This window comes from Streptomyces sp. NPDC001770, assembly GCF_053596135.1.
Map to the genome: position 1 here is coordinate 1 of NZ_JBSFFN010000026.1, position 57,671 is coordinate 57,671.

The 57,671-nt window shown below is 71.5% G+C and carries 49 protein-coding genes, 1 tRNA gene, 1 rRNA gene and 1 pseudogene (1 of these 52 running past the window's edge); 33 read left to right on the plus strand and 19 right to left on the minus strand.

The window, feature by feature from the left end; all coding sequences use genetic code 11:
* Positions 1-68, plus strand: a 5S ribosomal RNA gene (rrf, locus tag ACWCSV_RS22330); the annotation flags it as partial.
* Positions 69-437: 369 nt separating this feature from the next.
* A tRNA-Thr gene (locus ACWCSV_RS22335) sits at positions 438-510 on the plus strand.
* A gap of 115 nt (positions 511-625) precedes the next feature.
* Here ACWCSV_RS22335 and ACWCSV_RS22340 read toward each other — a convergent pair.
* Positions 626-3,250, minus strand: coding sequence for a SpoIIE family protein phosphatase (locus tag ACWCSV_RS22340; protein WP_451144817.1), 2,625 nt, complete (start codon positions 3,248-3,250; stop codon positions 626-628).
* Between the two features lie 488 nt (positions 3,251-3,738).
* Here ACWCSV_RS22340 and ACWCSV_RS22345 point away from each other — a divergent pair, with 488 nt between their 5' ends.
* The 9 genes and pseudogenes from ACWCSV_RS22345 (at position 3,739) to ACWCSV_RS22385 (ending at position 18,680) form a co-directional block, all read left to right on the plus strand.
* Positions 3,739-9,165 carry a HAMP domain-containing protein gene (locus ACWCSV_RS22345; protein WP_451144819.1) on the plus strand — a complete coding sequence of 1,809 codons (5,427 nt, stop codon included), beginning with the start codon at positions 3,739-3,741 and terminating at the stop codon, positions 9,163-9,165.
* Between the two features lie 376 nt (positions 9,166-9,541).
* Entirely contained in the window at positions 9,542-10,216 is a 675-nt protein-coding gene (locus tag ACWCSV_RS22350) for a response regulator (protein ID WP_451144821.1), read from the plus strand.
* 197 nt (positions 10,217-10,413) lie between these two features.
* Positions 10,414-13,244: pseudogene (locus ACWCSV_RS22355) on the plus strand (DNA translocase FtsK).
* Between the two features lie 247 nt (positions 13,245-13,491).
* Complete coding sequence (locus ACWCSV_RS22360; protein WP_451144823.1) at positions 13,492-14,295, plus strand: RodZ domain-containing protein; 804 nt, start codon at positions 13,492-13,494, stop codon at positions 14,293-14,295.
* Between the two features lie 198 nt (positions 14,296-14,493).
* Positions 14,494-15,975, plus strand: a complete 1,482-nt coding sequence (gene rimO / locus ACWCSV_RS22365) for a 30S ribosomal protein S12 methylthiotransferase RimO (RefSeq protein WP_450777848.1) — start codon at positions 14,494-14,496, stop codon at positions 15,973-15,975.
* Positions 15,972-16,871 (plus strand): CDP-diacylglycerol--glycerol-3-phosphate 3-phosphatidyltransferase, encoded by a 900-nt coding sequence (pgsA, locus tag ACWCSV_RS22370; RefSeq protein ID WP_451144825.1) that lies wholly within the window; start codon positions 15,972-15,974, stop codon positions 16,869-16,871. The genes rimO and pgsA overlap by 4 nt, the downstream gene beginning before the upstream one ends.
* The gene (locus tag ACWCSV_RS22375) at positions 16,868-17,377 is read left to right on the plus strand and encodes a CinA family protein (RefSeq protein ID WP_451144827.1); all 510 of its coding nucleotides are present in this window, start codon (positions 16,868-16,870) and stop codon (positions 17,375-17,377) included. The genes pgsA and ACWCSV_RS22375 overlap by 4 nt, the downstream gene beginning before the upstream one ends.
* A gap of 109 nt (positions 17,378-17,486) precedes the next feature.
* Complete coding sequence (locus ACWCSV_RS22380) at positions 17,487-17,870, plus strand: helix-turn-helix domain-containing protein (RefSeq protein WP_451144829.1); 384 nt, start codon at positions 17,487-17,489, stop codon at positions 17,868-17,870.
* Positions 17,871-18,209: 339 nt separating this feature from the next.
* Entirely contained in the window at positions 18,210-18,680 is a 471-nt protein-coding gene (locus ACWCSV_RS22385) for a Dps family protein (RefSeq protein ID WP_451144831.1), read from the plus strand.
* Positions 18,681-18,919: 239 nt separating this feature from the next.
* On the opposite strand, the gene ACWCSV_RS22390 is transcribed toward ACWCSV_RS22385, so the two are convergent.
* Complete coding sequence (locus ACWCSV_RS22390; protein ID WP_451144985.1) at positions 18,920-19,171, minus strand: GNAT family N-acetyltransferase; 252 nt, start codon at positions 19,169-19,171, stop codon at positions 18,920-18,922.
* Entirely contained in the window at positions 19,063-19,515 is a 453-nt protein-coding gene (locus ACWCSV_RS22395; protein ID WP_451144833.1) for a hypothetical protein, read from the minus strand. Before ACWCSV_RS22395 ends, ACWCSV_RS22390 begins: the two co-directional genes overlap by 109 nt.
* 251 nt (positions 19,516-19,766) lie before the next feature.
* Here ACWCSV_RS22395 and ACWCSV_RS22400 point away from each other — a divergent pair, with 251 nt between their 5' ends.
* Positions 19,767-20,072, plus strand: a complete 306-nt coding sequence (locus ACWCSV_RS22400; protein WP_451144987.1) for a hypothetical protein — start codon at positions 19,767-19,769, stop codon at positions 20,070-20,072.
* 101 nt (positions 20,073-20,173) lie between these two features.
* On the opposite strand, the gene ACWCSV_RS22405 is transcribed toward ACWCSV_RS22400, so the two are convergent.
* Positions 20,174-20,977: an Fpg/Nei family DNA glycosylase gene (locus ACWCSV_RS22405; protein WP_451144835.1), complete on the minus strand. Its 804-nt coding sequence runs from the start codon at positions 20,975-20,977 to the stop codon at positions 20,174-20,176.
* Positions 20,978-21,059: 82 nt separating this feature from the next.
* Positions 21,060-25,784 (minus strand): DEAD/DEAH box helicase, encoded by a 4,725-nt coding sequence (locus ACWCSV_RS22410; protein WP_451144837.1) that lies wholly within the window; start codon positions 25,782-25,784, stop codon positions 21,060-21,062.
* 68 nt (positions 25,785-25,852) lie between these two features.
* Between ACWCSV_RS22410 and ACWCSV_RS22415 the strand changes: the two genes are divergently transcribed.
* The 3 genes from ACWCSV_RS22415 to ACWCSV_RS22425 are packed head-to-tail and all read left to right on the plus strand — an operon-like array spanning position 25,853 to position 27,877.
* Entirely contained in the window at positions 25,853-26,728 is an 876-nt protein-coding gene (locus ACWCSV_RS22415) for an AraC family transcriptional regulator (RefSeq protein ID WP_451144839.1), read from the plus strand.
* Positions 26,729-26,738: 10 nt separating this feature from the next.
* Positions 26,739-27,575 (plus strand): AzlC family ABC transporter permease, encoded by an 837-nt coding sequence (locus ACWCSV_RS22420; protein WP_451144841.1) that lies wholly within the window; start codon positions 26,739-26,741, stop codon positions 27,573-27,575.
* Positions 27,572-27,877, plus strand: coding sequence for an AzlD domain-containing protein (locus tag ACWCSV_RS22425; protein ID WP_451144843.1), 306 nt, complete (start codon positions 27,572-27,574; stop codon positions 27,875-27,877). The genes ACWCSV_RS22420 and ACWCSV_RS22425 overlap by 4 nt, the downstream gene beginning before the upstream one ends.
* 100 nt (positions 27,878-27,977) lie before the next feature.
* Here ACWCSV_RS22425 and ACWCSV_RS22430 read toward each other — a convergent pair whose 3' ends face one another.
* Complete coding sequence (locus ACWCSV_RS22430; protein ID WP_451144845.1) at positions 27,978-28,892, minus strand: hypothetical protein; 915 nt, start codon at positions 28,890-28,892, stop codon at positions 27,978-27,980.
* Positions 28,893-28,969: 77 nt separating this feature from the next.
* Here ACWCSV_RS22430 and ACWCSV_RS22435 point away from each other — a divergent pair, with 77 nt between their 5' ends.
* Positions 28,970-29,164, plus strand: a complete 195-nt coding sequence (locus tag ACWCSV_RS22435; protein ID WP_451144847.1) for a DUF3046 domain-containing protein — start codon at positions 28,970-28,972, stop codon at positions 29,162-29,164.
* A gap of 211 nt (positions 29,165-29,375) precedes the next feature.
* Positions 29,376-30,626 carry an AI-2E family transporter gene (locus ACWCSV_RS22440; RefSeq protein WP_451144989.1) on the plus strand — a complete coding sequence of 417 codons (1,251 nt, stop codon included), beginning with the start codon at positions 29,376-29,378 and terminating at the stop codon, positions 30,624-30,626.
* 49 nt (positions 30,627-30,675) lie between these two features.
* On the opposite strand, the gene ACWCSV_RS22445 is transcribed toward ACWCSV_RS22440, so the two are convergent.
* A complete protein-coding gene (locus ACWCSV_RS22445) occupies positions 30,676-31,347 on the minus strand; it encodes a DUF4232 domain-containing protein (RefSeq protein ID WP_451144849.1) in 672 nt (223 codons plus the stop codon).
* Positions 31,348-31,864: 517 nt separating this feature from the next.
* On the opposite strand from ACWCSV_RS22445, the gene recA reads away from it, so the two are divergent.
* A complete protein-coding gene (recA, locus tag ACWCSV_RS22450; protein ID WP_451144851.1) occupies positions 31,865-33,004 on the plus strand; it encodes a recombinase RecA in 1,140 nt (379 codons plus the stop codon).
* 4 nt (positions 33,005-33,008) lie between these two features.
* The gene (gene recX, locus ACWCSV_RS22455) at positions 33,009-33,770 is read left to right on the plus strand and encodes a recombination regulator RecX (RefSeq protein ID WP_451144853.1); all 762 of its coding nucleotides are present in this window, start codon (positions 33,009-33,011) and stop codon (positions 33,768-33,770) included.
* 163 nt (positions 33,771-33,933) lie between these two features.
* Here the strand turns inward: recX and ACWCSV_RS22460 are convergent, their stop codons facing one another.
* From ACWCSV_RS22460 to ACWCSV_RS22505, 10 genes are all read right to left on the minus strand, one after another.
* Complete coding sequence (locus tag ACWCSV_RS22460) at positions 33,934-34,662, minus strand: DUF6197 family protein (protein WP_451144855.1); 729 nt, start codon at positions 34,660-34,662, stop codon at positions 33,934-33,936.
* Between the two features lie 224 nt (positions 34,663-34,886).
* Entirely contained in the window at positions 34,887-35,549 is a 663-nt protein-coding gene (locus ACWCSV_RS22465; RefSeq protein WP_451144857.1) for a hypothetical protein, read from the minus strand.
* The gene (locus ACWCSV_RS22470; RefSeq protein ID WP_451144859.1) at positions 35,546-35,980 is read right to left on the minus strand and encodes a rhodanese-like domain-containing protein; all 435 of its coding nucleotides are present in this window, start codon (positions 35,978-35,980) and stop codon (positions 35,546-35,548) included. Before ACWCSV_RS22470 ends, ACWCSV_RS22465 begins: the two co-directional genes overlap by 4 nt.
* The gene (locus tag ACWCSV_RS22475; protein ID WP_451144991.1) at positions 35,977-36,474 is read right to left on the minus strand and encodes a cysteine dioxygenase; all 498 of its coding nucleotides are present in this window, start codon (positions 36,472-36,474) and stop codon (positions 35,977-35,979) included. The genes ACWCSV_RS22470 and ACWCSV_RS22475 overlap by 4 nt, the downstream gene beginning before the upstream one ends.
* Positions 36,475-36,689: 215 nt before the next feature.
* Positions 36,690-36,779, minus strand: coding sequence for a putative leader peptide (locus ACWCSV_RS22480; protein WP_328719044.1), 90 nt, complete (start codon positions 36,777-36,779; stop codon positions 36,690-36,692).
* 32 nt (positions 36,780-36,811) lie between these two features.
* Positions 36,812-38,473: an FAD-dependent monooxygenase gene (locus ACWCSV_RS22485; protein ID WP_451144861.1), complete on the minus strand. Its 1,662-nt coding sequence runs from the start codon at positions 38,471-38,473 to the stop codon at positions 36,812-36,814.
* A 170-nt stretch (positions 38,474-38,643) separates the two neighbouring features.
* Positions 38,644-39,642, minus strand: a complete 999-nt coding sequence (locus ACWCSV_RS22490) for an amino acid ABC transporter permease (RefSeq protein ID WP_451144863.1) — start codon at positions 39,640-39,642, stop codon at positions 38,644-38,646.
* Positions 39,639-40,286 carry an amino acid ABC transporter permease gene (locus tag ACWCSV_RS22495; RefSeq protein WP_390958309.1) on the minus strand — a complete coding sequence of 216 codons (648 nt, stop codon included), beginning with the start codon at positions 40,284-40,286 and terminating at the stop codon, positions 39,639-39,641. The genes ACWCSV_RS22490 and ACWCSV_RS22495 overlap by 4 nt, the downstream gene beginning before the upstream one ends.
* Before the next feature lie 117 nt (positions 40,287-40,403).
* The gene (locus ACWCSV_RS22500) at positions 40,404-41,327 is read right to left on the minus strand and encodes a glutamate ABC transporter substrate-binding protein (RefSeq protein WP_390958307.1); all 924 of its coding nucleotides are present in this window, start codon (positions 41,325-41,327) and stop codon (positions 40,404-40,406) included.
* A gap of 32 nt (positions 41,328-41,359) precedes the next feature.
* Positions 41,360-42,145, minus strand: coding sequence for an amino acid ABC transporter ATP-binding protein (locus ACWCSV_RS22505; protein ID WP_451144865.1), 786 nt, complete (start codon positions 42,143-42,145; stop codon positions 41,360-41,362).
* Between the two features lie 415 nt (positions 42,146-42,560).
* Between ACWCSV_RS22505 and ACWCSV_RS22510 the strand changes: the two genes are divergently transcribed.
* Entirely contained in the window at positions 42,561-43,253 is a 693-nt protein-coding gene (locus ACWCSV_RS22510) for a response regulator transcription factor (RefSeq protein ID WP_451144867.1), read from the plus strand.
* Positions 43,254-43,268: 15 nt separating this feature from the next.
* A complete protein-coding gene (locus ACWCSV_RS22515) occupies positions 43,269-44,663 on the plus strand; it encodes a sensor histidine kinase (protein WP_451144869.1) in 1,395 nt (464 codons plus the stop codon).
* A 36-nt stretch (positions 44,664-44,699) separates the two neighbouring features.
* Here ACWCSV_RS22515 and ACWCSV_RS22520 read toward each other — a convergent pair whose 3' ends face one another.
* Positions 44,700-45,698, minus strand: coding sequence for a TAXI family TRAP transporter solute-binding subunit (locus ACWCSV_RS22520; RefSeq protein ID WP_451144871.1), 999 nt, complete (start codon positions 45,696-45,698; stop codon positions 44,700-44,702).
* Positions 45,699-45,792: 94 nt separating this feature from the next.
* On the opposite strand from ACWCSV_RS22520, the gene miaB reads away from it, so the two are divergent.
* Together miaB and ACWCSV_RS22530 are read left to right on the plus strand one after the other, a co-directional pair.
* Positions 45,793-47,322, plus strand: a complete 1,530-nt coding sequence (gene miaB, locus ACWCSV_RS22525) for a tRNA (N6-isopentenyl adenosine(37)-C2)-methylthiotransferase MiaB (protein ID WP_451144873.1) — start codon at positions 45,793-45,795, stop codon at positions 47,320-47,322.
* A 193-nt stretch (positions 47,323-47,515) separates the two neighbouring features.
* A complete protein-coding gene (locus tag ACWCSV_RS22530; RefSeq protein WP_451144875.1) occupies positions 47,516-48,250 on the plus strand; it encodes a class III extradiol dioxygenase subunit B-like domain-containing protein in 735 nt (244 codons plus the stop codon).
* Between the two features lie 146 nt (positions 48,251-48,396).
* Here the strand turns inward: ACWCSV_RS22530 and ACWCSV_RS22535 are convergent, their stop codons facing one another.
* A complete protein-coding gene (locus ACWCSV_RS22535; protein WP_451144877.1) occupies positions 48,397-48,690 on the minus strand; it encodes an antitoxin in 294 nt (97 codons plus the stop codon).
* Between the two features lie 160 nt (positions 48,691-48,850).
* Between ACWCSV_RS22535 and miaA the strand changes: the two genes are divergently transcribed.
* From miaA to ACWCSV_RS22585, 10 genes are all read left to right on the plus strand, one after another.
* The gene (miaA, locus tag ACWCSV_RS22540; RefSeq protein WP_451144879.1) at positions 48,851-49,789 is read left to right on the plus strand and encodes a tRNA (adenosine(37)-N6)-dimethylallyltransferase MiaA; all 939 of its coding nucleotides are present in this window, start codon (positions 48,851-48,853) and stop codon (positions 49,787-49,789) included.
* A gap of 813 nt (positions 49,790-50,602) precedes the next feature.
* A complete protein-coding gene (locus ACWCSV_RS22545; RefSeq protein ID WP_451144881.1) occupies positions 50,603-51,613 on the plus strand; it encodes a LuxR family transcriptional regulator in 1,011 nt (336 codons plus the stop codon).
* Positions 51,614-52,027: 414 nt separating this feature from the next.
* Entirely contained in the window at positions 52,028-53,629 is a 1,602-nt protein-coding gene (locus ACWCSV_RS22550; protein WP_451144883.1) for an AMP-binding protein, read from the plus strand.
* Entirely contained in the window at positions 53,626-53,877 is a 252-nt protein-coding gene (locus ACWCSV_RS22555) for an acyl carrier protein (protein WP_451144885.1), read from the plus strand. The genes ACWCSV_RS22550 and ACWCSV_RS22555 overlap by 4 nt, the downstream gene beginning before the upstream one ends.
* 12 nt (positions 53,878-53,889) lie before the next feature.
* Complete coding sequence (locus ACWCSV_RS22560) at positions 53,890-54,930, plus strand: amidohydrolase family protein (RefSeq protein ID WP_451144887.1); 1,041 nt, start codon at positions 53,890-53,892, stop codon at positions 54,928-54,930.
* Positions 54,923-55,849: a chlorinating enzyme gene (locus ACWCSV_RS22565; RefSeq protein WP_451144889.1), complete on the plus strand. Its 927-nt coding sequence runs from the start codon at positions 54,923-54,925 to the stop codon at positions 55,847-55,849. The genes ACWCSV_RS22560 and ACWCSV_RS22565 overlap by 8 nt, the downstream gene beginning before the upstream one ends.
* Positions 55,839-56,117, plus strand: a complete 279-nt coding sequence (locus ACWCSV_RS22570) for a hypothetical protein (protein ID WP_451144891.1) — start codon at positions 55,839-55,841, stop codon at positions 56,115-56,117. Before ACWCSV_RS22565 ends, ACWCSV_RS22570 begins: the two co-directional genes overlap by 11 nt.
* 111 nt (positions 56,118-56,228) lie before the next feature.
* Positions 56,229-57,149 (plus strand): hypothetical protein, encoded by a 921-nt coding sequence (locus ACWCSV_RS22575; protein WP_451144893.1) that lies wholly within the window; start codon positions 56,229-56,231, stop codon positions 57,147-57,149.
* 41 nt (positions 57,150-57,190) lie between these two features.
* The gene (locus tag ACWCSV_RS22580; protein ID WP_451144895.1) at positions 57,191-57,646 is read left to right on the plus strand and encodes a GNAT family N-acetyltransferase; all 456 of its coding nucleotides are present in this window, start codon (positions 57,191-57,193) and stop codon (positions 57,644-57,646) included.
* Between the two features lie 23 nt (positions 57,647-57,669).
* Positions 57,670-57,671, plus strand: partial view of a hypothetical protein gene (locus tag ACWCSV_RS22585; protein ID WP_451144897.1) — a 2-nt sliver only. Its footprint extends 1,006 nt past the window's final position; only 2 of the gene's 1,008 nt are visible here; only part of the start codon is in view: it crosses the right edge, with 2 bases visible at positions 57,670-57,671; its stop codon lies off the right edge, out of view.

Consider the following 57,671-nt stretch of genomic DNA (forward strand, 5'->3'; position numbering starts at 1 on the left):
AAGCTAAGCCTTTCAGCGCCGATGGTACTGCAGGGGGGACCCTGTGGGAGAGTAGGACGCCGCCGAACAATTTTTCCGGGAGACCCCCGTGCCTTTGGGCACGGGGGTTTTCTGCGTTTACCGGTCGGCGCGATCACGTTCGCCGCGGGTCGGCGGGCGGAGCGGGCGGTAGAGGCAGCTGGACGGATGCGCAGGCAGGCGGGTCGGCCGTTGCGCCGGCGGAGCAGGCCTGTCCGCCCGGTCCATCGGGGCCGGCGGTTCGCGGGGCCCGTCGGGCGGCCCGAGGTGGGCTGCGGAGTGGTTGCTTCCCGGCGAACACGCGAGAAACCGGCGGTCCGTGACGGGTTCTCAGAACTGTTCGAGTTCCGCGTGGCAGGTGGTTCAGGAGACCCCGGAACTGGGGTATGCTTATCTCGTTGCACAGCAGAGCGCAGCAAGCCCCAATAGCTCAGTCGGTAGAGCGTCTCCATGGTAAGGAGAAGGTCTGCGGTTCGATTCCGCATTGGGGCTCAGTAAAAAGAAGGCCCCCACCATTCGGTGGGGGCCTTCTTGCTTTCCTGACCTTCTGCGCGTCCTCCCGGTCCTTCCCGGGCCGTCTCTCGGCGGCCCGGGAACGGGTTCCGGATCAGACGGTCTGCGGCTCCGGTACGCGCATGGCGAGGATGGCCATGTCGTCCGAGGCCGGCTCGGCGGCGAACCGCTCCACGGCACGCAGGACCCGCGCGGCCACCGCACCGGCCGTCAGACCCGTGCAGTTGGCCAGGACCTCCGCCAGTCCGTCGTCCCCGAGCATGCGGGTCCCCTCACGGCGTTCGGTGATGCCGTCCGTGACACAGAGGAGGACGTCGCCCGGGGCGAGCGTGACCTCCTCCTCGTACAGCTCCAGATCCTCGATGACGCCGAGCAGTGGCTGAGGCTCGGCGGCTGCCTGCACGGAGCCGTCCTGACGGAGGCGGAGCGGCAGGGGGTGGCCGGCGCACACGACCTTGAGGAGGGCGCTGCCGTCCTCCTGCGGGTGCAGCTCGCCGTAGAGGAGCGTGAGGAAGCGGCTGCGGGAACCCTCGTCGAGGATGGCCGCGTTGAGCCGCTCCAGCACCGCGGGGCCGCCGAAGCCCTCGCGGGCCAGCAGGCGGAGAGCGTGCCGTGCGAGGCCCGTGACGGCAGCGGCCTCGGGGCCGGTACCGCACACGTCGCCGATGGCGAAGCCGTAGACGCCGTCCCGGATCGGGAAGACGTCGTAGAAGTCGCCGCCGACCTCGTTGCCCTCGCCTGCCGCGCGGTAGATGACCTCGATCTCGACATTCGGCACCACCGGCTGGCTCGGGGGCAGCAGACTGCGCTGGAGAGCCTGGCTGATGGCCGTGCGCTCGGAGTAGAGGCGGGCGTTGTCCAGCGCGAGGGCGGCCCGGCGGGACAGGTCCTCGGCGAGCTCGAGGATCTCCTGGCGGAAGTGGTCGTCCGACGGTTTGCCCAGCGTGAGCATGCCGATGACACGGTTACGGGCGACGAGGGGGAGTACGACCGTCTCCCCGCCCACCGCGGCGGCGGTGGCGAGGGTGGTGCGGGTGGAGTTCGCCATGCTCATCGGTGCGTCGCTGCTCAGGCTCCGCATCGACGTGCGCAGCGCGGCCTCGTGGGCGGCCTTGGTCGGGGCGCCCCACACTCGGGCACCCGGGGAGGGCACCGGCTCGGGCGGATCGATGCGGGAGAGCAGGGCCTTGAGCCCGTCGATCAGATCCTCGTCCTCGTGCAGGACGTAGGAGAGGAACGGTTCCGAGGCGGGGTCGGCGATGGTGTAGACGGCGCACCAGGTGGCGAGCGTCGGGACGGTCATCTGGGCCATGAGCGCCAGGGTCTGATCCCGGTCGAGCGTCCCCGCCAGCAGGTCGGACGCCTCGACGAGGAAGGAGAGGGAGCCTCTGCGGAGCCGTTCCAGCTCGCCCAGGCGGGCCGACTCGACGGCGAGCGCGATGCGGTCGGCGGCGAACTGGAGGCGCAGGGCCTCCTCGTTGGTGTACCGGCCCGCGGCCTCGGCCGCGACGCCCAGCGATCCGGTGAGCCGGCCCTCCACCTTCAGCGGGACCGTCACCACCGAGCGCATCCCCGTGCCGCCCAGCAGCGGAACGGCACCTTCCACGGCCATCAGGTCCTCGTGGACGGCCGGCATCCGGGCGGAGCCGTAGCGGCTCGCGCCCGCCTCGACGGGGACCCGGGCGAAGCGCTGGCGGGCGGACGGCAGGCCGGTGGTGGCACGGACCTCGAGTTCGGTCTCGTCGTCCGTGGCCAGCAGCAGGAAGGCGGCGTCGGCATCGAGCATGTCCCGCGCCCGCTCGACGGTGCGCTGGAGCAGACCGTCCAGGTCGTCGGGGGCGGGGGAGCCGATGAACACCTCGAAGGGGTCGGCCGATCGGCTCTCGCCCGAATCGGTGACCGGGGCCCGCACCGGGCTCTGCAGCACCGCGCGCTCGTCGTCACGGACCATCAGGCAGACCGTCGACGGAGCGCCCCCGGTGTCCCGGACCCGTAGGTGCGAGGCGTAGACGGGGACGACCCGGCCGTCCGCGCAGCGGAAGCCGTAACTGCCTTCCCAGCGCGAGAGCTGGAGGGCAGCGGCGATGCCGGTGCTGGTGCCGGGGGTCTGCGGCCAGGCGGCGAACTCGGTGAGCTGCTTGCCGACGACCTGCTCGGGGGCGTACCCGAAGAGGAACGAGGCGTCCTCGTTCCAGGAGGCCACGGCGCCGGACATGTCGATCTGCACGACGGCGACCCGGATGCGCCGGTCGGCGACCGGCAGGCTCTCGACGGGGAGCAGCGGACCGGCGGAGCGGATGCCCACCGGCCGGTCGGGCAGGTCCAGCTGGAACCAGACGTGTTTGCGGGTCGGGGTGTACTCCACGCCCCAGCGGGACGCCAGTGCGGCGCAGAGCAGAAGGCCCCGGCCGCTCTCCCGGTCGGGGCTGCCGAAGTCGACCGCCGTGCTCTGGAGCGGGACTTCGCGCTCCGGATAGTGGTCGGCGACCTCGACGCGTACGCCGTCCTCCGCGCGCAGGCAGAGGACGTCCGCGGCGGTACCCGCGTGCACGACGGCGTTGGTCACCAGTTCACTGGTGAGCACGACGGCGTCGTCGATGACGTCGGTGTAGCCCCATCCCTGGAGCGTGTCCCGGACGAAGGCGCGGGCTGTCGCTACCGAGCGACCGGCCGGCTCGAAGGTGGCGGCCGCCCGCGCGGTGATCACTGCACTCCCCATATGGTGTCGCGTCGCTTCCCCGAGTCCAGTGCCCGTATCTCGCAGCTTCGATTCGCCCGACAGCTGTCCCGTGGTCCCTGGCGGATGCGCGACGAACCACCGGACGGCCCTCAGCCAGGCTAGACGCTCGCCGGGGCCGCCGGGTACACGAGGCCGGACTTCACCCCGGACGAGCGGAATGGGCGTACGCGGGCGTACGAGGGTGGTTCCGCGGGGAGTGCCGCCCCGTGCGACGGAGGTGTGGAGCGGGTGCCGGCGGGGGTGACGCATCCCATCGGTGCCCGCGGTCCGGGTCCGGCCTGGTACGTTTCAAGGATTTGACGTTTCCATGGGCACCCGTCGACGGTGTGCTGTGGCGGTGAGGTACCTCGGAACTGGGAAAGCTCCCAGAATCACCCGAGCGAAACGGTCAACCCTGCGGGAGGGACACGGTGGAGTCTGACGTGGCGGCGCGGGGTTCAAGCACGCGTACAAGAGGCGGACAGCCCGTGAAAAAACAGCGTCAAGGAACCGTCGAGGTGGACGCGGCGGCTCTCAACAGACTGCTCTCCGCCCTCCTCGCCATGCGCGACGGCAACTTCCGCAGGCGGCTCACCGTCTCCGGGGACGGACCGCTGACGGAGATCGCGGCCGTCTTCAACGAGGTGGCCGACCGCAACCTCCATCTCACGGGTGAACTCGCCCGTGTCCGGCGGGTGGTCGGCCGCGAGGGGAAGCTCACCGAGCGGCTGGAGACGGGAGCCTGCGAAGGCTCCTGGGCCGCCGCCATCGACGCGTCCAACGAGCTGGTCGACGACCTCGCGCGGCCCGTGTCCGAGGTCGGCCGGGTGCTGTCCGCAGTGGCCGACGGTGACCTCGACCAGCGGATGGAGCTGCGCTCCCACACCGCGGACGAGACGGTACGGCCGCTGCGCGGCGAGTTCCTGAAGGTCGCCCGTACGGTCAACAACCTCGTCGACCAGCTGTCGGCGTTCACCGAGCAGGTGACGCGGGTCGCGGTCGAGGTCGGTACCGAGGGCAAGCTGGGCGGCCAGGCGCAGGTGCGCGGCATGTCCGGTTCCTGGAAGGACCTCACGGACTCCGTCAACACGATGGCGTACCGGCTCACCGCGCAGGTGCGGGACATCGCGCTGGTGACGACGGCGGTGGCCAAGGGCGACCTGTCGCGCAAGGTCACGGTCCACGTGGCCGGGGAGATGCTCCAGCTGAAGAACACCGTCAACACGATGGTGGACCAGCTCTCCTCGTTCTCCTCCGAGGTCACCCGGGTCGCCCGCGAGGTCGGTACCGAGGGCGAGCTCGGCGGGCAGGCCGCCGTGCCGGGCGTCGCCGGTGTGTGGAAGGACCTCACCGACTCCGTCAACACCATGGCGGGCAACCTCACCAACCAGGTGCGCGGTATCGCCGAGGTCACCACGGCGGTGGCCAACGGCGACCTGTCCCAGAAGGTCACCGTGAGCGCGCGCGGCGAGGTCGCGCAGCTCGCCGAGACGATCAACCAGATGACCGAGACGCTGCGCACCTTCGCGGACGAGGTGACCCGGGTCGCCAGCGAGGTCGGCGGCGAGGGCCTGCTCGGCGGCCAGGCGCAGGTGCCCGGTGCCGCGGGGACGTGGAAGGACCTGACCGACTCCGTCAACACCGTCTTCCGCAACCTGACCACCCAGGTGCGCGACATCGCCCAGGTGACGACGGCGGTGGCCAGCGGTGACATGTCGCAGAAGGTCACCGTCGACGTGGCCGGCGAGATGCTGGAGCTGAAGAACACCGTCAACACGATGGTGGACCAGCTCCAGTCCTTCGGTTCCGAGGTGACCCGGGTCGCGCGGGAGGTCGGCGTGGAGGGCCGGCTGGGCGGCCAGGCCGAGGTGCCCGGCGCCGCCGGCACCTGGAAGGACCTGACCGACTCCGTCAACACGGCGTTCCGCAACCTCACCGGACAGGTGCGGGACATCGCCCAGGTGACGACGGCCGTGGCCAACGGTGACCTCTCGCAGAAGGTCACGGTCAACGTGGCCGGCGAGATGCTGGAGCTGAAGAACACCGTCAACACGATGGTGGCGCAGCTGTCCTCCTTCGCCGACCAGGTGACCCGGATGGCCCGCGAGGTGGGCACGGAGGGCATGCTCGGCGGTCAGGCCCGCGTCGACGGCGTCTCCGGTACGTGGAAGGAACTCACCGACTCCGTCAACTTCATGGCGGGGAACCTCACCGACCAGGTCCGCCAGATCGCCCAGGTGACGACGGCGGTGGCGCGCGGTGACCTGTCGCAGAAGATCGACGTGGACGCGCGCGGCGAGATCCTGGAGCTGAAGAACACCATCAACACGATGGTCGACCAGCTCTCCGCCTTCGCGGAGCAGGTCACCCGGGTCGCCCGGGAGGTCGGTACGGACGGCCGGCTCGGCGGCCAGGCGCAGGTGCCCGGAGTGGCCGGCGTGTGGCGCGACCTGACCGACTCGGTGAACGGCATGGCCGGCAACCTCACCGCCCAGGTCCGCAACATCGCACAGGTCGCCACGGCGGTGGCGCGCGGTGACCTGTCGCAGAAGATCGACGTGGACGCGCGCGGCGAGATCCTGGAGCTGAAGAACACCCTCAACACGATGGTCGACCAGCTCTCGAACTTCGCCGAGCAGGTGACCCGGGTGGCCCGCGAGGTCGGTACGGAGGGCATCCTCGGCGGTCAGGCCGAGGTGCAGGGGGTCTCCGGTACGTGGAAGGACCTCACCCAGTCCGTGAACGGCATGGCCAACAACCTCACCCTCCAGGTGCGGAACATCGCCGAGGTCACGACCGCGGTGGCCAAGGGCGACCTGTCGAAGAAGATCACCGTCGACGCCAAGGGCGAGATCCTCGAACTCGTCACGACCGTGAACACCATGGTCGACCAGCTGATGAACTTCGCCGACGAGGTCGCCCGGGTGGCCCGCGAGGTGGGTACCGAGGGCATCCTCGGCGGACAGGCCCGGGTGCGCGGCGCGACGGGCATCTGGAAGGACCTCAGCGACAACGTCAACCTGATGGCCAACAACCTGACCAGCCAGGTGCGGAACATCTCCCGGGTCTCCTCGGCGGTCGCCAACGGCGACCTGACGAAGAAGGTCACCGTCGAGGCGCGGGGCGAGGTCGCCGAACTGGCCGACACCGTCAACACGATGGTGACGACGCTCTCCTCGTTCGCGGACGAGGTGACCCGGGTGGCCCGCGAGGTGGGCACCGAGGGCATCCTCGGCGGCCAGGCGCGGGTCCCGGGGGTGTCGGGGACCTGGAAGGACCTCACCGAGTCCGTGAACTCGATGGCCTCCAACCTCACCGGACAGGTGCGGCAGATCGCGACCGTCACCACCGCCATCGCCAAGGGTGATCTCACCAAGAAGATCGACATCGACGCGCAGGGCGAGATCCTGCAGCTCAAGGACACCATCAACACGATGGTCGACCAGCTGTCGTCCTTCGCCGACCAGGTGACCCGGGTCGCCCGCGAGGTGGGTACGGAAGGCCAGCTCGGCGGCCAGGCACGGGTGCGGGACGTCGACGGCACCTGGCGCGACCTCACCGAGTCGGTGAACGAGATGGCGGGCAACCTCACCCGGCAGGTGCGGGCCATCGCGGCCGTCGCCACCGCGGTGACGCGCGGCGATCTGAACCTCAAGATCGACGTGGACGCGGCCGGCGAGATCCAGGTGCTGCAGGACAACATCAACACGATGATCGCCAACCTGCGCGACACCACCCTCGCCAACAAGGAGCAGGACTGGCTGAAGGGCAACCTCGCCCGGATCTCCGGCCTGATGCAGGGCCGCCGCGATCTGGACGACGTCGCCTCGCTGATCATGAGCGAGCTCACCCCGGTGGTCTCGGCCCAGCACGGCGCCTTCTTCCTGGCGATGGGCGCGGGCGACAACGACGAGGTGGGTGCCGACAGCAGCGCGGAGGGGGCGTACGAGCTCCGGATGCGCGGCAGTTACGGATACTCCGCAGGCTCCATGCCGACCTCCTTCCGGCCCGGCGAGTCGCTCATCGGCGAGTCCGCCGCGGAGCGGAAGACCATCCAGCTGGACTCCGCGCCGCCCGGATACCTGAAGATCTCCTCCGGACTCGGCGAGGCGCCCCCGGCCCATGTGATCGTGCTGCCGGTGCTCTTCGAGGGCAAGGTGCTGGGGGTGATCGAACTGGCCTCCTTCCAGCCGTTCACCCAGATCCAGCGGGACTTCCTCAACCAGCTCGCCGAGATGATCGCGACGAGCGTCAACACCATCAGCGTCAACACCCGGACCGAGAAGCTGCTGGAGCAGTCGCAGGAGCTCACCGAGCAGCTCCGGGACCGCTCGGAGGAGCTGGAGAACCGGCAGAAGGCACTCCAGGCGTCCAACGCCGAACTGGAGGACAAGGCGGAGCTGCTGGCACGGCAGAACCGCGACATCGAGGTGAAGAACACCGAGATCGAGGAGGCGCGGCAGATCCTGGAGGAGCGCGCCGAACAGCTCGCCGTCTCGATGCGCTACAAGTCCGAGTTCCTGGCGAACATGTCGCACGAGCTGCGCACTCCGCTCAACTCCCTGCTGATCCTCGCCAAGTTGCTCGCCGACAACGCCGAGGGCAACCTCTCGCCCAAGCAGGTGGAGTTCGCCGAGACGATCCACGGGGCCGGTTCCGACCTGCTCCAGCTGATCAACGACATCCTCGACCTCTCCAAGGTCGAGGCGGGGAAGATGGACGTCAGCCCGACCCGTATCGCACTGGTCCAGCTGGTCGACTACGTGGAGGCGACCTTCCGGCCGCTCACCGCCGAGAAGGGGCTCGACTTCTCCGTACGTGTCTCGCCCGAACTGCCCGCCACCCTCCACACCGACGAGCAGCGACTGCTCCAGGTGCTGCGCAACCTGCTCTCCAACGCGGTGAAGTTCACCGACAGCGGGGCGGTGGAGCTGGTGATCCGGCCGGCCGGGCCCGACGTCCCGAACGCCATCAGGGAGAACCTGCTGGAGCAGGGCTCGCTGCGGGACACCGACGACCTGATCGCCTTCTCGGTCACCGACACCGGGATCGGGATCGCGTCCAGCAAGATGATGGTGATCTTCGAGGCGTTCAAGCAGGCGGATGGCACCACCAGCCGCAAGTACGGCGGGACGGGCCTCGGCCTCTCCATCAGCCGGGAGATCGCGCGGCTGCTGGGCGGAGAGATCCACGCGGCGAGCGAGCCCGGCCGCGGCTCCACCTTCACCCTCTACCTCCCGCTGCGCCGCGGTGAACTCCCCGCCCAGGGCTACCCGCAGGTGGGATCCGGCACCTACGAACCGCCGTCCGGCAGCGGGGAGTACACGCCCCCGGCCGACTCCGCGCCGCTGGGTGACCCGGCCAACTCGGCCGGGGTGTTCCGCCGCAGGCGCCAGGCGCTCGGCGATCAGCGCCGCCGTCCGGAACTGCCCGCACCCAACCGGCCCGGCGCCGGGGCGGGTTCGGAAGCGGAGAACGCCGCGCAGGAGGACTGGGTCCAGAGCGCGCAGACGCCGGAGGCCCGGAAGTCCTTCAGGTTCCGCGGCGAGAAGGTGCTGATCGTCGACGACGACATCCGCAACGTGTTCGCCCTCACCAGCGCCCTGGAACAGCACGGGCTCTCGGTGCTCTACGCGGAGAACGGGCGCGAGGGAATCGAGGTGCTGGAGCAGCACGACGACGTGGCGGTCGTACTGATGGACATCATGATGCCCGAGATGGACGGGTACGCGACGACGACCGCGATCCGGCGGATGCCCCAGTTCGCGGCTCTGCCGATCGTCGCGCTGACCGCGAAGGCCATGAAGGGCGACAAGGAGAAGGCGCTCGACTGCGGTGCCTCCGACTACGTCACCAAGCCGGTCGATCCCGACTACCTGCTCGGCGTCATGGAGCGGTGGATGCGCGGGGAATGACGCGGTTGCGGGGGTGGCGCCGGGCCTCTGCCGGCGTCGCCCCCGCCCAAGGCCTGGACGTGGGCCGGGTGCCGCCCCGGGCGAGGGCCCGGACACGGCTCTCGGGTGCCGCCGGCGGCGGAGGCCCGGCATGGCTCCGGTGCCGCCCGGGACGGCGGCTCCTGCGCCGGCAGTCCCGGGAGAGGTGTGGAGGCGCGTTCCGCCGGGAACCTTCTGAACTCCCGCTGCGTTCTTGTTGTGTGCACAGTGACATCGCGGTGACAGGGTGTGGCGGCGGTCGGGGTGCGGCTACGATGACCGGCACAAGACGGACGGCGACACAGAGCCGTCCCCTGGGGCGGCACCCGGTGCGACGCCGGGATGAGGAGGGCGGGCCATGATGCAGAAGGCCAAGATCCTCCTGGTCGATGACCGGCCGGAGAATCTGCTGGCGCTGGAGGCCATCCTCTCTGCGCTGGATCAGACGCTGGTGCGGGCATCGTCAGGGGAGGAAGCGCTCAAGGCGCTGCTCACGGACGACTTCGCGGTCATCCTGCTCGATGTCCAGATGCCGGGCATGGACGGCTTCGAGACGGCGGCGCACATCAAGCGCCGTGAGCGGACGCGGGACATCCCGATCATCTTCCTCACCGCGATCAACCACGGCCCGCACCACACCTTCCGGGGATACGCGGCCGGCGCCGTCGACTACATCTCGAAGCCGTTCGACCCCTGGGTGCTCCGCGCCAAGGTGTCGGTCTTCGTCGAGCTGTACATGAAGAACTGCAAGCTGCGCGAGCAGGCGGCCCTGCTGCGGGCCCAGCTCGACAGCGGGCGGTCGGGCGAGGACCGGGAGCCGGCCGGGTTGCTGGCGGAACTCTCCGCGCGCCTCGCCGCGGTGGAGGAGCAGGCCGAAGCGCTCTCCAAACAGTTGGACGACGAGTCCGCCGACGCGGCGGCCGTCGCCACGGCGGCGCATCTCGAACGCAAGCTGACGGGTCTGCGGCGCGCGCTCGACGCCCTGGAGCCCGGTACGAACGGTGCCACCGGCATCCTGCCGTCACCGAACTGACGAGCCGGCAGCGGCGGATCGGCGGCCGCGGGGGAACGGCCGGGGCGTGGGCCACGGAGCTGACGGCGTGCGGAACCGGCGCCGACGGTCCGCTCGTCGCTGCCCCGCGTACTGCCGTTCAATCCTCCCGCAAGGGTGAGGTGGAGTCAGTTTTACGCCTCCGCAAGGCGACACGGTCGGGTGAACCCGACGGGCACGTGTCCCGACGCGTCGACACCGGTAACCTCGGCCCATGGCCTCACGTACGTCCGGCAAGGGTTCCCAGAGCTCGGCGGGCACCGCCAAGAGTGCCGGCCGTACCCCGGGGCCGGTGAGAAGAGCCGCGCCCGCGAAGAAGGCGTCGGCCGGGAAGGCCGCGCCCCCGCGCCGGGCGCCCGCCAAGAACGCGCCCGTCAAAAGGGCGGCGGCCAGGCGGCCCGCGCCGAAGCCCGCCGCGTCCCCCACCAACGGGGTCGTCCGGCTGGTGCGTGCCGTCTGGCTCGGCATGGCGCACGGTGTGGGCGGCCTGTTCCGTTCGATAGGGCGTGGCGCCAAGGGACTCGACCCGGCCCACCGCAAGGACGGGCTGGCGCTGCTGCTGCTGGGACTGGCGCTGATCGTCGCTGCCGGTACCTGGTCGAATCTGCGCGGCCCCGTCGGCGACCTCGTCGAGATGCTGGTGACCGGGGCGTTCGGACGGCTCGACCTCCTCGTACCGATACTGCTGGGCGCGGTCGCCGTGCGGCTGATCCTCTATCCGGAGAAGCCCGAGGCCAACGGACGCATCGTCATCGGTCTCTCCGCGCTGGTCATCGGCATCCTCGGCCAGGTCCACATCGCCTGCGGCAGCCCCGGCCGCGGGGACGGCACGCAGGCCATACAGGACGCCGGCGGCCTGATCGGCTGGGGCGCCTCCACGCCCCTCGTCTTCGCCATGGGCGACGTCCTCGCCGTTCCGCTGCTGCTCCTGCTGACGGTGTTCGGCCTCCTCGTCGTCACGGCCACGCCCGTCAACGCGATCCCGCAGCGGCTCCGGCTGCTCGGGACGAAGCTCGGCCTCGTGGACTCGCCGGCCGCGCGCGAGGACGGCTACGAGGAGTACGACGACGAGCGTTACGACGACCAGTGGCGCGAGGCGCTTCCCGGCCGGACGCGCCGTGCCCCCGGCCGCCGCCCCGACGGGGTGTACGACCCGGACGACGCCGAGAACGAGGCGCTGGCCCAACGCCGCAGGCCCCGCCGGCAGACGGCGCAGCCCGGTACGAACCGGCCGATGGACGCCGTCGACGTCGCGGCGGCCGCCGCGGCCGCGCTGGACGGAGCGGTGCTCAACGGCGTCTCGCCCTCACCCGTCGTCGCGGACCTCACACAGGGGGTCCACGGCGACCGGGACCGCACCGGCACCCCCGTGCCCGGGGCGCGCGGAGCCCGGCCGGCCGGGGAGGCGGGCAAGGAGCGCACCGTACGCAGGCCCGCCGGTGCGCCGCCCGCCGGCGTACCGGACCTGACCAAGCCCGCGCCGGAGCAGACCCGACCGCTGCCCGCCCGGGCCGAGCAGCTCCAGCTCTCCGGCGACATCACCTACTCGCTGCCCTCCCTCGACCTGCTGGAACGCGGCGGCCCCGGCAAGACGCGGAGCGCGGCGAACGACGCGGTCGTCGCCTCGCTGACCAACGTCTTCACGGAGTTCAAGGTCGACGCTGCCGTCACCGGCTTCACCCGGGGCCCGACGGTCACCCGGTACGAGGTGGAGCTCGGCCCGGCGGTGAAGGTCGAGCGGATCACCGCGCTCACCAAGAACATCGCGTACGCCGTCGCCAGCCCCGACGTCCGGATCATCTCGCCGATCCCCGGCAAGTCGGCGGTCGGCATCGAGATCCCCAACTCCGACCGGGAGATGGTCAACCTCGGGGACGTGCTGCGGCTCGCGGACGCCGCAGAGGACGACCACCCGATGCTGGTGGCGCTCGGCAAGAACGTCGAGGGCGGCTACGAGATGGCCAACCTCGCGCAGATGCCGCACGTGCTGGTCGCGGGGGCGACCGGCTCCGGGAAGTCGTCCTGCATCAACTGCCTGATCACTTCGATCATGGTGCGGGCCACCCCGGACGACGTGCGCATGGTCCTCGTCGACCCCAAGCGGGTCGAGCTGACCGCGTACGAGGGCATCCCGCACCTGATCACGCCGATCATCACCAACCCGAAGAAGGCGGCCGAGGCGCTCCAGTGGGTGGTGCGGGAGATGGACCTGCGCTACGACGACCTCGCCGCGTACGGCTTCCGGCACATCGACGACTTCAACCACGCGGTGCGCGACGGCAAGGTGAAGGCGCCCGAGGGCAGCGAGCGGGAGCTGTCGCCGTACCCGTACCTGCTGGTGATCGTCGACGAGCTGGCGGACCTGATGATGGTCGCGCCGCGCGACGTGGAGGACTCGATCGTCCGCATCACCCAGCTCGCCCGGGCCGCCGGGATCCACCTGGTGCTCGCGACGCAGCGGCCCTCCGTCGACGTCGTCACCGGACTCATCAAGGCCAACGTGCCCTCCCGGCTGGCGTTCGCCACCTCCTCGCTCGCGGACAGCCGGGTCATCCTGGACCAGCCCGGCGCCGAGAAGCTCATCGGAAAGGGTGACGGACTGTTCCTGCCGATGGGGGCGAACAAGCCGACCCGTATGCAGGGCGCCTTCGTCACCGAGGAGGAGGTCGCCGCTGTCGTCCAGCACTGCAAGGACCAGATGACCCCCGTTTTCCGGGAGGACGTGGTGGTCGGGACGAAGCAGAAGAAGGAGATCGACGAGGACATCGGCGACGACCTCGACCTGCTCTGTCAGGCAGCGGAACTCGTCGTCTCGACGCAGTTCGGCTCGACCTCGATGCTCCAGCGCAAGTTGAGGGTCGGCTTCGCCAAGGCCGGAAGGCTCATGGACCTGATGGAGTCACGGAACATCGTCGGCCCCAGCGAGGGGTCGAAGGCCCGCGACGTGATGGTCAAGCCCGACGAGCTGGACGGGGTGTTGGCTCTCATCCGCGGGGAAACCGCTCCCTGAGGTCGCTGCCGGAGGTCACGGAAACATCGCGGAATCCTCTTGGCCCAAGGGCGGGGGCAACCGTTTCCTCCGGTCGCACGTCAAGTTCAAGTGGAGGGTGCGGCCGTGGCCGCTCCCGCGGTACGGCCCAAGGGGTTGTCCGACGGGCCCGATGGCGTACAAAGTCGTCGCGCCCGGTTGCCCCACCCTTTCGTACCCCCCCTAGACTGAACATCCAGCAGGTGGCTCACGCTCGAAAGGCGCCCCCGTGTCCATCGGCAACTCCCCCGAAGACGACCGGCCTTCGATCGGTCGTGCGCTTCAGCAGGCTCGTATCGCCGCAGGTCTGACGGTCGACGAAGTCAGCGGCTCCACCCGGGTGCGCATCCCCATCGTGCACGCGATCGAGAACGACGACTTCTCGCGCTGCGGCGGAGACGTCTACGCGCGCGGTCACATCCGTACCGTCGCCCGCGCCGTCGGCATCGATCCGGAACCGTTGGTTCAGCAGTACGACGCCGAGCACGGCGGCCGTCCTGTGCCCACGCCCGCGGCTCCGCTGTTCGAAGCGGAACGTATCCGATCCGAACCCCGGCGTCCCAACTGGACCGCGGCCATGGTCGCGGCCATCGTCGCCGTCGTCGGGTTCGTCGGCTTCACGCTCTTCCACGGTGAGGACGACGGAACCAGTACCGCACACGTGGCCGAGGGCTCCACGCCCGACAAGACGGCCGCGGCCAAACCGACCCCCACCAAGCCCGCCGACCCCAAGCCCGTGCCGTCGGAGAGTGCCATCGCGGCGGCTCCGCTGGACAAGGTGACGGTCAAGCTCAGCGCCACCGAGGGCAAGAGCTGGATCTCCGCCAAGGACCACAGCGGGCAGATCCTCTTCGACGGACTGCTCCTCCAGGGCCAGTCGAAGACGTTCCAGGACGAGGAGCGCGTCGACCTCGTTCTCGGTAACGCCGGATCCATCGACCTCTTCGTGAACGGCAAGAAGGTCCAGGACCAGTTCGAGCCCGGACAGGTCGAGCGGCTTTCCTACGCGAAGGGCGACCCCGAGGCGGGCTGAGAACGCCCCGTCTCCTCTGCGACCCTCCGCGCGAACCAGCGGACAACGACGAGCGCCCGGCCCACCGGCCGGGCGCTCGTCGCGTTCCGTGTGTGCCACCACCCGGCATTCGTCGCGTTTCCGGGCGGCGAAGTGACGTTGGGTAGCGGGGAACCCTGCGCGGCGGGACGCCCGCCGCGACAAAGTAGTCTTGATTCCATGCCCGAACGCCGTACCGTCGCCCTCGTCACTCTTGGCTGCGCCCGTAACGAGGTGGACTCGGAGGAGCTTGCAGGCCGCTTGGCAGCGGACGGCTGGGAGCTCGTCGAGGACGCCTCCGACGCCGATGTCGCCGTCGTCAACACCTGCGGCTTCGTCGAAGCCGCCAAGAAGGACTCCGTCGATGCCCTCCTCGAAGCCAACGATCTGAAGGATCACGGCAGGACCCAGGCTGTCGTCGCGGTCGGCTGCATGGCCGAGCGCTACGGCAAGGACCTCGCCGAGGCCCTGCCGGAGGCGGACGGAGTCCTCGGATTCGACGACTACGCCGACATCTCCGACCGGCTCCAGACCATCCTCAACGGTGGTATCCACGCCTCGCACACCCCGCGCGACCGGCGCAAGCTCCTCCCGATCAGCCCCGCCGAACGGCAGGACGCCGCGGTGGCCCTGCCCGGGCACGCACAGGAGATCGCTCCGGCCCCCGCCGACCTCCCGGAAGGCGTCGCTCCGGTCTCCGGGCCGCGCGCTCCGCTCCGCCGCCGCCTAGGCACCAGCCCCGTCGCCTCGGTGAAGCTGGCCTCCGGCTGCGACCGCCGGTGCTCCTTCTGCGCCATCCCGTCCTTCCGCGGCTCCTTCATCTCCCGCCGCCCCTCCGACGTGCTTGGCGAGACCCGCTGGCTGGCCGAGCAGGGAGTCAAGGAGGTCATGCTGGTCTCCGAGAACAACACCTCCTACGGCAAGGACCTCGGCGACATCCGCCTGCTGGAGACCCTGCTGCCCGAGCTCGCCGACGTCGACGGCATCGAGCGCATCCGGGTCAGCTACCTCCAGCCCGCCGAGATGCGCCCCGGACTCATCGACGTCCTGACCTCCACGCCGAAGGTCGCCCCGTACTTCGACCTGTCCTTCCAGCACTCGGCCCCCGGCGTGCTGCGCGCCATGCGCCGCTTCGGCGACACGGACCGCTTCCTTGAGCTCCTGGACACCATCCGCTCCAAGGCCCCGCAGGCCGGCGCCCGGTCCAACTTCATCGTCGGCTTCCCCGGCGAGACCGAGGCCGACCTCGCCGAGCTGGAGCGCTTCCTCACCGGAGCCCGGCTCGACGCCATCGGCGTCTTCGGGTACTCCGACGAGGAGGGCACCGAAGCGGTCGGCTACGAGAACAAGCTGGACGCCGACACCATCGCCGAGCGCCTCGCCCACATCTCCCAGCTCGCCGAGGAGCTCACCTCCCAGCGCGCCGAGGAGCGGGTCGGCGAGACCCTGCAGGTGCTCGTCGAGTCCGTGGAGTCCGAGGAGGACGGGCCGGTCGCCATCGGCCGCGCCGCCCACCAGGCACCCGAAACGGACGGCCAGGTGGTCTTCACCACACGCGAAGGCCTCGTCCCCGGCCTTATGGTCGAGGCGAAGGCAGTGGGCACCGAGGGAGTCGACCTGGTGGCCGAACCCCTCACAACACTCTCGGAGGCGGCCAGATGACGGGAGCCCCGGCATCCGCGACAGGCGGTTCCGGCGCGACGCCGGTCCGCGGCGGCAAGCTGGGCACCGCGGCCGTGAACCAGGCCAGCCTGTGGAACATCGCCAACATCCTCACCATGATCCGGCTGCTGCTCGTGCCCGGCTTCGTGATGCTGCTGCTGGCCGAAGGCGGGTACGACCCCGCCTGGCGGTCCTTCGCGTGGGCGGCCTTCGCCATCGCGATGATCACGGACCTGTTCGACGGGCACCTCGCGCGGACGTACAACCTGGTCACCGACTTCGGGAAGATCGCCGACCCCATCGCAGACAAGGCGATCATGGGGGCGGCGCTGATCTGCCTGTCGTGGCTGGGCGACCTGCCGTGGTGGATCACCGGGGTGATCCTCTTCCGTGAGCTGGGCATCACGCTCATGCGGTTCTGGGTGATCCGGCACGCGGTGATCCCGGCCAGCCGGGGCGGCAAGCTGAAGACGCTGGCCCAGGGAACGGCCGTCGGGATGTATGTCCTGGCGCTCACCGGGCCCCTGGCCACCTTCCGCTTCTGGGTGATGATGGTCGCCGTCGTGCTGACGGTCGTCACCGGACTCGATTACGTACGGCAGGCGGTCGTGGCGCGCCGCAAGGGGCTGGCCGCCGAGCGGGTCGCGGCGCTGGAGGCCGCGGTCCTGGCGCTGGACCCGGAGCACGCGGAGGCCGGCGCGGTCGCTCAGAGGGCGGCCTCCACCGCCCCCGCGGCCGCTCCGGCCGGTGCAGCCCCTTCGGTCGCTTCCGGTGCCGCCCCCGCTGTCGCTCCGGCCGCTGCCGCCGGGAGTGCGAGCGTCGACGCGGCGGCCGTGTCCGGCGGCGAGACACTCCCCGGAGCCGTCGTGGGCGACCCCGCCGAGGCCGAGAGGTGACCCTCGCGGCCCGGGTACTGCGGCAGCTCGCGGAGCGGGGGGAGACCCTCGCCGTGGCCGAGTCGCTGACCGGCGGCCTGGTCGCGGCCGAACTCACTTCCGTACCGGGCGCGTCGCGCTCCTTCCGCGGGTCCGTGACGGCCTACGCGACCCCCCTCAAGCACGAGCTGCTGGGGGTCGACCGGGCGCTCCTCGCGGAGCGCGGGGCGGTGGACGCCGAGGTTGCGCGGGGGATGGCCGCCGGCGTGCGCCGGGCGCTCGGTGCCGACTGGGGGATCTCGACGACGGGGGTCGCCGGCCCCGAACCGCAGGACGGTCAGCCCGTGGGCACCGTCTTCGTGGCGGTTGCGGGACCCGGTGGGCTCGGTAAAGTCTCCGCACTGCGGTTGAACGGCGAGCGGACGGACATCCGTAGAGAGAGCGTGCTCGGGGTGCTTGAGCTGCTCTCCGGCGAACTCGCAGAAAATGCGGGGGGACAGGATACGGAACAGAACGGGGGGAATTGATGTTTGCAGCCCTGAGAGAACACGACATCGCTCCCCGCACGGCCGCAGCGCTACGCGGTACGGTGGGGCGTGAAGGATGCGGCTACGCGGTCCGAGGAGGGAGCCACCGATGATTCTGCTCCGTCGCCTGCTGGGTGACGTGCTGCGTCGGCAGCGCCAGCGCCAAGGCCGTACTCTGCGCGAAGTCTCCTCGTCCGCCCGGGTCTCGCTCGGCTATCTCTCCGAGGTGGAGCGGGGGCAGAAGGAGGCATCTTCCGAGCTGCTCTCCGCGATTTGCGACGCGCTTGACGTACGGATGTCCGAGCTCATGCGTGAAGTGAGCGATGAGCTGTCACTCGCCGAACTCGCCCAGTCGGCAGCAGCCAGTGATCCGGTCCATGTACCGGTGCGCCCCATGCTCAACTCCGTCTCCGTGGCATCGGTGGCGGGTGTACCGGCGGGACGGGTGACGATCAAGGCGCCCGCGGAAGCGGTGGATGTCGTCGCCGCCTGACCCGCACGGTCCGGTGTGACAGAACCCCGGCCGGCCCTTTCGAGGGCGGGCCGGGGTTCTGTCGTGTGCGGGGGTGGATGCGCGCGGGGGTGAAGGGGTGAGCACGTGTGCGGTGCGACGGTGTCCCGTTGTGCGGCTGTGCGGGTGTTGGGGTGTGTGGGTGTGCGCGGCGGTTCGCGGGGCAGACGGAGAGCGAGGCTGCGGATGGTCGCTTTGTCAGCTTATGTGCCATCGTGGATGGCGTGCTGACAGCGGCTGCCGAACCAGCCGACGAGACCGTCGGCGCGACAGGACGGGGCTGAGGCGCCCGGTCCACCGCCGACAGAACGGAGAGAGTGCATGTCTGTCGTCAAGAGCCCGCTTTCCGATGCCGACCTCAAGACGGTGGGCGAGGCCCTGCAAGGCGCCCTGGTCGACCTGGTCGACCTCTCACTGGCCGCGAAGCAGGTCCACTGGAACGTCGTCGGCCCGCGCTTCCGCTCCGTGCACCTTCAGCTCGACGAGGTCGTGGACACCGCGCGCCAGCACTCCGACACGGTGGCCGAGCGTGCGTCCGCCATCGGGGTCAACCCGGACGGACGGTCCGCGACCATCGCCCGGACGACCGCCATCAACGTAGTGCCGGACGGCTGGATCAAGGACGTCGACGCGGTGAAGGTCCTGGTGGACGCGTTGGAGATCGTGATCGGCCGGATGCGGGAACGCATCGAGGCCACCGCCGACCCCGACCCGGTGAGCCAGGACACCCTGATCGCCGTGGCCGCCGACCTCGAGAAGCACGCCTGGATGTTCCAGGCGGAGAGCGCCTGAGCCGGTCGGGGGCGACCGGAACCCTTCCGGAACGCCTGACGGCTCCCCGACCCACCGAAGAGCAGTCCTTGAGAGAGCGGTCCTCGAGACCGCGGAACGAGAACAGCCCCGTCGCCGGGTGATCCGGTGACGGGGCTGTCCCGTGTGCGGGGCCGGGTGGCTGCGGGTCCGGTTGCGCGCGGCGTTCGTCCTCGCCGTCACGCCGGAGGAGCTCGCCGTCACCCCGGAGGAGCTCGCCGTCACCCCCGGAGGAAGGCGTGGCTGCGGCCGATCGCGGTGAACCCTCGGCAGACGTACCAGGCGCGCGGCCAGTCGGTCTCGTCCGCGACGAGGAAGAGCCGGGGGACACCGGCAGCGGCGGCCAGCGCCAGACCGGTGTCGATCAGGGTGCCCCCGTGGCCCCGGCCGCGGTGCGGCTCGGCGGTGACCAGGTCCTCCAGTTGGGCCAGCCCGGCGGCCCGGTCGAGACAGAGGTCGGCCCAGGCCGCGATCTCACCCTCCGGTGTCCGGGCGGCAGGAAGAGCACCTCCGCCGCCCCGCGCAGCCGGGCGGCGCGACGGTCGGTGAGCTGCCGCGCGAGTTTCCCGTCCCGGAACCAGAGCAGCTGCTGCCGGAGGACCGCGTCCCGCAGCCCGGCCAGTGCGACATGGGGCGCGGCGGGGTCCGGCAGCACGCAGCCGGCCGTCTCCCGTGCCAGCACCACATGGGTGTCCCGGTGGTAGCCGGCTGCCGCCAGCGCCGGGGTGGCCCGCTCGCCGAGCGCGTCGTCCAGCACGGAGATCCGGTACTGCTCACGCGGCCCGAGGCTCTGCGCGGCCTGTTCGGGCAGCGCCACCGGATCGGCGTCCGGTGCGTCGACGATCAGTTGGGCTTTTCGTACCGGCGGCGTCTCCCCGGGCGGGCCCGCTGGGTGTGGGACGGGCCCGGCTCTGGATGCAGAGCGGCCCGTCCCGGGGCAGACTGCCGGTCAGAGGCCCGACCGGCGGGCCGGTCCCGGTGTTCGGCGTTCGGTTCGTCCTGGGTCACGGCCGGGGTTGTCGGCCGGAGGAGGCCGCAGTGATACGGAGACGGGTGCGGCCGGTCCTGATGTCCGCGGGGCTCCTGATATGCGGCGGGCTGTGGTGGTGGGCCGTGTTGCGGCTCGTCCTCCTCCCGGGGCAGACCGGAACGCTGGAGGGCGCGGTGGTGGCGGGCGGCTGGGGGCTGAGCCTGCTGCCGGTCCACGTGGCGGGGGCGGGGACGAGCGGTGGGGCTCCTCGGTACGACGGCTTCATATCCGGCCGGCCGTTCCTCCGGTACGCGCGCCGATGGTGGAGGGGGAGGGGGAAGCGTGGCGTACGGAGCGAGGGGCGGCCGGGCATCGAGGGCCGCGGAAAGCGGCCCGGCCGGTGAGATCCGGTGGCGGACACCGGGGGTGAGGTTCCCGCGGGCGTGATTTCGGCGAGCCGGGGTTGACCGGTGGCATGGGCGGTGGTCCGGTCGGCGGGAGGCGGTCAGTACGGGGTGGGGCCCGACTGGCAGCGGGGACACCAGTACGTGGGACGGTCGTCCTGGTCCGCCTTGCGGACGGGGGTGCGGCAGCGGAGACAGGGGCGACCCGCGCGCCCGTAGACGTACACCGGTTCACGGGTGCGGCTGAGAGCTGCGATCCGGCCGGTGGTGGTGCGGGTCGAGCGGTCGCGGTTCGCGTCCAGCAGCCGTGCGGCGGCGCCCACCAGGCGGGGGAGGAGCGGCACGGGCAGCTCGCCCACCGGGAGCCAGGGGGTGACGCGCGCCAGGAAGCAGAGCTCGCACTTGTAGACGTTGCCGATCCCGGCCAGATTGCGCTGGTCGAGCAGCGCCTCGCCGAGAGGGCGGTCCGGGGCGGCGAGCAGGTTCTCCACCGCCCGGTTCGCGTCCCAGTCGGGCCCCAGCAGGTCCGGGCCCAGATGCCCGACCACCCGGTTCTCGTCGGCGGTGCGCAGGAGCTCCAGTACCGGGAGGCGGTAGCCGACCGCGGTGTGCTCGGTGTTGCCGAGGACGGCCCGGATCTCGTACGCCGGACCGCCGCGCCACCGCTCCCCGGGGGCGAAGATCCGCCAGGCGCCGTCCATCCGCAGATGGCTGTGGAGCGTGAGGCCGTCCTCCAGCCGGGTGAGGATGTGCTTGCCCCTCGGCGTCACGTCGAGGACGGTGCGTCCGGTCAGATCCGCGGTGGCGAACCGGGGCACCCGCAGATCGGCGTGGGTGAGCACTCTCCCGGCGAGAGCGGCGTGCAGATGCTTCGCCGTCCGCGCGACCGTGTCTCCTTCGGGCATGCCTCCATCATGCGGCAGCGGCGCCGCGTCGGTGCCGGGGCTCGGCCGCGTATCGGGGGCGGCACCGTCGCCGGCCGCCCGGTCAGGTGCGCAGCCGCATCCCCTTGGGGGTGGCCAGGAAGCCCGCCGCCTCCAGCACCCGGCCCACCGGCGAGGTCAGCGAGGACGCGCCGTTGGTGCGCTCCACCGTGACCGTGCCCAGGGACCCCGCCTTCGCCGCCGCCGCGAGCGCCTCGGCCGCGGCGCGCAGCGCGGGGTCCTCGGGGTCGGAGGGCCAGGCCAGCAGGGATTTGCCGCCGCGCTCCATGTACAGCGTCAACTCCCCGTCGACCAGCACCACCAGGGCACCCGCCTTGCGGCCCGGCTTGTGACCGGCACCGTCCGGGGACTCGGGCCAGGGCAGCGCCGCTCCGTAGGCGTTGGCCGGGTCGGCCGCCGCCAGCACCACGGCGCGCGGCGCGCTCCCCGGGTCCCGGCGGTCCCGGGCGGTCGACGCCGCCCGCAGCCGGTCCACGGCCCCGTCCATGGCGAACTGTGCCGCCCCCAGCCCCTCGACGACGTACCCGCGCCTCGCCTGCCCGTTGTCCTCGAAGGCGGCGAGGATGCGGTACGTCGCCGAGAAACCGCCCTCCACCCCCTCCGCCTGCACCGCGCCCCGGGTGACCACGCCGTGCCGGTCCAACAGGGTGCGGGCCAGCGCGTGGGCGCGGTGGGTGGGCTCGGGTTCGCTCGCCGGCAGCAGCGCCCACCGGCCGGAGACCGTCGGCGGGCCCGTCCGGGAGGCCGGGCGGGCGGAGGCGGTGAGCGAGCCGTACCGGCCGCGGGGCACCGAGCGCCTGGCCCGGTGCGCGGTCGCCCCGGCCGTGCGCCCCGACCCGAGGAGCGAGCGCAGCGGCGCCAGCGTGTCGTTGGTGAGCCGCCCGGACCAGGCGAGGTCCCAGAGCGCGTCCGCCAGCTGCGCGTCCGAGGCGGACGGGTGCGTGGTGGCGCGGACCTGATCGGCGATCTGGCGGAAGAAGAGGCCGTAGCCGCCGCGGAGCGTGGTCAGGACCGACTCGTGCAGCGCGGTCAGCTCCAGCGGATGGGGCGGCGGCAGCAGCAGCGGGGCGTTGTCCGCCGGATAGAGCGCGAGCCAGCCGTCCTTGCCGGGGAGGGCCCCCGCCCCCGCCCAGACGACCTCGCCGGTCGTCGTCAGCTCGTCCAGCAGGGCGGGGGTGTAACCGGCGACCCGGCCCGGCAGGATCAGCCGCTCCAGCGCGGAGGCCGGAACCGGCGCACCCTGCAACTGCTCGACGGCCCGGGCCAGCCCGTCGATGCCCCGCAGCCCGTGGCCGTCCAGGTGCTGCCACTGCGGCAGGAACGTCGCCAGCGCGGCGGGCGGCACCGGCTCCAGCTCGTGGCGGAGCGCCGCCAGGGAGCGGCGTCGCAGCCGGCGCAGCACGGTGGCGTCGCACCACTCCTGTCCGATGCCCGCCGGATGGAACTCGCCCAGCACGACCCGTCCCGAAGCGGACAGGCGCTGCAGCGCACCCTCCGTCACCGCCGCGCCGAGACCGAAACGCTCCGCCGCCCGCGCCGAGGTGAACGGGCCGTGCGTACGGGCGTACCGGGCGATGAGGTCCCCCAGCGGGTCCTTCACCGGCTCGGTGAACGCCTCGGGCACACCGACCGGAAGGGCGGTGCCCAGCGCGTCGCGCAGCCGGCCGGCGTCCTCGACGGCGGCCCAGTGGTCGGCACCCGCGATACGGACCCGCAGCGCCCGGCGGGCCGTCTCCAGCTCGGGCGCCCAGGACGGCTCCGCGCCGCGCTCGGCCAGCTCCGCCGGGGTGAGCGGGCCGAGGACCCGCAGCAGGTCGGCGACGCCCTCGACGTCCTTGACCCGGCGCTCCTCGGTCAGCCACTGGAGCTCCCGCTCCAGCTCGGTCAGCACGTCGGCGTCGAGCAGCTCGCGCAGCTCCGCCTGGCCGAGCAGCTCCGCCAGCAGGTGCGAGTCGAGCGAGAGGGCGGCGGCGCGCCGCTCGGCGAGCGGCGAGTCGCCCTCGTACAGGAACTGGGCGACGTAACCGAAGAGGAGGGAGCGGGCGAAGGGGGAGGGCTCGGTGGTGGTCACCTCCACGAGGCGGATGCGGCGGGCTTCGAGGTCGCCCATGAGCTCGGTCAGTCCGGGTACGTCGAACACGTCCTGGAGGCATTCGCGCACCGCTTCGAGGACGATCGGGAACGACCCGAACTCGGAGGCCACCTGGAGCAGCTGGGAGGCACGCTGGCGCTGCTGCCACAGCGGGGTGCGCTTGCCGGGACTGCGCCGGGGCAGCAGCAGGGCCCGCGCCGCGCACTCCCGGAAGCGCGAGGCGAACAGGGCCGACCCGCCCACCTGGTCGGTGACGATCTGCTGGACCTCGCCCTTGTCGAAGACGACGTCGGCGGCGCCCACCGGTGGCTGCCCGCTGTCGTAGGCGCCGTCCGGGAGCATCGGGCCGCGATCGGTGGTCGTACCGTCGCCGGAGCCGCCGGAGCCGCCGGAGCCGCCGGAGCCGCCGGAGCCGCCGGAGCCGCCGGAGCCGCCGCCGGGGGCGTCGAAGTCGAGCAGATCGAGGCTCATCAGGTCCGCGTCCGGCAGCCGGAGCACGATGCCGTCGTCGGCGTGCATGACCTGGGCGTCCATGCCGTACCGCTCGGCCAGGCGGGCGGAGAGGGCGAGCGCCCACGGGGCGTGCACCTGCGCGCCGAACGGGGAGTGCACCACCACCCGCCAGTCGCCCAGCTCGTCCCGGAAGCGTTCGACGAGGATGGTCCGGTCGTCCGGGACGTGGCCGCAGGCCCGCCGCTGCTCGTCGAGGTAGGAGAGGATGTTGCCGGCCGCCCAGGCGTCCAGACCGGCCGCGAGGAGCCGGAGCCGGGCGTCCTCCTCGGAGAGCCCCCCGACCTCCCGGAGGAACGCGCCCAGCGCGCGGCCCAGCTCCAGCGGGCGCCCCAGCTGGTCGCCCTTCCAGAACGGCAGGCGTCCCGGCACCCCCGGGGCGGGGGAGACCAGCACCCGGTCGCGGGTGATGTCCTCGATCCGCCAGGACGTGGTGCCGAGCGTGAAGACGTCCCCGACGCGGGACTCGTACACCATCTCCTCGTCCAGCTCCCCCACCCGGCCGCCGCCCTTCTTGGGGTCAGACCCGGCGAGGAAGACGCCGAACAGTCCCCGGTCCGGGATCGTGCCGCCGGAGGTGACGGCGAGCCGCTGCGCCCCCGGGCGCCCGGTCACCGTGCCCGCGACCCGGTCCCAGACCACGCGAGGGCGCAGCTCCGCGAAGGCGTCCGAGGGGTAGCGGCCCGCCAGCATGTCGAGCACGGCCGTGAAGGCCGACTCCGGCAGCGAGGCGAACGGCGCGGCGCGGCGGACGAGGGCCAGCAGATCGTCCGCCTGCCGGGTGTCCAGGGCCACGATCGCCACCAGCTGCTGCGCCAGCACGTCCAGCGGGTTCGACGGGACGCGCAGCGCCTCGATGGCGCCCTCGCGCATCCGCTCGGTGACCACGGCCGCCTGCACGAGGTCGCCCCGGTACTTCGGGAAGACCACGCCCGTCGACACGGCCCCCACCTGGTGGCCCGCGCGACCCACCCGCTGGAGGCCGGAGGCCACCGAGGGCGGGGACTCGACCTGGATCACCAGGTCCACGGCGCCCATGTCGATGCCGAGCTCCAGGCTGGAGGTGGCGACGACCGCCGGCAGCCGGCCCGCCTTGAGGTCCTCCTCCACCTGGGCCCGCTGCTCCTTGGAGACCGAGCCGTGGTGCGCCCGGGCCAGCAGGGCCGGAGCGCCCTTCGCGCCGCCCGACTGGGCCATCAGCTCGGCGGGGGAGTGGGCCTCCGGCATGGCCTCGCCGGTCGCGCGTTCGTACGCGATCTCGTTGAGCCGGTTGCAGAGCCGCTCGGCGAGGCGCCGGGAGTTGGCGAAGACGATCGTGGAGCGGTGCGCCTGGACGAGGTCGGCGATCCGCTCCTCCACCTGCGGCCAGATGGACGGTTTGTCGCTCTGGCCGGCACCGCTGTCGGGGGCCGGTGAGCCGCCCAGCTCGCCGAGGTCCTCCACGGGTACGACGACGGAGAGGTCGAACTCCTTGGCCGAGGCGGGCTGCACGATCTCCACCCGGCGCTGCGGCGAGAGGAACCGCGCCACCTCGTCGACCGGCCGGACCGTGGCCGACAGCCCGATCCGGCGGGCGGGGCGCGGCAGCAGCTCGTCGAGCCGCTCCAGGCTCAGCGCGAGGTGCGCGCCGCGTTTCGTGCCCGCGACGGCGTGCACTTCGTCCAGGATCACCGTCTCCACCCCGGCGAGGGCCTCCCGCGCCGAGGAGGTCAGCATCAGGAAGAGCGACTCGGGGGTCGTGATCAGGATGTCCGGCGGCCTCGTCACCAGGGTCCGGCGCTCCGCCGGAGGCGTGTCGCCCGAGCGGATGCCCACGCGGACCTCCGGTTCCGGCAGACCCAGCCGCACCGATTCCTGGCGGATGCCGGTCAGCGGTGAGCGGAGGTTGCGCTCCACGTCGACGGCGAGGGCCTTCAGCGGGGAGATGTACAGCACGCGGCAGCGCTTCTTCGCCTCCGCGGGGGGCGGTACGGAGGCCAGCTGGTCGAGGGAGGCGAGGAAGGCCGCCAGGGTCTTGCCGGAGCCGGTCGGCGCCACGACCAGCACGTCCGAGCCCTCCGCGATCGCGGACCAGGCGCCCTCCTGCGCGGCCGTGGGCGCGCGGAAGGCGCCCGTGAACCAGCTGCGGGTCGCGGGCGAGAACGAATCCAGGGCAGAGCCGACCATGCCCACCATCGTGCACCCCACCACTGACATCGGCCGGTGCACACGGTCGGACCTGCGAGAATGCCGGTATGGCGGAAGGTCCGGAGGGAGATCCGGCGACAAGGGAATGGGCGAGGCACTGGCAGTACGCCGCCCTGCCCGGCCTCGACCTGCTCCGCGCCCACTACGTCCGGCACGCCTTCCCCCGCCACAGCCACGAGGGGTACGTCGTCGCGGCCGTCACCCGGGGCATGGAGGACGTCGGGCTGCCCGGCGGCACCCTGCACGCGGGCCCCGGCACCGTGGTGATGATCAACCCGGAGGTGCCGCACACCGCCCGCGCCGGGGTCCCGGAGGGCTGGGCGTATGCCACGCTCTACCCCTCCGCCGGCGCCGTGCACGCGGTGGCGGCCGAGGTCACCAACCTGCGCGGCACGGTCGGCTTCGACACCTCCTGCGCCGCCGACCCCGAGGCGGGCCGGCTGATCCACGAGGTGCACCGGGCCGCCGAACAGGGCAACGCGCTCGCGGCCGACACCCTGCTGCGGATCGTGCTCGCCCGCCTGCTCGGCCGGCACGGCGGCCTGCCGGCACCTGCCCCCTCCCTCACCGCCGGTGCCCGCGCGGCGGGCCGCGCCCGGGCCGTACTGGAGGACCGGCTGACCGCGCCGCCCACCCTGGAGGCGCTCGCGGCGGAGGTCGGCGCCACCCCCTTCGCGCTGCTGCGCGCCTTCAAGAAGCGGTACGGAATGCCCCCGCACGCCTGGCTCACCAACGCCCGCGTGCGACGGGCGCGCGAACTGCTGGAGACGGGGGTGCCGCCCGCCGCCGCGGCCGCCGCGGTGGGCTTCACCGACCAGCCGCATCTGAACCGGCACTTCACCCGGATCGTGGGCGTGCCACCAGGCGCCTACCAGCGCGAACGCGCAAGAACGTACAAGACCGGGACCCGCCCCCGCGCCTAGGGTCGCGGACGTGGCAGAACAGACGACACCCCTCCCCACACCCCACCCCGAGCCCCTTCCCACGCACCTCCCCACCGCCGGCCCGGACAGCGGAACGGTTCCCCCCGGTGCATCCGGCGGCCCCGGTGCGACGAAGGCCGACGCGGCCGTCGTCCGGGACGCGCTCGGCGTCGGCGTGGCCGTCGGGCTCTCCGGATTCGCCTTCGGCGTCACCGCCGCCGGCGCCGGCCTCACCCTGCTCCAGACCTGCGCGCTGAGCCTCCTCGTTTTCACTGGGGCCTCGCAGTTCGCCCTGGTCGGAGCCCTCGCGGCCGGCGGCAACCCGTACACCGCGGCGGCCGGGGCCTTCTTCCTCGGCGTACGCAACGCTTTCTACGGGCTCCGCCTCTCCCAGCTGCTCGCCCTGCCCCGCGCCCTGCGCCCGCTCGCCGCGCACTGGGTGATCGACGAGAGCACCGCCGTCACCCTGGCCCAGCCCACCCGCCGGGCCGCCCGCCTCGGGTTCACCGTCACCGGCGCCTCGCTCTACGTGCTCTGGAACCTCACCACGCTCGCGGGGGCGCTGGGCGCCGAGAAGCTCGGCGACACCGACGCCTGGGGGCTGGACGCCGCCGGACCGGCGGTGTTCCTGGCGCTGCTCGCGCCCATGCTCACCAGCTCCACGGAACGCGTCACGGCGGGACTCGCCGTGATCCTCGTCCTCGGGCTGCTGCCCGTCCTGCCCGCCGGTGTCCCGGTCCTGCTCGCCGGGCTCGCCGCCCCGGCCGTCCTCTTCCTCAAGGGGCGCGCGGGACACGGCCCCACGGGCGCGGACCCCACCACCACCTCCCCGGGAGCCGGCCGATGACCGTCTGGATCGCCGTCGCGCTCACCGCGGCCGGCTGCTACCTCGCCAAGCTCCTCGGGCTCCTGGTGCCCGCCGGTGTCCTGGAACGGCCGCTCGTCCAGCGGCTGGCCGCCCTGCTCCCGGTGGCGCTGCTCGCCGCCCTCACCGCGCAGCAGACGTTCGGCGACGGCGCCCGTCTCGTCCTCGACGCCCGGGGCGCCGGGCTCGCGGCGGCCGCGCTCGCCCTCGTACTGCGCGCGCCGTTCCTGGTCGTCGTGGCCGTCGCGGTCGCCGTCACCGCCGGGGTGCGGGCCCTCGGGTAGAACCTGGCGCCGTCGGCCGGGCGGGCCCCGGGCAGAACCTGGCGCCGTCGGCCGGGCGGGCCCCCGGACAGGACCTGGCGCCGATGGTCGGACGGGCCCGTCACCCCAGGTCACGGCCGTGCGCCCGGAGGATCTGGAGGGCGCGCAGGGTGACGAGCGGGCGCCCCTCCAGGGCCGTACCGGGGGCCCACTGCCGCCAGGTGAGCGGCCAGCCGCCGTCCTCGCGCTGCTCGGACGCGAGGTGGTCGAGGGAGCCGGACAACTCCTCCTCGGTGAACCATCCGCAGGCCAGCGAGGCGGGCGTACGCGCGTAGTCGTACGGGAAGTGGTACTCACCCGGCGCGTACCCCGGCGCCAGCGGGTAGTCCTCGCGCCGGCGCGGGTCCAGCACCACGAGGCGCTGCTCCCGCACCAGCCGGCCCAGCCGCCGGGCCGCCGCCCGCGCGCGCTCCTGGTCCGGAGCACCGTCCAGGAAGGCGACCGCCGCCTCGATCTCGTACGGATGCGAGACGGTCAGCGACTCCACGGCCGACCAGCAGAAGTCCGTCGCGCGGAAGAGCCACGCGTGCCAGACCTGGTTGCGGTGGAGCAGCCCGACGACCGGTCCGGTGGCCAGCAGTTCGGCGGGCGGATCGTCGACGACCGGGATGAAGGGCGCGGCTGGGTAGCCGCGCTGGGAGGGTCTGAGCGCGGGCAGCGCCCCTTCCTTGGTGGAGACCGCCGTCAGATAGCGGCAGATCCGGTCCACCCGGGGCCCGTGGCAGCGGCCGACGGAGTCCAGGACGCTCAGCGCGTGCGCGGTGTGCAGGGGCTGGCTGACCGGGCCGCGCAGATCGGGTTCGAGGGCGTGGCCGTAACCGCCGTCCTCGTTCAGATAGGCGGCGAGCGCGGTCTCGACCGCGTCCGGGGCTCCGTCGAGAAAGTCGTGGGCGAACCTCCGCTGTTCGAGTACGCGGGCCGTGAGCCAGATGAACTGCTCGGCGCGGGCGAGGGGACGTGCTGCGGTTCCGGGCATGGACCGACCGTAGAGCGGAAAGCACCCCGCGGTGCCTCCCGCGTCGGAGCGCACCCCGGGAGCGGGATACTGGGGTCATGCGGTTGACGATTTTCTGGGAGCGGATGGCCGACCACTTCGGCGGCGGGTACGCGGACTCCTTCGCGCGTGACCACGTCATGGCGGAGCTGGACGGCCTGACGGTCCATCAGGCACTCGAAGCGGGATGGGAGACGAAGGACGTCTGGCGTGCCGTCTGCACGGCGATGGACATCCCCGCCGAGCGCCGCTGAGCCACCGCGCGCCCAGGACCGCGGACTCCGTCCGGTGAAACCCAGGCAGTCTGGCGGCCGCAGGCCGGGGGACCGGCGGCTCCGTCCGTAGGCGAGACTTGTGGGCGTGGCCCCGACAGACGAGACCGTGCAGAACCCGCAGCACTCCGCCGCGCCTCCCGTACCGCCTGCCGTGCCACCGGAGCCCCCGGTGGACGACGGACCCGCGCGCATGCCCCGGTGGCTCCCGCGTGCCGTGGTCATGGCACTGGCGCTCTATGCCTGCTTCCGCCTCGGAAGCTGGGCATTCGACCAGCTCATCGGTCTGCTGATCAACATCCTCATCGCCTTCTTCCTCGCCCTGGCCATAGAGCCGGCGGTCGGCCGCATGGCCGGACGGGGCATGCGGCGCGGTCTGGCGACCTTCCTCGTGTTCATCGTCGTGTTCATCCTGGGCATCGGGTTCGTCTTCCTGCTGGGCTCGATGCTCGCCGGGCAGATCGTGGACATGTTCGACGAGTTCCCGAAGTACCTCGACTCGGTGATCAAGTGGGTCAACCAGACGTTCCACACGGAACTCTCGCGGGTCGAGGTCCAGGACAGCCTGCTGCACTCGGACTGGCTCCAGCGGTACGTGCAGAACAGTGCGACCGGAGTGCTCGACGTCTCCACCACCGTGCTCGGAGGCCTGTTCCGGCTGCTGACGATCTTCCTGTTCTCCTTCTACTTCGCGGCCGACGGGCCCCGGTTGCGCCGCGCGCTCTGCTCCGTACTGCCGCCGTCCCGCCAGGCCGAGGTACTGCGGGCCTGGGAGATCGCGGTCGACAAGACCGGCGGCTACCTCTACTCGCGCGGTCTCATGGCGCTCATCTCCGGCATCGCGCACTACATCCTGCTCGTCGTCCTCGGAGTGCCCTACGCCCCGGCGCTCGCGGTGTGGGTCGGTCTGGTCTCCCAGTTCATCCCGACCATCGGCACGTATCTCGCGGGTGCCCTGCCGATGCTGATCGCGTTCACCGTCGATCCCTGGTACGCGCTCTGGGTGCTCGGTTTCGTCGTGATCTACCAGCAGTTCGAGAACTACGTGCTGCAGCCCAAGCTGACCTCGAAGACCGTCGACATCCACCCGGCGGTGGCCTTCGGATCGGTGATCGCCGGTACGGCTCTGCTCGGCGCGGTCGGCGCGCTGATCGCGATCCCCGCGGTGGCCACGCTCCAGGCCTTCCTCGGCGCGTACGTCAAGCGGTACGCGGTGACCGACGACCCCCGGGTGGGCGGCAGCAGCAGGCAGCCCGGCGAACCCGTCTGGACACGGGCGCGGAGGCTGGCGCAGAGGGCGGGACGAGGACCAGTCCCGCACTCCGGCGGCGACCGGCGCGCGGACGGGGCGCGTGAGGCGGCGGGTCCGGACGGTTCCGGCGAATCCGGAGGTGCGGACGGCGGGAGCGGTGGTACGGGACACGGGGGCCCGGACCTGCGGTAGCCGACGCCCTCTGTGCCTCGCGCCGCGACCCGCCGGGGCCGTTGCCGGGTCAGTGGGCGAAGAGCGGCTTCACCGCGCTGTCGGTGTCGCTCTGCCAGTAGGTCACCCGGGCCATCCGGTCCACGTACACCTCCCCCTCCCCGGGGAGCTGGAGGAGCGCGCCCTCGTCCGTACCCCCGGGGGCGACGGTCCGGCCCGGCGGACCGAGCACGACCGTCGTCTCGGGGGTGCTGGTCTCCTTGTTGCTCTGGCGGGCGAGCAGGCCCGCGTACGCCTTCTGGCCGGGTTCCAGGGCCACCGGGGTCCGCCGGGCGGAGTCCTTGAGGGGCGGCAGCACGTACCGCGCGTCGCCGAAGGTGATCACCGGATAGTGGTAGAGCGTGCAGGGCTGGTCGCCGATGTTGGTGGCGACCAGCAGGAACTTCGCGTCGTCCTCCTGCGGAGACCGGGCGAACTCCATGGTCACGTCGGTGTTGGCGTCGGTGCAGGTGCCGTCGTACGCAGGGGGCTCGCCGTCGCCCGGAGCGCTGCCGGGCGTCCCGGAGCCGCCCGCCCGGGACACGGCGGGTGCGGAGGTGCCGGGTCCGTTCGACGCCGGGGAGCCGCCCGCCTCCCCGTCTCCCGTCCCGCAGGCCGTCGTGACCGCGAGGAGCGCCGCGGCCGTCAGTCCCAGGGCGCCGAGCCCCCGGGTGCGACGTGCGGTCGTGCGGAAGGTGCGCATCGCGGCCCCCGTGACTCCGGTCGACCGTGCCCGCCGGCCGACGTGTGTTCGCTTGCGCCGATCAGCATGCAGCGCCCGGTGCGCCGAATTCGCGCCCCGGGCGTGATCGTTACGGAGTGGGTACGAGGGAGGGAGGCGGCGACGGCCGTCGCGCGGGCCCGGTGCTCACGTCCGGCGGACGGGACGAAGCGGCTCCGGGAGCCCGGTCGCGGCATGACTTCGGTCACGGTCCCCGATGCCGGTCGGTGCGGATGCGTGCACCCGGTGGCGACGGCGGGCGGTGCGGTTCGGTGCGGTCCGTCGTGGTGCGGGGCGGCCCCGGCCGGGTGGTGGCGGGCGGCGTGGTGCGCTTGACACCAAAATCGAACATCCGTTCTCATGGCCTCCAGGGCCCGGGTTTCCCGGGCTCGGCCGTGGAGTTTTCCACAGGCCGGGAGGACGTCGAGGCCCATTGTCAGTGGCAGGGGTTAGCGTCTTTGACGTGAAGCGATCGACTCAAGCAAATCGGGTGGAACCCATGGCAGGCAACGACCGCGAGAAGGCGCTGGACGCCGCTCTCGCACAGATTGAGCGCCAATTCGGCAAGGGCGCGGTGATGCGCCTCGGCGAGCGTCCGAACGAACCCATCGAGGTGATCCCCACGGGATCCACCGCGCTCGACGTCGCCCTCGGCGTCGGCGGTCTGCCGCGTGGCCGCGTGGTGGAGGTGTACGGCCCGGAGTCCTCCGGCAAGACCACCCTGACCCTGCACGCCGTGGCCAACGCGCAGCGGCTCGGCGGCCAGGTGGCGTTCATCGACGCCGAGCACGCGCTCGACCCGGAGTACGCCAAGAAGCTCGGCGTCGACATCGACAACCTGATCCTCTCCCAGCCGGACAACGGCGAGCAGGCTCTGGAAATCGTGGACATGCTGGTCCGCTCAGGCGCGCTCGACCTGATCGTCATCGACTCCGTGGCGGCCCTGGTGCCCCGTGCGGAGATCGAGGGCGAGATGGGTGACTCCCACGTGGGTCTCCAGGCCCGTCTGATGAGCCAGGCGCTCCGCAAGATCACCAGCGCGCTCAACCAGTCCAAGACGACCGCGATCTTCATCAACCAGCTCCGCGAGAAGATCGGCGTCATGTTCGGCTCCCCGGAGACCACGACCGGTGGCCGCGCGCTGAAGTTCTACGCCTCGGTCCGTCTCGACATCCGCCGCATCGAGACGCTGAAGGACGGCACCGACGCGGTCGGCAACCGTACCCGCGTCAAGGTCGTCAAGAACAAGGTCGCGCCGCCGTTCAAGCAGGCCGAGTTCGACATCCTCTACGGCCAGGGCATCAGCCGCGAGGGCGGCCTGATCGACATGGGCGTGGAGCACGGCTTCGTCCGCAAGGCCGGCGCCTGGTACACGTACGAGGGCGACCAGCTCGGCCAGGGCAAGGAGAACGCCCGGAACTTCCTCAAGGACAACCCCGACCTCGCCAACGAGATCGAGAAGAAGATCCTGGAGAAGCTCGGCGTCGGTGTCCGCCCGGAGAGCGACGCTCCGGCGGCCGGTACGGACGCGGCGGACGCCGTGACCGCAGGGGCGGCCGACAGCACCGCGAAGCCGGCGACCACGGCTGCGGCGGCCAAGGCCAAGGCCACCAAGACCGCCGCGGCGGCCAAGAGCTAGTCCCGTGACACGGCGTACGGAGTGGTCGGAGCCGGCCACCGGATTCGGTGCGGAGCCCCACCCGCGGCATGCGGGCGGTTTCGCCGGCGGACCGGGAGCGGGTCCGGAGCCGGACACCGAGGCGGAGTTTCGTTCCGGAGCCCGTCGGGGGGCGGGCCCGGGGACGGCATTCGGCGACGGTGCGGGATTCGGCGAAGGCGGGGGCCGTCGCTCCCGTTCCAGAAGCAGCGGCTCCCCTTTCTCGTCGAGGGCCGAGACGGGGGAGCCGCGAGACCCGGTGGAGCAGGCGCGCAACATCTGCCTGCGCCTGCTCACCGGGACCCCGCGCACCCGCAAGCAACTCGCGGACGCGCTGAGCAAGCGGGAGATTCCCGACGAGGTGGCCGAGGAGGTGCTGTCGCGCTTCGAGGACGTGGGGCTGATCGACGATGCGGCGTTCGCGGACTCCTGGGTGGAATCCAGGCACCACGGCCGAGGTCTTGCGCGCCGGGCGCTCGCCCGTGAACTCCGCACGAAGGGCGTCGATTCCGCGGTGATCGACGAGGCGGTCGGGCAGCTCGACTCCGAGCAGGAGGAGGAGACGGCCCGCGAACTGGTCGCGCGCAAGCTCCGGTCCACGCGAGGGCTCGACCGGGACAAGCGGTTGCGCCGCCTCGCGGGCATGCTCGCCCGCAAGGGATACGGAGAAGGCATGGCACTCCGCGTGGTGCGCCAAGCGCTGGAGGCCGAGGGGGAGGACACGGAGGGTCTGGACGAGCCGTTCTGACGTGGGCCGAGGAGGCTCGGCCGTTCCTGACGTACGCGGTGGTGCGGCGAAGCGTTCCGCGGTGCTGGTGCTGGTGCTGGTGCTGGTGCTGGTGGGGGTGCGGGGAGGCTTCAGGCTGTTGCCGTCCGGCTGCCCATAACCGGCTGCCGAATTCGGTCGACGATCAGTGGCCGGCCAGGGAGGCGCGTCGGATGGTGGCGTCGACCAGGGCGATGGCGTCGGAGGCGGTGCGGCCCGGCGCCCGGTTCCAGGGGCCGATCAGATCGGTCCAGCCCTGCGAGCGCAGCTCGGTGATCATCCACGCCCCGGCCCGGTCCACGGTCTCGGCGGAGCCGTAGCCGAGCCGGTGCGCCGTGAGCATCGCCCCGCACACGCACCGGGCGCCACGGGCGTTGCGCAGCCGGTACGGAGTGTTCTGCCATCCCCACTCCGTCAGGATCAGCCGCGCGTAGGCCAGGTGGACCGAAGGGCGTACGTCGCCCCGGCCGATGCGCCGCCAGGAGTGGAGCCGGTCCGGCAGCATCGCGCCGAGCCGCCCGGGGAGGCGCCGCTCGACGGGGGACGCGGCGGGCAGGGCGCGCAGGGAGTCCGCGACGAGCTGATCGACGGGTACGGAGAGCAGCCCGCGCCAGTGTTCCGGTGACCGGGTGGGGAGGGCGTCGGCAGGGCCGGGCGCGGTCGTGGGCTTACCGACGGGTCCGGTGGCGGGTCCGGTGCCGGGGCGGAGGGGTACGGGTTCGGCGGCCGAGCGGTCCCAGTCGGTGACGATGCGCCGCCAGGCTTCCGACTCCTGGAGGCGGGAGGCCTGGAGGTCGAGTTCGTCCGGGGTGAGGACGGGGGAGTCCATGTCCATCAGCGCGCCATCTCCGTACACGTTCGCCTCCTGGTGCATGAGGCGAATGTCGGGCCTGCGCGGTGACCGCTCCACCGGGGAGCGGCCGTTCGGGTAGGCCCGGGAGCGGTGTGCCCGCCAACGGGGGCCCGCGCGGTGCGAACAGGCGAGCGCCTCCGGGTGGCCCACCGAGGCGGGGTGCCACCGGCCGGAACGGCATCATCGGCGGGTACGGGTACGGGTACGGGTACGGGGTGCGTGGTGCGTGGTGCTTGGTGCGGGTCTCAGGGCGAATGGTCCACGTCGGCCGCAGGGTCCACATCGGCCGACTGGTCCACATCGGCCGACTGGTCCACGTTCCAGAGAGCGGGCAGCTCTCCATCGCAGAACACACAGACGAAGTGGCCCTCGCGGACGATGTTGTGCGACTCGCACGCAGGGCAGCGCCGGAACACCACCTCATGGGTGAAACCGTCCGGCCGGGCGAGCCCCGCGCGGTCCAGTGCCCGCGCGACGGCGGGCCAGGAACTGGTGTCCGGGCAGTAGCCGGTCGACTGGTTGCTGATCCCGTCCACCGTCCACGTGCCCGCATCACGGGTGAAGCCGATCTCTCCCGCGCTCAGCACGGCCTCCCTGCCGGCGCAGGCCACATGCTCGCTGCGGCGCGGGGCCAGCCGCAGCGTGCCGTCCCCGCCGACGACGAAGGTGAACGGCTCGCGCAGCTCGGTTGCCGGGCGCAGGGCCACCCAGCCCTCGAAGTCCGCGGCCGAGGCGATCCGGCAGCCGCCACCGGACCGGTCGTCGTGAGGCCGAACGTCACTGGACCGGTCACCACCGGACCGGGCGTCGTCGGGCCGGTCGCCACCGGGCCGGGCGCCGTCGGGCCGGACCGTCCGCCACAGGTCGGCCGGCCCCACGTAGCGGTAACTCCGCACCCGTACGTTCAACCGGAGGCTGTGACGGGGAGTCCCGCCGCCCGCCATGCCTGGAAGCCGCCGATGAGATCGGTGGCGCGGGACAGGCCGAGCCGGTGCAGGGAGGCTGCCGCGAGGCTGGAGGCGTACCCCTCGTTGCAGACGATCACGATCCGCAGGTCGTGGCCGACCGCCTGTTCCGCGCGGTGACTGCCCCACGGGTCGAGCCGCCACTCCAGTTCGTTCCGTTCGACGACCAGCGCGCCCGGGATCAGACCGTCGCGTTCGCGCAGGGCGGCGTAGCGGATGTCGACGAGCAGGGCACCCTCGGCGGCTTCCGAGGCGGCCTCTTCCGGGCCGACCCGCTCGAAGCCCTTCCGTACCCGTTCGAGGAATTCGTCGATGCCGACCGGCGCGGACGCCGGGTCGCCGCCCGCCGTGCGGATGTTCTCGTGCTCGCTCACTGCCAGTCCTCCGGAATTTCGGTCTGCTCCAGCCGGAGCACCGCGCCCGTACGGCTGTAGCGGCGGATGCGGGGCAGCGGCGGGTAGTAGGCGTGCACGGAGACGGCGTGCTCGGTGGTGGACTCGTTGAGCACCTCGTGCACATGGTGGCGGCCGAACGCACGTCCCTGACCCTCCGTCAGTTCACGGCTGCGGTCGATCCCTTCGGTCAGCTCCAGCGTCCTCCACCCGTCGGTGGGCAGCCGGGCGGCCAGCGAGTGCTCCTTCAGGGCGCCGGAAGCGGTGAGGAAGGCGCCGACCGAGTCCGCGTGGTCGTGCCAGCCGGTGCCCGTGCCCGGCGGCCAGCCGATCAGCCATGCCTCGCTGCCCGCGGGCCCGTCCAGCCGCACCCAGGTGCGGTCCTCGGGGTCGAGCGGCAGGGAGGCGATCAACCTGGCGTCGGCGGCGGTCCGGCGGGCGAATTCGAGCAGTTCCGCCACCGTCGGCGCGGTCACCGGGGGTGGCGCGGCCGGGGGCGTACCGGCTTCGGCCGGGAGTTCGAGGGCTTCGAGGGCTTCCAGGGAAACGGCGGGTACGGAGGCAGCCGCCGACGCCGGGGAGGGCGCGGGCAGGGAAGAGGCGGAGAGCGCAGACACGATGACCGTCCTGAGAGTTCGCGTGAAGGCGCGTGCCGGTGCGGAGGCAGCACGGCACGGCGGGGAGAGGCGAGTCAGCAGGAAGGGCGACACACGCAGCCGGCGTAGCGGACGAGGTCCATGTGGACCCTCCGCCACAGGCGCACGCAGGTGTCGTCGGTCATGTTCTGGAGTACACCACGCGGGTCCCCGCGGGTCAATTGAGTGTGGCGGCCCTCTCGGAGCGTGCGGAGGCGCGCGGGGTCGAGTCGTCGTCCGCGGGGGAAGCGCCGGGTGTGCCGGGCGTGCCGGGTGGGCCGCCCCGCGCGGCGTCCGCCGCGGCGAAGAGCTCCGCCGGCCGCACCCCGGCGAACGCGGCCACCAGGTGTCCGTCCGGCCGGATCAGCAGAACCGTGTGGGCCGCCGCGCCCGGATAGCTCTCCGTGACGAGGAGTTCGCTCTCCACCGGGAGGGCGCGCACGGCTTCCGCGAGACGGGGCATCACGCCCGCCGTCATCCAGTGCCGCCGGTCCCAGACACCGGTGCCCGGGGCGATCAGCACCACCAGGAACCGGCCGCGTCCCAGCCGGCCCCGCAGTCGTACGGATGTTCCGTCCGGTGCGGTCGCCCGTACCTCGGCGACCGGCGCACCGGGGGGCGTACCGACCGGGACGTGCGCCTGGGCGTGCTGTGGTGCGAGGGGGGAGTGCGTGTACGAAGGGGGTGCGCCGAGCGGGCCGTACCCGAGATGTGCGTCGAAGAAGAGAGTGTCGTGCCCGCGCGCGCCGCCCGCCACCAGGGTCCGCAGACCGCCTCCGCCGCGCAGTATCGGCAGCGACTGGTCGGCGGCACGCAGCCGGGCGGCCACGGCGGCCCGTCGCTCGGCCTGGTAGCTGTCCAGCAGCAGTTCGGATGCCCCGTGGTGCCAGGCGTGGGCCAGCTTCCACGCGAGGTTCTCGGCGTCCCGCAGGCCCTCGTCCACGCCCTGGGTACCCAGGGCGCCCAGCAGATGGGCGGCATCCCCCGCGAGGAAGGCCCGCTCCACCCGCCAGCGCAGCGCGAGCCGGTGGTGGACCGTGTAGACGCCGGTGTCCAGCAGCTCGTAGGGCGGGGTCTCCCCGCACCAGCCGGCCAGCGTCTCCCGGGTGCGGGCGATCAGCGCCTCGGGCGTGACCAGTTCACCGCCGTTCGGGAGCAGCCAGTCGAGCCGCCAGACCCCGCCCGGCAGCGGACGGGCCGTCACCTCGGTGCCGGCCGCGCGCCACGGCGGCTGACGGTGCAGCACGGCCGCCCCCGGCCAGGGGAGTTCGACCCGCAGCGCGGCGACGGCGTGGCGTTCCACGGCGGTCCGGCCCGGGAACCTGACGTCCAGGAGCTTGCGCACGGTGGAGCGCGCTCCGTCGCATCCGACCAGGTAACTTCCGCGCCACCAGGTCGCGTCGGGGTCCTTGGTGTGCACGGTGACGCCGGACGCGTCCTGCTCCAGGGTGTCGACCCGGCTGAGCGGCACGAGCCGGATCAGCTCGTGCGCGGCCACGGCGGCCCGCAGCCCCCGGGTGAGCGCGTGCTGCGGCAGGTGCACGGGCGCCGGCGCCGAGCCGCTTCCCGGGCTCGCACCGAGTGGTACCTCACGTACCAGCTGGTTCCGGCGGAGCGAACGCCAGCCCGACCAGCTCAGTGCCGCGCGGTCCGGAGTGGCGCAGCCGAGCCGCATGACCAGGTCGGCGGTGTCCTCGCGCAGTACCACCGTGCGCGCGGGGCGCGGTTCGTCCTTGCCGAGCCCCTCGTCGAGGAGCACGGAGGGCACACCGTGCGCCGCCAGGGCGAGGGCGAGCGTCAGACCGACGGGTCCGGTGCCGACGACGATCACCGGGTCCACGGTGCGTACCCTCCGGCCCGAACGGTCATGCGAAACCTGGTAGTCGAAGCGGTCGAAGTCCGGTGCGTGATCACAGAACGTATGCAACCCACTGGGGATGCCCGCGTCAAGCGAGCGAGGCAGCGGCGCATGCGCCGCTGCCTCGAATGCTCCTCGCTCCAGGCGGGCCGCTACGACTTCCCGGTGGTCCCGGGGCCCCCTCCGGTCCCCCCGGTCCCGTCGGCCGCGACCGTCTTCGCGACGGTTTCGGCGGCCGGCGGAAGGTCCGCGCCCCCTGCGCCCCCGGGCCGGGCGGCCGGGACAGCGGCGGTCGCGACGGGCGCGTCGATGCCGGCGGCCGGAGCGGCCGACGCCACGGCGATGCCCGTCCTGGCGCGCCGGCCGCGCCGCTCGATCCAGGTCGCGAGCGCCGACAGCAGCAGACACATCGTCACGTAGATGGTGCCGATGACGACGATCGTCGAGACGTACGGGTACTTGCCGTCGACCAGAGTGTTGGAGGCGATCAGACGCGCGGTCTGGAGCAGCTCCGGGTACAGGATGATGTAGCCGAGCGAGGTGTCCTTGAGCGTCACCACCAGCTGGCTGATGATCGTCGGCAGCATCGCCCGCACGGCCTGCGGCATCAGCACGCCGAGCATCACCTGCGTCTTGCTCATGCCGAGCGCGTACGCGGCCTCGCTCTGGCCCCGGGGGACCGAGTTGATTCCGGCCCGCAGCACCTCGGCCTGGACGCAGCCGTTGTAGACGGAGAGGCCCAGGGCCAGCGCCCACATCGAGTAGTCGGTCAGGAAGCCGACCCAGATCGCGTAGATCGTGATGAGCAGCGGGATCGAGCGGAACAGCTCGATGAACGTGGTCGCGACCCAGCGCACCGGCCGGTGGTCGGAGAGACGGCCGACCGCGAGCACCACGCCGAGGACGACCGATCCGACCGCCGCCAGGCCGAAGACCTTGAGCGTGGCCAGCACCGCGTCGGCGATGTTCTGCCGGATGCCCGCGTAGTTGAAGATGTCCCACATGCCGGAATCGAGGTTGCCCGTGTCCGACAGCCGTTTGATGGCGAAGACGATCAGCGCCAGGATGGCGACGCCGCCGACCACCGCGTAGACGCGGTTCCTTACGGTGGCCTTCGGGCCCGGCGCGTCGTAGAGAACGCTGGCACTCATCGGGCGACCTCCATACGGCGCTCCAGCAGCCGGAAGAGACCGCTGATGACAAAGGTGACGACCAGGTAGCCGAGGGCGACCCAGATGAAGACGGGGGTGATCGCGTAGCCGCGGTCGCTCATCAGCTTCTGCCAGCCGAACAGCTCGGTGACGCTGAAGGCGCCGGCGATGGCCGAGTTCTTCGTGAGGGCGATGAAGATGCTGCTCAGCGGCGGGATCACGGACCGGGTCGCCTGCGGGAGGACGACGAGGCGCAGGGTCTGCGGGAAGGACATGCCGATCGAGCGGGCGGCCTCGGCCTGGCCCAGCGGCACGGTGTTGATGCCGGAGCGGACGGCCTCGCAGACGAACGACGAGGTGTAGAAGCCCAGCGCCAGCGAACCGAGGACGAACGGGCTCAGGCCCGAGAAGAAGACCTGCGGCACGACGAAGAAGAAGATGAGGAAGAGCAGCGTCAGAGGGGTGTTGCGCAGCAGCGTCACCCAGGCCGTGCCGAAGATCCGCAGGGGCGGCACCGGTGAAACCCGCATGCCGGCGATGACGACGCCGAGCACCAGCGCGATGACCGAGCTGACGGCGGTGATCGACACCGTGCCTATGAAGCCGTCGCGGAACTCCGGGAAATTGTCGAGCAGTACGTTCATGAGGTCTCCGCGTCGGCTGTCAGCGGCATCGGGCGTACGGGGCCGGTCGGGCGTACGGGTCGGGTCGGGCGGGCGGGGCCGCCCGGCGTCGGGGAGGTGACGCCGGGCGGCGCGCCGTCAGTAGCGCTCGATGGCCGGCGGGGCGGTGTACGCCGAGCCGGAGAGACCGAGGGTCGCGTCGTAGATCTTCTTGTACGAGCCGTCCTGGACGTGCTTCTCGAGCGAGTCGTTGATCGCGTCCCGCAGCACCTTGTCGTCCTTGTTCAGGCCGACGCCATAGGGCTCCTCGGTGAAGGGCTTGCCGATGACCCGCAGCTTCTTGGGGTTCTGGGCCGCGTAGCCCTTGAGGATCGAGTCGTCGGTGGTGACCGCGTCGACCTGGTTGGTCAGAAGCTGCTGCACGCAGTCCGAGTACTTGGCCAGCTCGACGACGCTCGCGCCGTACTCCGGCTTCTTGATCTCCTGGAGCGGGGTCGAACCCACGATCGAGCAGACCTTCTTGCCCTTCAGCGTGTCCGTACCGGTGATGGCCTTCTCGTCGGAGCGGACCAGCAGGTCGGCGCCCGCCTTGTAGTACGGACCGGCGAACCCGACCAGCTGCTTGCGCTTGTCGTTGATCGTGTACGTACCGACGAAGTAGTCGACCTGGCCCTTGGAGATCGCCGTCTCGCGGATGCCGGAGTCGACGGTCTTCCACTCGATCTGCTTGTCCGAGAAGCCGAGGTCCGCGGCGATCATCTTGGCGATCTCGATGTCGAAGCCGGAGCGCTCCTTCGTGGACTGGTCCTCGAAGCCCAGGTACGGCTGGTCGGCCTTGGCGCCGATGATCAGCTTCCCGCGCTTCTTCGCCTCCTTGAAGGCCGGCGAGTCCAGGTCGACCCCGGTGGCGACGGTGTACGTGGGAAGGGCGGGCGCGTCGGAGGCGCCGGGCTTGGTGCCCGCGGGCTTGTCGCCGGCCGAGCCTTCCTTGCCCCCACAGGCGGTGGCGGTCAGAGCGATGACGGCGATGGCCGCGAGGGCGGCCGACTTGCGGAGCTGCATCTGAACTTTCCTTCTGTCGTAGGTCGTTGTCGTCAGTGGTGAAGGATCTTCGACAGGAAGTCCTTGGCCCGGTCGCTGCGGGGGTTGCTGAAGAACTGGTCGGGCGTGGCCTCTTCGACGATCTTTCCGTCCGCCATGAAGACGACACGGTTGGCGGCGGAGCGGGCGAAGCCCATCTCGTGGGTGACGACGATCATCGTCATGCCGTCCCGGGCCAGCTGCTGCATGACTTCGAGGACCTCGTTGATCATCTCCGGGTCGAGCGCCGACGTGGGCTCGTCGAAGAGCATGACCTTCGGATCCATCGCCAACGCCCTTGCGATGGCGACGCGTTGCTGCTGACCGCCGGAGAGCTGGGCCGGATACTTGTCCGCCTGCACGCCCACGCCGACCCGGTCGAGCAGGATCCGGGCCTTCTCCTCCGCGGTCTTCTTGTCGGTCTTGCGGACCTTGACCTGGCCCAGCATGACGTTCTCCAGCACGGTCTTGTGCGCGAAGAGGTTGAACGACTGGAAGACCATGCCCACATCGGCGCGCAGCCGGGCAAGTTCCCTGCCCTCCTGGGGAAGTGGGCGTCCGTCGATCGTGATCGACCCCGAATCGATCGTCTCCAGGCGGTTGATCGTGCGGCACAGCGTGGACTTTCCGGACCCGGAGGGTCCGATGACGACCACGACCTCGCCGCGGGCGATGGTCAGATCGATGTCCTGGAGCACATGCAGCGCGCCGAAGTGCTTGTTGACGTTGCTCAGTACGACGAGGTCGTCTGCCTCGGGTGCGGCATCCTCGGCGGCCTTCGTCACTGAAACTCCGCTCATCGGCTCTTGCTCCGTCCTCCTCGGGGGGCCAGCGCCTCGGCCGGCAGGGGCGAACCCTGCGTGTCGAGGCACTTGGACACTAGTGACGCAGTGCGATGACCGTCAGTAGATCTGAGGGAGAATTGAGGATAACGATCCGGCATTCCCTGGATACTCGGTGTGAAGGGGCTGGGCGCCCCGTGCCCGCCGGCGTACCGGGTGGGTAACGGAAACCCCGTCGTAACGGGCCGGGACTTGACTGGATCCCGCGCGTCGGCGTTGATGCCCAGGAGGCTGACGGAAGCGGAACGGAGACCGACGGCGGGTCCTGAGGGCGTGCCCGGGGGAGCGAACGCCGTCTATCGTCTCCTCCTGGGGTGACGCCCTGTAGGCGGCGCCCGGGGATCGCGACCGGCCAACACGGAGAGGAGGGCCAGTGAGACTGCTGCTCGTCGAGGACGACAACCACGTCGCCGCGGCCCTGTCCGCCGTGCTCGCCCGCCACGGCTTCCGGGTTGTGCACGCCCGCGGCGGCGAAGAGGCGCTGCGCGCCCTGCTCCCCGCCGAGCGGGAACCCTTCGGGGTCATCCTGCTGGACCTCGGGCTGCCGGACCAGGACGGTTACGAGGTGTTCGGCAGGATCCGCAAGCGCACCTCCACCCCCGTCATCATGGTGACCGCCCGCGCCGACGTCCGTTCGCGCATCCACGGGCTCAACCTCGGCGCCGACGACTACGTCACCAAGCCCTACGACACCGGTGAACTGCTCGCCCGCATCCACGCCGTCGCCCGCCGCACCACCAGCGGCGAGGACACCGCGCAGATCCCGCCGGCCGCACTGCTCCTCGGATCCGTACGGGTCGAACTGCCCACCCGCCGGGTCAGCGTCGACGGCGCCGAAGTCCAGCTCACCCGGAAGGAGTTCGACCTCCTCGCCCTGCTCGCCCAGCGCCCCGGCGTGGTGTTCCGGCGCGAGCAGATCATCAGCGAGGTGTGGCAGACCAGTTGGGAGGGGACCGGCCGGACCCTGGAGGTGCACGTCGCCTCGCTCCGCGCCAAGCTGGGGCTGCCCGCACTCATCGAGACGGTGCGAGGGGTCGGCTACCGGCTCGTCCCGCCGGCCGTCTGAGGATCTGCCGCTCCGGTGCGTACCCGTCTGCTGCCCCTGCTCATCGTTCTCATGGCCGCCGTGCTGCTCGCGCTCGGCTTCCCCCTCGCGATGAGCGTGGCCGGCGCCGAGCAGCAGAAGGTCGTCATCGACCGGATCGACGACACCGCGCGCTTCGCCGCGCTCGCCCAGTTCATCAGCGAACCCGTCGCTCCCGACGACGAACGCCGCCGCACCCTCCAGGCGGATCTCGACGCCTACGCCACCGTGTACGGAATCCGGGCCGGGATCTTCTACCGCGACGACCGCTACCTGGCCAGGGCGCCGTCCACCTGGAACCTGCCCCGGGAGGGCGAGGGCCGCGCCGCCTTCCAGGAGGCGCTGCTCGGCCGCCGCTCCCACGACCCGCCCCAGGTCTGGCCCTGGCAGCACGGCCGGATCGTCGTCGCCTCGCCCGTCGTGCGCGACGGGGACGTCGTCGCCGTCGTCGTCATCGACTCGCCCACCGACGAGATGCGGGCCCGCATCCTGCACGGCTGGCTGATCATCGCCCTCGGCGAGGCGGCGGCGATGCTGGTGGCGGTCGGGGCCGCATTCCGGCTCACCGGCTGGGTGCTGCTCCCGGTACGGACCCTGGACGCCGCCACCCACGACATCGCGCGCGGCCGGATGCGCTCCCGCGTGGCCGAAGGCGGCGGCCCTCCCGAACTCCGCAGACTTGCCCACTCCTTCAACGAGATGGCCGACAACGTCGAAGAAGTCCTGGAACAGCAGCGGGCATTCGTCGCGGACGCCTCCCACCAACTGCGCAACCCGCTCTCCGCGCTGCTGCTGAGGATCGAGCTGCTCGCCCTCGAACTCCCCGACGGAAACGAGGAGATCGCCTCGGTGCGGCTGGAGGGGAAGCGGCTGGCCCAGGTCCTCGACGACCTGCTGGACCTGGCCCTCGCCGAGCACGCAGAGGCCGACCTCGCCCTCACCGACGTCGCGGCCCTCACCGCGGAGCGTGTCGCGGCCTGGCACCCGGTCGCCGACGGGAAGGGCGTGGGCCTCACCCAGGACGGGGCCCCGGCCGTCACCGCCTGGGCCGACCCGATAGCGCTCTCCAGTGCGCTGGACGCGGTGATCGACAACGCGCTGAAGTTCACCCCGCCCGGCCAGGACGTGACGGTGTCGGTCGCCGCTGAGGGCCCCGTCTCCACCGTCGTGGTCGCCGACCGGGGCCCCGGACTCACCGACGAGGAACTGGCCCGCGTGGGCGACCGCTTCTGGCGGAGCAACCGCCACCAGAACGTCCGGGGCTCCGGCCTCGGGCTCTCCATCTCGCGGGTGCTGCTCGCGGCGGGCGGCGGCACGATCGGCTACGGCCGCAACGAGCCCCACGGCCTGCGGGTCACGGTGTCCGTACCGCGCGACACCCCGCACGCCTGACCAGGCGCTCCGTCGGCCGGGCCGGCCCGGTCTCCGCTACGGCTTGACCGAGCGGTAGTACTCCTGGGCGCCGTCGTGCAGCTGCAGCGGATCGGTGTAGATGGCCGTCCGCAGGTCCACCAGCTGTGCCGAGTGCACCTCCCGCCCGATCCGGTCCCGGCTGTTGATGACGGTACGGGTGAACGCCTCGGTCATCGCCGCGTCCGTCCGGTCCGTGGTCACCAGCAGATTGGCGACGGCGACCGTGGGCACGGACTGCCCCCGCTGCATGTCCGGGTAGGCGTCCGCGGGCATGACCGCCGCGCGGTAGTAGCGGGTCGAACCGCCCGCCGCCTGGAGCCGGCGGATCAGCTCGTCCTCCAGCGGCACCAGCCGCACGTCGGTCCGCCGCGAGAGCTGCTGGACCGCGCTGGTCGGCAGCCCGCCGGACCAGAAGAAGGCGTCGAGCTTCCCCTCCACCATCAGCGAGGGCATGGTGTCGATCCCGGCCGTCACCGGAGTGACCCCCTTGGCGGGATCGACCCCGGCGGCGGTCATCAGCCGGTCGGCGACCAGCTTCACCCCGGACCCGAGCTGCCCCACGCCCACCCGCCTGCCCCGCAGGTCGGCGACGCTCCGCACGGAGGAGGACCGGGGCACGATCAGCTGCACGTAGTCGTCGTAGAGGCGGACGCAGCCGCGGAGCCGCCGCGCCCCGGGCCTGCCGCTCCGCAGATACGTCGCCACGGAGTCGGCGGTGGCGATGGTGAAGTCCGCCTCACCCGCCGCGACCCGCTCGATGTTCTGCTGCGAGCCCTCACTGGTCCGCAGCTGTATGGACACCCCTGGCATGTCCGTGGCGAGCGCCCCTTCGAGCCGCTCCCCGTAGAGCTGGTAGACCCCGGTCCGTACGCCGGTGGAGAAGACCAGGGAGCCACTGGGCGAAGGGCTGTCGAGCGGCAGCACCCACCAGGCCACGAGTCCCACCGAGACCGCGGAGGCGGCGCCCGCGCGCAGCATGCGGCGGCGGGTGGGGGACGGGCCGGTCGGGGACATGGCCGCGATCCTGCCAGCCCGGAGCCCGCGCTGACCAGAGCCGCCCGCGAACGGGCGGGAGAAGGGGCTTTCCCGGAGCGCCTACCCTTGAGGGATGACCAGCAGCAGCGACCGGAGCCTCGCAGTGGACGTTCAAGAACTCAAGAGCTACGAAATCCGTACGTACGGATGCCAGATGAACGTCCACGACTCGGAGCGGCTGTCGGGCCTGCTGGAGGACGCCGGTTACGTCCGCGCCCCCGAAGACGCGGACGGCGACGCCGACGTCGTGGTCTTCAACACCTGCGCGGTCCGTGAGAACGCCGACAACAAGCTCTACGGCAACCTCGGCCGGCTCGCACCGATGAAGACCAAGCGCCCCGGGATGCAGATCGCGGTCGGCGGCTGCCTCGCGCAGAAGGACCGCGACACCATCGTGAAGCGGGCCCCGTGGGTCGACGTGGTCTTCGGCACCCACAACATCGGCAAGCTCCCGGTGCTGCTGGAGCGCGCCCGCGTCCAGGAGGAGGCGCAGATCGAGATCGCCGAGTCCCTGGAGGCGTTCCCCTCCACGCTCCCCACCCGCCGCGAGTCCGCCTACGCCGCATGGGTCTCCATCTCGGTCGGCTGCAACAACACCTGCACCTTCTGCATCGTGCCCGCCCTGCGCGGCAAGGAGAAGGACCGTCGCACCGGCGACATCCTGGCCGAGATCGAGGCGCTCGTCTCCGAGGGCGTCTCCGAGATCACCCTGCTCGGCCAGAACGTCAACGCCTACGGCTCCGACATCGGCGACCGCGAGGCGTTCTCCAAGCTGCTGCGGGCCTGCGGGAAGATCGAGGGCCTGGAGCGCGTCCGCTTCACCTCGCCGCATCCCCGCGACTTCACCGACGACGTGATCGCCGCGATGGCCGAGACGCCGAACGTCATGCCGCAGCTCCACATGCCGATGCAGTCCGGTTCGGACTCGATCCTGAAGGCCATGCGCCGCTCCTACCGGCAGGAACGCTTCCTCGGCATCATCGAGAAGGTGCGCGCCGCGATGCCGGACGCAGCCATCTCCACCGACATCATCGTGGGCTTCCCCGGCGAGACGGAGGAGGACTTCGAGCAGACCATGCACGCCGTGCGCGAGGCCCGCTTCGCCAACGCCTTCACCTTCCAGTACTCCAAGCGCCCCGGGACCCCGGCCGCCGACATGGACGGGCAGATCCCCAAGGAGATCGTGCAGGAGCGCTACATGCGCCTCTCCGCCCTCCAGGAGGAGATCTCCTGGGCGGAGAACAAGAAGCAGGTCGGCCGTGTCCTGGAGGTCATGGTCGCGGAGGGCGAGGGCCGCAAGGACGGCTCCACCCACCGGCTCTCCGGCCGCGCCCCCGACAACCGCCTCGTCCACTTCACCAAGCCGGAGGGCACCGTGCGCCCCGGTGACGTGGTGACCGTCGAGATCACCTACGCCGCCCCGCACCACCTGCTCGCCGAGGGCGCCACCCTCGCCGTGCGCTCCACCCGGTCCGGCGACGCCTGGGAGAAGCGGAACGCCGCCGCGGCCGCCAAGCCCGCCGGCGTGATGCTGGGCCTGCCCACCATCGGCGCCCCCGCCCCGCTGCCGGCCGCCTCCGCGCCGGGCTGCGGCTGCGACTGACCCCGTCCCCACGGCCCCGCCCGGGCTCAAGGAGCCTCCGTCCGGATCGGGCCGTCCGATCCGGACTGAGGACCCCGGTGCGGGCCGTTCGATCCGGACGGAGGACCCCGGTGCGGGCCGTCCGATCCGGACTGAGGCCCCCGGTGGGCAGGGCCCGCTCGTCTGAGGGTGCGCGGCCAGTACGCTGACCGGCATGCTTGTCGCCGCCGCCGTGAGCCCCTGCCCGCCCCTGCTGGTCCCCGAGGTCGCCGCGGGGGCCGCCCCCGAGCTCGACCCGGTCCGGGCCGCCTGTGCCGAAGCCCTCGCCGTCCTCGCCCGGTCCCGCCCCGGTCTGCTGGTCGTGGTCGGGCCCGCGGCGGAGGGCGGACGGGGCACCTTCCCGGCGGGGAGCACCGGGGACTTCCGTGGCTTCGGCGTCGACCTCGACGTCCGGCTGGGCACCGGCACCCCTGCCGGCTCCGCTCCTGACGAGGGAACACCTTCCCGGCCGCTGCCCGCCTCGCTCGCCGTCGGCGCCTGGCTGCTCGCGACGGCCGGCTGGACCGCGTCTCCCGTCGAAGGGCTCGGCGTCGGCGAACCGCTCTCCCCGGAGCGCTGTGCCGAGGCCGGCCGGGGGCTGGCGGAGCGCGCGGAGCGGGTGGCCCTGCTGGTGATGGGCGACGGCAGCGCCTGCCGCACGGTCAAGGCGCCCGGCTATCTGGACCCCCGCGCCGAGGGATTCGACGCCGCCACCTCACGGGCCCTGGGTGCCGCGGACGTGCGGGCCCTCGCGGAACTCGACGCCCCCCTCGCGTACGCCCTGAAGGCGGCGGGCCGGGCCCCCTGGCAGGTGCTCGCCGGTGCCGCGGACGGAGCGGGCCTGCGGGGCCGGGCGCTGTACGAGGACGCGCCGTACGGAGTGGGCTACACCGTCGCCGCCTGGTCCTGAGCCCGGCGCGGTCCGGGGCACTCCGGTCCGGCCGCCGCTTCACCCGTACGGGCCCCGCGAACGGGTGACGGCCGCGGAGCAGGGCTCCGCGGCCGTCCTTTCGGTCCTCCGTACCGGTGCGCCGCCCGGCAGGGCCGTGCCCGGTCTCAGTGGGCCGGCGGCGGCGGGGGCGTACCGCCCGCGCCGCCGAAGCCCGTCGTCGGGCCCGGGCCTTGCCCGTCCTTGTGGCCGAGGCGGTCCACCGTGTCCTTCGCCTTCTGCGTACCGCTCTGGATCTTGTCGCTGTACTTGCCCTTGGTCCTCTGGTCGACCGTGCGCGCGGCCTTGTCCAGGCCCTGCCCGATCTTGCCCCCGTGCTGCTGCGCGAGGTCGCCGACCTTGTCGCCGACCTTCTCCTTCGCCGGTCCCAGCCGGGCCTTGAGATTGTCCAGGAATCCCATGGGTCATCCTCCGTGCCGTGGTCGCTCGGGCCGAGTCCGCTCCCGCACCGGCACTCCTGTCCGGTGCCGCCGATTTTACTCGCGAGGAACAAAAGGTGCTTAGTCGTACAAATGGAGGGTCCCGGTCGGCGCGGCGCGGGAGGTTTGGGAGACTGGGGCGGTGAGAAACCCAGTTCCGGCCCCGCGCGTCATCACCGTCGTCGGCCCCACGGCAGCAGGCAAGTCCGATCTGGGGGTGTTCCTCGCCCAGCGGCTCGGCGGCGAGGTGGTCAACGCCGACTCCATGCAGCTGTACCGGGGCATGGACATCGGCACCGCGAAACTCACCCTTCCCGAACGTGACGGCGTCCCGCACCACCTGCTGGACGTCTGGGACGTGACCCGTACGGCCAGCGTCGCGGAGTACCAGCGCCTCGCCCGCGCGGAGATCGACCGGCTGCTCTCCGAAGGCCGGTCCGCGATCCTGGTCGGTGGCTCGGGGCTGTACGTGAAGGGCACCATCGACGCCCTGGAGTTCCCGGGCACCGACCCCGAGGTGCGCGCCCGGCTCGAACAGGAACTGGCCGAACGCGGCCCCGGCGCCCTCCACGAGCGGCTCGCCGCCGCCGATCCCGGCGCGGGCCGGGCGATCCTGCCCAGCAACGGCCGCCGCATCGTCCGCGCCCTCGAAGTCATCGAGATCACCGGCAAGCCGTTCACCGCCAACCTCCCGGGCGAGGAGCCGGTCTACGACGCCCTCCAGATCGGGGTGGACGTCGAGCGCCCGGAACTCGACGCCCGGATCGCGCTGCGCGTCGACCGGATGTGGGAGGCGGGTCTGGTGGACGAGGTCCGGGCGCTGGAGGCCCAGGGGCTGCGCGAGGGGCTCACCGCCTCCCGCGCGCTCGGCTACCAGCAGGTGCTCGCGGCGCTGGCCGGCGAGTGCACCGAGGACGAGGCGCGCGCCGAGACCGTCCGCGCCACCAAGCGTTTCGCACGCCGTCAGGACTCCTGGTTCCGCCGCGATCCGCGGGTCCACTGGCTCGGCGGCGGGGAGCTGGACCGGGAGGAACTCCCGGACCGGGCCCTGGCGTTGGCCGAACGGGCGGCCACGCTCTGACCGCACGGCGGGCGAGCGGTGGTGCGGCGGGTATCCCCGGCACCGCATCGACGCGGGTCGGAAGGGTCCACGGGCTGCGGGGCCGGTGCGCGGCCGGTCTCGCGGGTCGGCTGCGGCCCGGGTAGCGGAACGTGCCGGGCGGTCCGACGGTGATGCTCCGCCCAGGGCCGTGGCGGTGGATCGGCGCAGGGGCGCGGGACGCCCCTCCGTCCAGGACGCCCGGCGAGGAGTGCGCCGCCCGGTGGACGAGGGTGTGGCCCGCCGGAGCCGGCGGGCTCGGCACCGTCCGGCCACCGGCCACCGGCCACCTTCCCGGAGCCGACGATCCCGCGCACCCGGGCCGGTTGGGCGGCCGTGGTGGCGGATTCCGCGCCGGGCCGGTCCGGTTCGTCGCTCGGCGGCGGCGGATCCCGCACCCCCGTCCCCGGTCCTGACCGCGTGCGGCCGCTTCGAGCACGCTTCGCGCGGCCGGTGGGCTTTCCCGGTTCAGGGCCGCCGGATTTCGGTGGACGCGCACGGCCGGAATCGGAGAGGGGTGAAGTCCGGCCACGCGGCCCGGACGCGCCAGGAAAGAGTGTGCCGTGCGGGCCGCTGGCCAGCTTCTTCCCGTCGTTCCCGCCGAACTCCGCTGTCTTTACGCGGGGTTACCCGCGGTATCTCTGGCCGGAAGCCGCACGGAGCCGCCGACCGGGCCGATGACTGGTTCTGTCCACCTGTCGGACGACGCCTTAACACGATCTCCCATCGGGCTTTATCTTCCCGGTGTCCGGTTACTGCACTGCAGCAAGTTGCCATGGGTGCGAGAAGGCGGAAATGAACACACATGAGGATTCTCCGGCGGAGTTGCTGGACAGCGGGCTTCTCCGGCGCGTGTACGGATTCATGCTCGACGACAGCCGGTGTGACGGGGAGGCGCTCGATGTGGAGAAGGCGTGTGGGCAGCTGGAGGTCTCCGAGGAGCACTTCCACGGGGCGCTGGCCGACCTGGTGACCCTGGGCCTCCTGGTGAACCGTCCCGGGCGGGGCCTGGTCGCGGTCTCGCCCGACGAGGCGACCACCCGCGTCCTGCTCCCGCTGGAGTCCGAACTGCGTTCCAGGCGTGCCCGGGTCGAGGAGGTCAGGCGGCGGCTGGTGTCGTTCTCGCCGGTCTTCGACGCCAGCCTGCTGGCGCGCGAGAACAGGAGGCAGATCGAGCTCATCGACAACCTCCCCGACGTGCGCGAGGCGATCGCCGAACTGTCGGCCAAGGCGTGCCGCGAGATCCTCACGGCCCAGCCGGGCGGCGGCCGACGCGAGGACGTCCTGGTGGAGGCCGCGCCCCGGGACTACGAAACGCTCCGGCGGGGCGTGCAGATGCGCATGCTGTACCAGCACACGGCCCGCAACAGCCGGGGCACCCAGTCGTACGTGGAGCAGGTGACCCGGCGTGGTGCCCAGGTGCGCACGCTGGACGACCAGTTCATGCGTTTCCTGGTCTTCGACCGGGAGTGCGCGGTGTTCGCGAACCCGGCGGACCCCGCCGGTGCCGTGGTGGTGCGCAACCCGTTCGTCATCGCCTTCATGGTCGAGACGTACGAGCGCCTGTGGCTGACGGCCGAGCCCTTCGAGGCGGACGGGGACATCCAGCCGGAGATCATGGACGACCTCAAGGACGCCATCGTGCGGCTGCTGACGGCCGGGATGACGGATGCGGCCGTGGCCCGCCGGCTCGGCATGTCCGTGCGCACCTGCCGGCGCCACGTCGCCGAGATCATGACCACCCTCGACGCGGAGAGCCGCTTCCAGGCCGGTTACCTGCTGGCCCTCCAGGAGCAGCCCAAGTGACCCGTGGCGACGCGCCAGTGCCGTCGCGTCGCCACACTTTCTCCACCTGGGCAGCCCGATTGATCCCTCCTCGCTGCATGCGCCCCTTTTTATTCTCTTGGACATCAAGTTGCCATGCAGCTTGATGCTCCACCGTTTCTCCACTACTCGGCCCGTGGTCCTGGCATTTTGATGCCACAGCGGTGAGCGGCCCGCGGCGAGGTACGGCGGAATTCGCGGGAGCCGGTCACTAGGCGCAGCAACGGACTGAGTGAGGGGCTGGACAGTGAATCGCTTCAGCAAGGCGACTGTTGCGGGAATCGCGATCATCGTGGCCGTCCTGGGCAGTGCGGAAGGTGCTGCGGCCCGGCAGCAGCAATTGCCCGTGAGTTCGACCACCGCCGTGGCCGGCGACACCGGCTGGGGATAAGCCTCGTGTCGACTTCGCTCAACGATCTGTACCAGAACCTGGCGGAACACCCCGCGCGCCGGATGCGATTTCTGTCCCTCGCCGGAAAATCGGTAACAAAGAATTTTCCGCAGATTTACGAGGACGTGCTGGAACTCATGGGTGAGTTCCGCGAACGCGGGATCGGGCCAGGCGACCTGGTGGGCGTCACCGGTCCCAACTCCTACGAGTGGGTCCTGGCCGACCTGGCCCTCCTGGGCCTCGGCTGCGTTCCGGTGGCCCTGCCGCTGGAGCAGCGGGCCGACGCCGCGGCGCTGGGCGGACTCGCCGACAGGTACGGCCTCGTGGCGGTGCTCACGACCTGGCCGGCGGCGCCGGAGTCCGCCCTGCCGGACGGTGTCGCGGTCCTCGGCGAGCGCCCGCTGAAGCTCGTGCCCAGGAACGTCCCCGACGGCGGCCGGCCGGACCTGCCCGAGGACGTCTTCACCATCGCCTTCTCGTCCGGCACCGCGGGCAGCAAGAAGGGCCTGCTGATGTCCGCGGAGGGCGTGGAGAACACCATGCGCACCTCGGCGGAGGCGTGGCGGCTCACCGCCGACGACGACCTGCTGATCGTCATGCCGTTCTCCAACTTCCAGCAGCGGTACCTGTTGTATACGGCCGTCCGCTACGGTGCGGACGTGACGGTGGTCGCGCCGGAGCGGATGTTCCAGAAGCTCAGGGAGCTCCGGCCCACGATCGTCCTGGGGCCGCCCTCGTTCTTCGAACTCGCCGCCAACCGCGTCGGTTCGGCCGGCCTGCGCGAGAGGTGGCCGTACCTCCTCGCCACGGCCCTGCACGCGCTCCTCCCGGGACGGGCGAGCCGCCGGCTGCGCACCCGCCTCGGGCGCGGCTGGATGGACATGTACGGCTCGCGGGTGCGGCTGATGTTCACCGGGTCCGCTCCCGTGCCGCCGCGCACGGTACGGGTGTTCCAGCGCCTGGGCGCACCGCTCTTCGAGGTGTACGGAAGCACCGAGATCGGCTGGATCGCCTTCAACCTGCCGGGGCGGGACCGGATCGGCAGCGCCGGGCGACCGGTCGACCGGGTCGACGTGGACGTCGCCGACGACGGCGAGGTCACCGTGCGCACGCGTCATCCCCAGTGCCTGGGCTACGTCTTCGAGGGGATGGAGACGCAGGACGCGGTCTTCCTGGGCGACGACCGGATCGCGACCGGCGACCTCGGGGCGTTCGACCGGGCGGGCTTCCTGCGGCTCAAGGGCCGCAAGAAGAACGTGATCATCACGCGCAGCGGCGTCAAGATCAACCCCGAGGAACTCGAACTGGACCTGGAGAAGGCCTGCCCGGGTGCCCGGGCGATGGTCGCCTCACCCGACGGCAGCGGGCTGCTGACCTGCGTGGTGTGGCTCGACGGCGAGCGGCATGCCGACCGGGTGGCGCAGGTCGAGGCCTATCTGGACGAATCGAACGCCAAGCGGGAGCCCGCCCTGCGCATTTCGCAGACGGTCTTCCGGTCCGCTGCCGAGCTGAGCTTCGAAGATGGTCTGTTGACGAGAAATTTCAAGTTGGACCGAAACGCGGTCATGCGAAGGGTCTTCACCGAACGGACCGGAGTGGGACGTTGAACACGAGTCAAGCGACTGACGAAGAGATCTGCGGGATCATCGCGAGCGTCATACCGAAGAAGGCGGCCAAGGGCGGTGTCCGCCCCGGCATGAGCCTCCGGGGCGACCTGGGAATCGACTCCCTCGCCCTGATGAGCATTGTCTTCGTCCTGGAGGAGAAGACCGGCATCGACGCCTTCGCCCGGGTCGACGCCTTCGTCGCCGCCGAATCGGTGTCGGACATCATCGACATCGTCCGCAAGGACTGAGGGGCGCCGGCCATGAACGACACCCCCCATACCGAAGAGTCCCGGAACAGCGACGTGCAGAAGATCATCGACTTTCACACCCACATCGCCTCCGGGATGTGTTTCCCCCAGTCGTTCAACGACGGCGTGGTCGACAACATGACCGTCGCCCTGACGAGCAGGGGCCTGCCCGTCACCCGGGACAAGGTCGCCCGCATGCACGCGGGCACCCTGACCGACCCGCTCTGCGACGAGCTGGTCAAGCAGATGGACGAGGCCGCCATCAGCGAGTCCGTCCTGCTGCTGCCCGACTTCACCTACGCGCTCAAGGACAGCACCCACTCCATCGAGGAGCTCATCGACCACCACCGGGCGGTCGTCGAGCGCCATCCCGGGCGCTTCCGGGTGCTGGTGGGGGTCGACCCGCGCTGGGGCGCCGACGGACTCGCCCTGTTCGAGCGGGCCGTCGTGGAGTACGGGTTCGACGGCATGAAGCTGTACCCGCCGTGCGGCTACCAGCTGTCGGACGAGCGTCTCTACCCGTACTACGAGATCTGCGCGCAGTACTCCCTCCCCGTCCTCTCGCACATCGGGGCCACCTCCCCGGTCCTCGACTTCGAGATCGCCCAGCCGATCTACGTCGACAAGGCCGCCAAGGACTTCCCCGGCATCGACTTCGTCCTCGCGCACGGCAGCGTCCACTACCCGGACGAGGTCGCGATGCTGTGCAACAACCGCCCCAACGTCTACGTGGACGTCAGCGGATACGAGGCTTTCGGGGCCTCGGCACTGCGCACGCTCTTCAGCCGGGGCATCAACCACAAGGTCCTCTTCGGCACCGACTGGCCGGTGTTCCGCCTCCAGGGCCGCCAACTGAGCCTGGTCGAGAAGCTGGAGAAGGAAGGGGCCTTCCCGGAGTCGATGAGCGACGCCGACCGGGACCTCTTCTTCCACGGGAACGCGGCACGGCTGCTCGGCAAGAACAAGCTCAAGCAGGCCGCGTCCGGCACCACCGCCCCACCTTTCCCTCCCTCCCTCCCCACTCCGGTTAACGAAGGGCTTCGACGTGTCTGAAAGCACGACCGGGAACGAGTTCCTCGGCCTCACCGACGAACAAATCAAGTTCTTCCAGGAGAACGGCTTCGTCGGCCCGTTCGACCTCTACGGCGAGGAAGAGGCCCCACTGCTGTGGAACCAGGCCATGATCGAGATGGTCACCTCGCAGAACAAGCCGCACAACTCGACGGTCATCAACTACGACCGCCACCTGGACTGCAACACGCTGTCCGAGCACGTCGGCCGCCCGGAGATCGTGCACAAGCTGCGCAGCCTCATCGGTGACGACATCCTGTGCTGGAAGACCAACATCTTCAAGAAGGCCCCGGGCGACGCCGGCACCGGCTGGCACCAGGTGGAGACGTTCGTCGTCGGCGACACCACCACGGAGGCCTCGCCCTCCCTGAAGTACACCGAGGAGGGCGAGGCGTACACCCAGGAACTCACGGTCTGGACCGCGTTCTCCCCGGCGGGCAAGGAGAACGGCTGCCTGCGCTACATCCCCGGCAGCCACAAGAAGTGGTACTACGACGAGTCCAAGCCGCTCACCTACGACGTGGAGAGCAAGTCCCACGACTTCTTCGGCTACGACTACTCCGAACTCCAGCTCGACAGCGACTGGAACCCGGATGACGAAGAGATCTTCGAGATGGAGATGAAGCCCGGCCAGTTCGTCATCTTCCTCGCCAAGTGCATCCACGGCTCGCTGCCCAACGTCAGCGACACCACCCGCCTCGGCTACGCCTCCCGCTACGTCTCGCCCTCGGTGAAGGTGTACGAGGAGGTGGACAGCCTCAGCGAGTTCGGCGACACGATCAGCCTCGACTACCACGGCAGTGTCCTGGTCTCCGGCGAGGACAAGTACGGCCACAACCGCATCCACGCGCAGAACCTGAACGGCGTGCCCTTCAAGAAGGTCGAGACCGATGAGCGCTGACGACCACCGCGCGAAGTTCGCGGAGTTCCTGCGGACCCAGCCCATGACGGCCGGCCTCACCCGCGAGGACGTCGAGCGCGCCACCACCCGCGAGGAGCTGGGCATCAGCTCCCTGAACATGATCCTTCTCCTGGTGAACTACATCAAGGAAGAGGCGAACGACAGCGTCCAGTTGCGCCCCGAGTGGGTGTCCAGGCTGGGTTCCGTCGACGGCATCGTCTCCGTCGTCCGCGAGATCGACGAGAGCGCGCTCGCCGCGGCGAAGTGACACCCACGCCAGCGCGCACGGAGCGGCCCCGCACCGCCGGGCCCACGACGGCGCGTACCCGGATCCGGCGTCCCCCGGCCGCCGGATCCGGGCCCACCGAAACGGGAGACAGTGACTGACAACCCACACATCGCCCTCGGCTCCTTCGCGTGCTCCTTCGGCGCCCTGGAACGCAAGGCGGAGGACATCCCCGGGTTCGAGCGGCTGTGGCGCGAGCAGTCGTCGGACACCGAGTTCGCCGCCATGGGCTGCCGGACCTTCCGCAGGTTCTCCGGCCCGGTCGAGGACCATGTGACCGAGACGGTGCGCGCCACCCTGCGGGACGGGGCGGTACGGCCCGCGGACGTGGACCGCATCGTCTTCGCCACCAGCGACGCCCGGCTCGCCTCGCTGCGGCCCGACTTCGCGGGCGAGGTCCTCGCGGCCCTCGGGCTGGTGCACTGCGTACCCGTGGTGCTCTCCTTCCAGCAGTGCTGCAGCTCGCTCGCCGCACTGGAGCACGCCCGGCACCTGCTGGCCGAGGAAGGCGTACGCAACGTCGTCCTCGTATCGCTCGACTTCACGCCCGACGACGCCGACCGGGTCAGGTCCTTCGCCCTGTTCAGCGACGCCGTCACCAGTTGCCTGCTGACCCGCGACGGGGGTGTGGTGCGCCTGCTGTCGACCGCCGTCGGCGTCGACCACGCGGGCCTGCGGGGCCAGGACTCCTTCGTGTCGCGCCAGCAGGTGGCGCAGTCCACGCTCGCCACCGCCCTGGGCGGGCGCGGCCTCGCGCCGAGCGCGGTCACCAAGGTGTTCCCCACCAACCTCTACCGGCCGGTGGCCCTGTTCAACGCCACCATCGCCGGCATCGGCCGGGAGCAACTGCACTTCACCGGACCGCTGGAGAGCTACGGTCACTGCGGCAACTCCGACTGGATGATCAATCTGGCCGACTACCACGACCAGGTCGGCATCCGGCCGGACGAGACCTACCTGGCCGTGTCCTCGGCCCCCGGGTTCTTCGCCTGCGCGCTGCTCGCAGGCGTCTGAGAGCCGGACCAACCCGCAGACGAGACAGCGAAGGCGACAAGATGAAGATCTCAGTGGACGACCTCTCCGGGCGGGACATCGCCGAGTTCCTCCAGGCCCACGTGGACGAGATGCGGGCGATCACCCCGCTGGAGAGCAAGCACGCCCTCGACCTCGACGGACTGCGCGTGCCCGAAGTCACCTTCTGGACCGCCTACGACGGTGACACCCTGGTCGGCTGCGGAGCCGTCAAGCGCATCGAGGAGGGCCACGCGGAGATCAAGTCGATGCGCACCGAACCCACCCGCAAGCGCTCCGGGGTGGCCTCCCGGCTGCTGGCCCACATCATCTCCGAGGCCCGCGGCATGGGCTACCGGCGCCTCAGCCTGGAGACCGGAGCCACCGACTCCTTCGCCCCCGCCCGCGCGCTGTACGAGAAGTTCGAGTTCACCTACTGCGGCCCCTTTGCGAACTACCGGGAAGACCCCAACAGCGCGTTCATGACGCGCCTCCTGTAGCGCCCACCCCGAAGGCGACGTCGAT

What these genes read in the sequence shown, in the direction of transcription:
- ACWCSV_RS22535 (WP_451144877.1), bottom strand. Translation starts at nt 48,690, where the DNA reads ATGGGATTCCTGGACAATCTCAAGGCCCGGCTGGGACCGGCGAAGGAG.
- ACWCSV_RS22580 (WP_451144895.1), top strand. Translation starts at nt 57,191, where the DNA reads ATGAAGATCTCAGTGGACGACCTCTCCGGGCGGGACATCGCCGAGTTC.
- ACWCSV_RS22400 (WP_451144987.1), top strand. Translation starts at nt 19,767, where the DNA reads ATGTCCGCGGGGCTCCTGATATGCGGCGGGCTGTGGTGGTGGGCCGTG.
- pgsA (WP_451144825.1), top strand. Translation starts at nt 15,972, where the DNA reads ATGACGGGAGCCCCGGCATCCGCGACAGGCGGTTCCGGCGCGACGCCG.
- ACWCSV_RS22520 (WP_451144871.1), bottom strand. Translation starts at nt 45,698, where the DNA reads ATGTCCCCGACCGGCCCGTCCCCCACCCGCCGCCGCATGCTGCGCGCG.
- ACWCSV_RS22350 (WP_451144821.1), top strand. Translation starts at nt 9,542, where the DNA reads ATGATGCAGAAGGCCAAGATCCTCCTGGTCGATGACCGGCCGGAGAAT.
- ACWCSV_RS22480 (WP_328719044.1), bottom strand. Translation starts at nt 36,779, where the DNA reads ATGACCGACGACACCTGCGTGCGCCTGTGGCGGAGGGTCCACATGGAC.
- ACWCSV_RS22545 (WP_451144881.1), top strand. Translation starts at nt 50,603, where the DNA reads ATGAACACACATGAGGATTCTCCGGCGGAGTTGCTGGACAGCGGGCTT.
- miaB (WP_451144873.1), top strand. Translation starts at nt 45,793, where the DNA reads ATGACCAGCAGCAGCGACCGGAGCCTCGCAGTGGACGTTCAAGAACTC.
- ACWCSV_RS22340 (WP_451144817.1), bottom strand. Translation starts at nt 3,250, where the DNA reads ATGGGGAGTGCAGTGATCACCGCGCGGGCGGCCGCCACCTTCGAGCCG.
- ACWCSV_RS22490 (WP_451144863.1), bottom strand. Translation starts at nt 39,642, where the DNA reads ATGAGTGCCAGCGTTCTCTACGACGCGCCGGGCCCGAAGGCCACCGTA.
- ACWCSV_RS22385 (WP_451144831.1), top strand. Translation starts at nt 18,210, where the DNA reads ATGTCTGTCGTCAAGAGCCCGCTTTCCGATGCCGACCTCAAGACGGTG.
- ACWCSV_RS22440 (WP_451144989.1), top strand. Translation starts at nt 29,376, where the DNA reads ATGCCCCGGTGGCTCCCGCGTGCCGTGGTCATGGCACTGGCGCTCTAT.
- ACWCSV_RS22560 (WP_451144887.1), top strand. Translation starts at nt 53,890, where the DNA reads ATGAACGACACCCCCCATACCGAAGAGTCCCGGAACAGCGACGTGCAG.
- ACWCSV_RS22505 (WP_451144865.1), bottom strand. Translation starts at nt 42,145, where the DNA reads ATGAGCGGAGTTTCAGTGACGAAGGCCGCCGAGGATGCCGCACCCGAG.
- ACWCSV_RS22415 (WP_451144839.1), top strand. Translation starts at nt 25,853, where the DNA reads ATGGCGGAAGGTCCGGAGGGAGATCCGGCGACAAGGGAATGGGCGAGG.
- ACWCSV_RS22495 (WP_390958309.1), bottom strand. Translation starts at nt 40,286, where the DNA reads ATGAACGTACTGCTCGACAATTTCCCGGAGTTCCGCGACGGCTTCATA.
- ACWCSV_RS22410 (WP_451144837.1), bottom strand. Translation starts at nt 25,784, where the DNA reads ATGGTCGGCTCTGCCCTGGATTCGTTCTCGCCCGCGACCCGCAGCTGG.
- ACWCSV_RS22460 (WP_451144855.1), bottom strand. Translation starts at nt 34,662, where the DNA reads ATGCACCAGGAGGCGAACGTGTACGGAGATGGCGCGCTGATGGACATG.
- ACWCSV_RS22530 (WP_451144875.1), top strand. Translation starts at nt 47,516, where the DNA reads ATGCTTGTCGCCGCCGCCGTGAGCCCCTGCCCGCCCCTGCTGGTCCCC.
- ACWCSV_RS22425 (WP_451144843.1), top strand. Translation starts at nt 27,572, where the DNA reads ATGACCGTCTGGATCGCCGTCGCGCTCACCGCGGCCGGCTGCTACCTC.
- ACWCSV_RS22430 (WP_451144845.1), bottom strand. Translation starts at nt 28,892, where the DNA reads ATGCCCGGAACCGCAGCACGTCCCCTCGCCCGCGCCGAGCAGTTCATC.
- ACWCSV_RS22445 (WP_451144849.1), bottom strand. Translation starts at nt 31,347, where the DNA reads ATGCGCACCTTCCGCACGACCGCACGTCGCACCCGGGGGCTCGGCGCC.
- ACWCSV_RS22435 (WP_451144847.1), top strand. Translation starts at nt 28,970, where the DNA reads ATGCGGTTGACGATTTTCTGGGAGCGGATGGCCGACCACTTCGGCGGC.
- ACWCSV_RS22380 (WP_451144829.1), top strand. Translation starts at nt 17,487, where the DNA reads ATGATTCTGCTCCGTCGCCTGCTGGGTGACGTGCTGCGTCGGCAGCGC.
- recA (WP_451144851.1), top strand. Translation starts at nt 31,865, where the DNA reads ATGGCAGGCAACGACCGCGAGAAGGCGCTGGACGCCGCTCTCGCACAG.
- ACWCSV_RS22570 (WP_451144891.1), top strand. Translation starts at nt 55,839, where the DNA reads ATGAGCGCTGACGACCACCGCGCGAAGTTCGCGGAGTTCCTGCGGACC.
- rimO (WP_450777848.1), top strand. Translation starts at nt 14,494, where the DNA reads ATGCCCGAACGCCGTACCGTCGCCCTCGTCACTCTTGGCTGCGCCCGT.
- ACWCSV_RS22405 (WP_451144835.1), bottom strand. Translation starts at nt 20,977, where the DNA reads ATGCCCGAAGGAGACACGGTCGCGCGGACGGCGAAGCATCTGCACGCC.
- ACWCSV_RS22500 (WP_390958307.1), bottom strand. Translation starts at nt 41,327, where the DNA reads ATGCAGCTCCGCAAGTCGGCCGCCCTCGCGGCCATCGCCGTCATCGCT.